This is a genomic window from Aneurinibacillus sp. Ricciae_BoGa-3 (assembly GCF_028421645.1).
Lineage (GTDB): Bacteria > Bacillota > Bacilli > Aneurinibacillales > Aneurinibacillaceae > Aneurinibacillus_B.
In genome coordinates this window covers 675,344-733,014 of the sequence record NZ_CP116887.1, presented here as the reverse complement: position 1 = coordinate 733,014, position 57,671 = coordinate 675,344, and the positions used below count along the sequence as shown (strand labels likewise).

Sequence of the window (57,671 nt, the reverse complement as noted above, 5' to 3'; positions counted from 1 at the left end):
CTACCTCCATCTCGTCAAACTCCGGCAACCGATCCCAATATTGAATCTGTTGGAATATGTATTCATCTGTAGAGCGAGGGTCATTTTGCAGTTCCTTATAGAATGACTTCTCACCCATCGCTTGCTTCTTGCACATGAGATAGTAATAGTCCAAATACTCATTCCACAATATCTCAGTTCCTTCAAGCATCTCTTCTTTATGGACATAAAAAAACGACAGGGCTGTGTTGATCCTGTCTGCATCCTGCAAATTATTATATAGGGCTTCCCACTCTGCCCATAAGTCATCTCGTTCGGAAAAGCAAATGACTGCCGACTTTTTAATGCTGCGAGCTCCCGGTATTTTTCCCTTTAATAAATCCGCCATCAAATCTTCTTCATTTAATATGGTGCCGCAGATTAGAATATTGGTATCCCTTGTTCCGATTGGCAACACAACATCCGTAAATGTGTTTTTAACGGCCTCACGCTTTGTTTCAGACTTTGCCGTATCATCTTTAAGCAAATCATCCAGCAATACAAGCGTTGGTCTATGCTGTTTATAGTGGATGCCACGGAGTGACCCATCGATTCCTCGAATCATAATGCAGGAATCCAACCCGCCGCTGCTCCTTATCCAGATTTCATTGTTGTTCCATCGATTCCCTTTCTGGATGCCAAAGTCCTCAATCAGCAGCTGATTGTTCTCCAGCTCATCTTTAATCATATCGAGGAACGGAAGCGCAATCTGCTCAGTAGCCGAAATGATTAAGGTGAATTGTGACTTGTCGTAGAGAGTGGCATATAGCGGAAATAAAAAAGAGTTAATCGTGCTTTTGCCATGTTCCCTTGGCAGTCCAAAAGCATTGATTAACCCTTTATTCGATAACATATATTTAAGTTCTGTAAACAATTCCTGATGAAACTTGCCAAACCTCCGGTCAAAGTATTTCGGGAAGTAGCAGAGAGCAAAAAACTCGATATCCATTTCACCGATCAGCTTACGGAGTTCAGAAAAGGTGAATGTTTCTGCGAGTTGTTTGATTTTATCATTGGAGAAGTGTTTTTGTAGATAACATTTTAATAAAACATTATTTTTCTGAAACTGTTCTTGAATTTTTACCACCTCCATGTAATCAAAAAAATAAGGCTGCTACAATTTAAAATAGCATCCTTAGTGTAGTCATTGCAAATTGTTCATGTCGATCCCTAACATTTTCATAATAGCAGCAGCAACTTCATTCTTCTTTTCGTTTGAAATTTCTCCAACTACTTCAAACATATCCTTTTTTAAAATAGGTTGAGTTAATTGAACTTGAGCCATACATTTTTCCTTGACATCATCCTTTTTTTCATCTCCATCATTTGGATATAGAATCACATCAAACTTTTGCTCAAACTCAACGGTAGTTGTTAATGGTGCAACTCTTACAATAAGGTAGTCTTCATCATTATTTTCAATACAATTCTGTACTACGACGACTGTACGGGATGCGTAATAAGTTCGATCATCTTCAATCCTATCACTAGGTAACAACCTTATTAATTTATCCCGCAATTTCCAAATTTGGCCGAATTTAAATTCCCTGTTATCTAATAAATCTCGTCTAGCATTATATTTTTGAGCCATCCATTGCCCTCCATGTTGTTTCTTTAGTACTCCCGTACGAATCCACAACAAAATCGCAAAATTTTTCAATATTGCTATCGGTGGGCCTAAAGACTTTCTTATCCTCAATTTTTTTGCTTGCAATTTTTAAGTCATGTAGTGAAAACTTAAACACATTATTGTCCACAGTTTTCCACCCCATTTCAATGGCATGTATCCCATAATATTTTTCCATCCATTCATCTTCTATAACTTTATCTGATCCTTCATTCTCCGCAATATCTTGTCTCGCTTTTAACCACGGTAATTCATTATGGTTAACTTCTCTTAATTCTTCAGCACTGTATCCAAAGTATTTATCAATAATGTTATCAAAAAATTCACAGATATTTTCCCCAAACTTACGCTCTAATTTATTTATATGCTGGTTAAGGGGAAAATTCCCTAGTTGAATATTATTATAACCAAATACTGAATATTTATTGTATATGCGTCTTACCACCGCACCATGTCGCCACGCTTCTATTTCTTCATCAAAAAGCCTCTCATGATACAAAGCTAAATACCATGCTTGGCAATAGTACATTAATTTCTGTAATTTTAAATTTGAGATAGGTATATTGTCAATGTTCGATTTTGCAATTAAATATTCTGCAACATCGTTAGTATTAAGTTGAATCACGATCCTTCACCCCTCTTTTTCCATTATATCGTAAACTATCATATAATAATATAATTTGCGGCCGCTTTTTACACCGCTTAGTAAAATTTGGGGGTTAGCCTAAGCCAAAATTAACGTGTAAATCATTAATTGAACTTTTACGCACAATTTTATCAAAAATTTTTCTGGAACCTTTGCTGGCGGCCTAATTCTATTAAATAGAAGTACCCCTCCCCTTAGAACAAAAAAAGAGCGGTATCTCTACCACTCCACGTTCTCCAAGGCTTCAGCCATATCCTTTTGGGTTGTTAAGGTGTATATATTCGTTGTGGATACATTATCATGTCCAAGTATCTGCTGGATGGTTGTCAGCGGTACACCTTGCTTGACCAAGTTATATCCAAGCGAGTGCCTTAATTGATGTGGATGTACCTTTACTTTCACTCGGTCGCCATATTGTTTTAATATCAAGTTAATCGCATTCCGTTGCAAGGCTCCTCGTTGTCCAATTAGCAGATAATCCGAATCACTCTCCGGCCTTACTTCTAAGTAGTTAGTGATGGCTTTCCGAGTATCTTTATTTAATGGAAGGGTTCGTTTGGAGTTTCCTTTACCTTTTACGATTAGAAGCCCTTTTCGTGAAGTCATTTGAATATCAGTTAGCTGAATATGTGTGAGTTCACTTACCCGGATGCCAGTACCAAGCAATAATTCAATGATACAGATATGCATTCTGTTGCCTGAGCGGTGGATATCACTTCGTATCTTCCATAATTCCTTGTTCTCTAGCCCTTTATACTGCTTTACATCCTTATCCTTTACCGTTTTAATGGCCATTTCATCAGCAATATAATTCTGTTCCTTCATCCATTTCAGGAATGAGTTCACACTGGCTATCTTACGGTTTATCGTGACAAAGGATTTATACTCGCTTTGTAGATGCTTCTTGTATTGTACCGCATCAAACTCAATAACTTTCTCAAGCCCATGCTCCGTTTTGCTGCTATACCATTCAATAAACGCCTTTGTATCCCGTATATAGCAGGAGACCGTATTCTCACTCTTGTCCTTACTCTGCAAATAGGCCGTGAACTCGTTGATATACCGCATATTCAGCACCATCCTTTCAATCACATGGTACGATTAGTGGTAAAATAAGTCAACGAGAACTCGATACATAACGGTCATTATGTTATGAGTTTAGGCAGTTTTTAGGCAGAATTAGCAATGAATCTAGCGTTTATCTACCGAATAACTCAATACATAATCTTTATGCTTCTATTGGTTGGATACGGATGGATAGGATAGCGTTCAGGCAGTATAGGGCTTTGTTATGGATTAGCTGAGTATGGTTGCTATATAGTTAGCTACAATAGCAGCCATCTATGCAGAACAAAGCGACATACACTACAGAGCTGAGCAATATTACTCCTGTTCCGGTTCCTCGAAGCCATCTTCCGTTTCACATTCTTCAATAATACTGTATTCGCCTTCGATTACTTCATCCTGCGCTTCTTCTTCAATCATTTGTAGGAATAGCTTCTTTCGTTCCAGTTCATTTTGCTTCGTATCAAGTACAATCTCTTTTCGTTCGCTATACTGTTCCGGCATACGGTTACGTAAGAAGAAGCTAATTGCCTGGGCAGAAGGAGGAACATGCCTTTTTACCTTTTCAATACGAGTCCGTTTTTTCCCATTTTTATCTTCTTCGACAACAGTTTTAATTTCTTCATATTCATAACCAGTGCAAAGTTTTAAAAGTGAGTTTTCTACACGGGCGTTGGTAACGGATCTTCCCACAGCAATTATCTCATTTAGTATAGGATACTTTTTTAAGTATTCATAAAATGTACCTTCCGATACATCTAATCGTATCCGTATCTCATCATTCGTTACGCCTTCTTCACACCATTGTTTAATCTGCATTAATCTCGGTTGCACATGGGTTTCCCACAAACTTGGTCTCTCTAATACCTCTGCAAACTCTGGATACTTTTTCTTATAATCCCTCAACGTCCAAACATGAATATCTAATTTGGCAGCAATCTGCTCATCCGTAAATCCTTCACGTACCCATTTGTATATATCCGCAAATCTTGGCTTTACATGCGTATCGTACTTGGTTATTTGCGGCTTTGCCAATTCACCTCACCTCCAAAAATTTAGATGCATTCAATGAGTCATATTTAACTGTTAAATACCTAGATACAAAAAGACCCCACAAGTTAATGTGAGGTCTGAATCAGTTATCTAGTCGGAAATTATGCGAAAATGATTAAAGGTGCTGTCAATTAGCTTTGATCAGCACCCATACAGTTGCCCTTACGGCTCTAAAAAATTATTTGTTTCAATTAATCTGCCTTAAGCTCAATATAATAGTAACACTTAATTATTCTTGTTGTCAATATTTACTATCCAGATTTTTGAATATTTTTTTTATTTAATCTGTCTATTCTATCTAGTTCTATTAAAGCGTTACTTACTTCATCTAGACTTTCCTCACTCTTTTTCTTTAGAACATTATAATCTTCTTTAAGTTTATTATGTTCCTCCTGTAATTTTTCATATTTCCTAAATTCCCTTGGCATAAAAAACTGAAAAATAGAATTCTTAATTTCTTTAAAGATAGACTTATCATCATTGATATTTTTCATACAGCTCTGTTTTTTCAACAATCTTCCTGCATTTATTGTAGATGCATTACTTAAAAGAATAGCACAAGTCTCATCAAATCCATCCTCATCTTTTTCTACTTTCCTAAAATATTTAATTCCAGTTTTATTTGACTCAGGATGATAAGCTGAATTTACGATATCGTTCGAAGTAGTAGTTGGGACTACAAGCAATAAATTACCTACTTTCTCCAAAACCACTACTGGATGTGGGTAGGAACTTTCTAATTTATAAGTCATACCTAAATCCGCAAAAAATATATCACCTATATCAACGGGAACTAAACACGTTGTAAAATTTCTTCTTATCATCCAATTTTGCAAACTTTTTGTCAAGTTCGCCAATTCGTCTTCTCTTAATTCTCCTGCGTAAGCAATAAAATTAGATAGGGAAAACATAAATTCACCAAGACTATCGCTCGACTCTTTTGCTTTTCTTTTTTTTGCTAAAGGATTATCTAATACTTTATCTAGATTGCTAAAATCTACATGATTAGGTCTATTAGTGGCATTACCCATTATTTATCTTCACCTCCAATCCCGTCTTTTAACATTCGACAAGATTAGAGGAATACCTTTGGAAATTTACTTTATTTTCTATTTAGATTTTTAAAATCTTAATATCTATATTCCTCTATCAAACATAAAAAGAGGCTATCTCTAGCCCCTATTTCATTTACTCTCCTACCTCGGCCTCATAAAAACACTCTATATCGTCAATCACCTTCTGGATCAATTCATTGTCCACTTCGGCTTCCTCTTCCCCCAGCGAGCAAATCTTATCCAGCTGCATCCCCTTCAGGAATCGAATCACCATATTCACTTTTGCCTGACCCATGCAACGAACCCCCTTATCAAGTTTGTCACATGTTACCTCTCACCTACTAACGAGTCAACGACTTCTGAATACGTACACTGTCGCCCACACGTTGGCAATATACCGATTCTTAATCTTATTCTTAACTTATCCCCAAACTTCCACATTAAGCCGACACAGGCGAAGAAAAAGGGGAGACTACTCCCCAGCTATTGTTTCCACCTTTTCTGGCTTGCTATATCGAAAGGCTGAATTTCCTTTTAGATTTTGCAATAGGAGCTTTCTGGCTACCTTATATTCATCCCCGATCATTCCCAACCGTATCAACCAAGTTCTGAATGTGAATTTTTCATTATCCGTATCCTTTACCTTGGCCGAAGCATATTGTAGTGTTTTCGCATACTGATTAATTAATGTTACAAGCTGAGTGTACGCTTTTATCCTCTCCGGCTCTCTATCTTCTTTTACAAATTTGAATACGATTCGGCTATGAGGAACATCAATGTCTATCCATTTGCACATTACGTCCTGAGTAGCTGTCTTGAAGTCGTCTAAAGTTGCAATCTTCCCTTCATTTACAGCCCTGATATATTCATCATTTATAATATTCTCTTCCATCTCTATGGCTTTCTTAATCAGCATCTGCTTACTATATATCATGTTTATGAGGTTTCGTAAGGTACTCCCTGTATGTCCCTCCAATGAAACGGATATTTCAAATCCTGTTATTTCTTCTGCTTCCGGCTTATTTTCTTCAATCGTTCCATTCAATAGTTGCTCAAACTCTACTTGTTTACCTTCAAATGTGGTAATATTTCCAGCTCTATCAATGATGTATGTTTCCTCTGCTGTCTCAATTTGATAATTACAGCTTGGAACTCCTAAGTATGTAGGCTTCACACCAAAATGTTCACCCAATATTTTTACCATTTCTTTTCTATTCACAAAAATCCCTCCTGTGTTCTAGTGTGTTAACATTCATCACTCAAAACACAGGTGAAAGCAAGTCACATTATTGTTCAGATATTACTTCCCTATATGTATACTTTTGTCCATCCCGGATCAAATATACCTCGCTATCACTATCTACCTGCCCAATATATCGCTTCACAATTACGTCTGCATATTTCTCGTCTAATTCCATCGTATAACAAATCCGATCCGTTTCCTGACAAGCAATCAGTGTACTCCCACTCCCACCAAAGGGGTCAAAAACTAAGTCTCCAATCTTGCTGCTATTCTTAATCGGATAGCAAATTAACGGTATCGGCTTCATGGTTGGATGATATTCATTTCTAAATGGACGATCAAATTGCCAAAGTGTCGTCTGCTTCCGATCACTATTCCAATAGTGCGCTCCAGTTGGTTTCCAGCCATATAACACTGGTTCGTGTTTCCACTGATACGGACTTCTGCCCATCACCATTGTTTGCTTTGCCCAAATACAGCATTGTGACAATTTAAATCCACACTCTACAAAGGCCTTCCTAAAATTAAGCCCTTCAGAATCAGCATGAAAAACATAAAGAGAACCACCATCCCCACAAGCATCGAACATATTAGAAAAAGCTCGATAAAGAAATTGATAGAAGCTATCATTATCCATTTTATCGTTTTCAATTTTTAAGGCCTCCTTTGTTTTACCCGTGTAATTCACATTGTAGGGCGGATCGGTCACAATCAAATTGGCTTTCCTTCCATCCATCAACGTTGCAACATTATCTTTATCTGTACTATCTCCACACATTAGCCGATGCTTACCTAACAGCCAGACATCCCCTTTTTGCGTAATAGGATTATCTGGCAGCTCAACTTCAAAGTCATCTTCTTCTACTCCTTCTGTTTCTTCCTTTAATGAATCCAAAAGCTGCTCCGCTTCAGAAAAGTCAAAGCCGGTTAATTCGAGGTTATAATCCTCCATTTTTAATTCATCCAATAAAACAGCTAAAGCATCAAAATCCCATTCTCCTGTAATTTTGTTCAGAGCGACATTCAATGCTTTCTCCTTGTTCTTATCCAGGTCAATCACTACACAATCGACTTCTTCATATCCTAATGCTTTCAGTACCTTGGCTCTCTGATGGCCGCCAACAATAGTCATATCACTGTTGACGATAATCGGCTCCACATACCCAAACTCATGGATGCTATTTTTTATCTTCTCAAACTCTTTATCTCCCGGTTTCAAATCTTTTCTCGGATTATAATCAGCATGAACCAATTGCTCGATTTTTATCTTTTTGAATTCCATAATGTATCCCCCTCACAAATAGAAAAAGAGCCTCCCGTATTAGAGAAGCTCCAACTCCACATCATTTTCTGTACTTGCCCATAACTGGATATCTTCAATTTCCCAGCCATCTGAAATTTTAAGTGTACTCTTCACTTCAGCAAAATTCGCATTATCCAGCGCAATCGTATCCTCCGTTACCTTTTCCAGAATCCCTTCCATCTCAATGGTGTCTAAGCCACAATCCTTATCATCTTTCAACACATTGAACAGGATCAAGTAAATATCCTTGCTCAAACTCAATAATTGTCTAATTGATGGAATATGCTTCTGTATCCGGCGATCTTCAGCCTTTTTAACCTGATCGATTATAGAGTAAATTTTCCGTTTCTCATCATGAACCATAAGCTGATAAGTTTTAATGTGATTATTCAATGCCTTGTTAAAGAACTGGATTTCTCGGCTCTCTTCATCAACAGATACATATAGTCCCAGCTTATTTTCATAACTGATATAATCCAGTTGACATTTAAATTGGTCATAGTCCCCAATATCAGCATGTTCAGCGAGCTTCATACTGATTAAATTAGAACCATAACTGTCATAGCTGTAATTTTGCAGGTGAATGGTAGCCATTGAGAAGTCGATATTCCCTTTTAAATGTTCCGGCAATACTCGAATAAACTCATGGATTTTCCCCTTAGCAAAGCGCTTAATTTGAGACATTTTCTGTTTACTGTTCATCAATATCCCTCCTGTTTATTAAATGTAGGCAATAAAAAAAGAACCACTGTGAATGGCTCTTCTGGTACCTTAACGGTAGGATTTAATTTTGTTCATTATCATAGAAATGAGATAGAAGGAATAGCCAATTTACTGCAGGCCTGATAGAAAAGATTTTTACCCCCTTATTTTGCATACAAGCTCTATATAGAGGTTATATACATTTTTGGGGGGTATCGATTAATAGTCGCTTAATCTCAATACTCTCCAAGCTTGTTTATATTTTTGCTTCTTTCCATTCACGATTCTACTAGTTTCAAATTGGTCAATAATAAAATTCAATCCAATTCCCTTTAACTTTCCATTAAGTGTATCAATGTTTTTTAACAGTCTATTGTTATTTCCATCCCGCACATTTACCTTTTCGATTAATTCCGTCCTATCTTTAGCCTGTAGCATTACCTTTCCAACAATTCCATCTAGGTAATTTTCCAATACTTTATTTTTTTCTACCTCTTCAATTAATGTATAGTCATATCCATTCTGCTCATCGAAGAATCCAAACTTGACAGCCAGATACTTGCAATATCCGAAATCACCATACTTTATCATGGCTTCTACTTCTGCGATATCCAGTAGACATTTGAAGTACATCAACTCATTAATTTTCAGAGTAGCTTTATCACTTTCATCGGCAACAATATCTGTATATACAATAGTCCACTTATCATATTCTCTCGGGTACTTTTCAATATAATCTTGTATGTTATTGTTCCTTAAATACTGTGCCATTTCAAGTTTCTTACTTAGTTGAGTTACCATGCCACCCAACTGCTGATTCGTTATAGTTTTGATATGCAAATAAATACCATCATCTTTGCTTCGTATTCTCTTCCTGCCTATACACTGTACGAGCGTTCCAGTATCCTTTACATCACACACGATATGTTGTAATTCTTCATCTATAATATTGACTCCAGCGTCCATACAAGTTGTTGTAATAAGAATCAGGTCATTGAACTTCTCTTCTTGGAGCATTGTATTAATTTTTTCTTGGTCAACATATTTATAATGCCTATCGCTTTTTCCACAATTATACATAGCGTAATCCTTATACTTCTTATATAATTCAAATGCTTTTCTTGCCGATTGAATAAAAAAGATCGTCTTAATATTCCTCTCAATCACTTCTTCTATGAAACTTTCTAAGGTATCATCCCTATTGAAGAAAGTTAATTGCTTAATAAAATTAAAGTAAATTTTCAATTCGTAGTTAATGGTTTCCATCTTCTTATAGTTAGCAATATATCGTGTCATATAATCACCCGTAGCACTCATGAAAATTCTTATTTTATTGCTAAGTGCAAGGATGGTTTCTAACGACATATCGGTTGTCTTATTGAATGCCGCATCACTCATGAAGTAGTGAAACTCATCGCAGACGATATATTGATAGGGACTAAAATCAAAGGTTTCATTTTTCTTGTATTTCGCTTCAATTGATTGATAAGTTTTAATTTCGATTACATCTGTTTTTTTGTCCTTCTCTACTTCTGCTTGAAACTGATCAGTGCAATTTATTCTGTGTATGAGCATGAGAATCTTTTTATGATGATGTTTGGCATGAGCGTAAAGGATATTTTTTATGAAGTGACTTTTCCCAGCCCCTGTACCTGCTTTTATCGTGATTATATCGCCATTATTCCAATTTTTAATTTGATCGATTGTAACTACTTCACTTACCCGTGAATGTTCTCCAAACACTGTCTCCATTTGTGTTCTGCGCTCCCTTTACCAATTACAATCGATTTTTGAACTCGTTGTATCTCCCCATAGCTTCTCTTAGCTGCGGTGAATCCTTAAATATATAGATTCTACGACCAGAATCCTTTAAATCAACCTTTTCATCGACTTTATGAAATCGATTAAACATTAACCAGCCTGCCATTCGTTCCTGTGTAATGACAATTGTATTATTCACAATTATGATCTCCCTTTTCATATAAATAATGGAAACGTTACATACCGCAATATTTCCACCGCAGGGGGCGGTAGCCCCCCTATACAAATAAGGATCAGACCATATTTAAAATAACTGATAAACTCTTCTGATTAATTTTCTCAACCTGTACCTTAAATGGTTGTCCCACATAACTTTTCAGGAAAATACCTTCCGTTAGGTTCGCATAATCCTCCTGCCTAATTCCACATATATATTCCCCATCCAAAAATACACCGATAAAATTTCCGTTCTGATCAAGTGTGATAATCTGGTCATCAATTTTTGCTGCTACCGCATGACCGTCTTGAATATTACCGGATAACCGGCAGGCATAGTTAGTCAGCCTTTTTAATTCAACTTTTTCCTTTGTAGAAACGGCAGCATTACTTTCTGGAAGCTCAATTTCCGTTTCTCTCTCATTATCAAAGTCAATAAAATGATAGCCTAACATCGAAAAGAGACGATACTTGCCATCCTTTAATTTCGTCTTAAACTGGACATCTTCAATCGAAGCGGCTCCATTCTCTACTCGTAAAACACCTGCATATTCTTTTTCCCGGCGATTTAACTGTGGAACTTCCTGAACATCGACTTTGATTTTATCTTCGTGGGCCTTCAAATTTGCCATAATCCCTTCTGGCGCTACAATCCACGGGAAAATATATGATTTTGTACGACTGACCCACGTACTGTTATCTGAGCGATTCTTGCTGAAAATATACTCAATGTAGGCACATACACTGGCTAAGACACTGTCATCATCGCAGACTTCCCGGCACTTATTACGGGTATCATCGTATAATTCTTTATATAGTTTACCGATCCGATCCAACTCTTCTTTATCTTCATCTCTCATTCGAAGTCGGTTAATCTTCTGCTCTTCCTTCCACAGATCACCTTTCGCTTTGGAATATGCATTATAAATCGGGGCTATCTTTCTCGCCAGCTCCATAAATGTATCTTGGTCAACTTTGTCCATATCTGTAATTAAATCCATCGTACTCGTATCCAAGTACTCAATATTAAAGAGACTCTTTGATTCGTTTCTCTTTCTCTCCAGCCACTCATCAATATTCATCGCTAAATTATTTAATGGACTGTAAATTTTCCGATACTGCGATTCACGGCCACCATAAATGAATTTCTGGAAATAGGGTTTCTTATTTGCGGCTTCTAACAATACGTCAGGAATGACAGGCCTTGTGCCTTTTTTAACGGAGTCGATAAACTCTGCCTGTAATTGTTTACAGGTCGCAATTTCTAATTCCCGACTTTGTAGATTACCCTGTTCCAATGCCAGCGACTGAAAATAGGTGTCTATATTTGTAACTAACGCCGTATCGTTAGATAAATTCTTCCGTTCAAATTCTATGACATTCTCTATGTTATATTCTTTAGCCTCAGCGGTCGTTTTATCGTCATCGTTTACAATCACAAAATCATCTATCACAGCGTCCAGGATAGTCTTGTTATCAATCAAAATCGATTTGTCACCGTCAAAATCGCAGCCAGATAGTTGCGCCATTGTTAAATCTTTTCCAGAGTTAAATTGAATCACATTATCTAAGTGCTGAACGTAAGCATTTCCGCTATCCACTAAATTGGCTTTCTTGACTTCATGCCAACTCGTTAGTGGATTACGCATCATCACATACTGACCAACTTTTCCTTTGCAATAAAACTCATTGGCATCCAAAAAGCCATGTACGTTATCTTTATCGCCATGTGTCATCCACTCTGCCAACGCTATACAGTCTCCAGTTACAAATTGGTAATTCCCTTTTACTGGAATGCGTCCAACAGCTAATTCAGTAAAAGCTTTCTCAATTTGCTTCCGAATATAAGCCTGTACCCTTGGATCAAATATCATCCGTTCATTTATATCAATCGCTTTATGAACATCGCTGACTAGGTTATCCTCATATTCTTCCCGGTCGATAATCATATGCAAAAATGCTTTAACAGCTGCAGCATCGCCTTTATTTAAAATATCTAGATAGAGATTCCCTGCAGGTTCCACTAATTTCCGAAGCTCTTTATAATCTAATGCAAGCGAGTTGATAAACTGATACGTTAGGGGCGTATAAATATCTGCTCGATCAGCCGACTTTGCATAGTTGGCGATTCCAATATATTCATGCCCGTACTTCTTCAACAAGGCAACATAATCATCTAGACTACTAAAAAGCCAGGTATTTTTCCCATCTTGTTGAGTTTGTAACTTTGCCTTAAAACAACTCTCCGTCATAATAATATCAATGTCCGTAATATCGATATCGTTATCCCACAAGTCCTTAATATGGGTGACTTCCTGTTCTTCAAACCAAGTTTTCAAATCAAATCGAATCATTAATCCTTTTACATATGGCATCCGAATTTGAAAGGCATTACTGGTATAAGAAAGCCCTAATGCATCTGACACTTTCTTTGCATACTCGAAACTCATCAACCCCTGACCGTCATGGGGAACGATCTGATTTTCATGATTTTCGATTATTTTGACTTCATATCCTACACTGAACTTATTTATGATTTCCGGGATTTCTTCCGTTTGCTCTTCGGTATAAACCGGATAACGCTTATTCTCATTTCGGAGTAACTTCCATCCTGCAGGCGATTCAATTTGCTCTAATTGTACTCTTCGATTTTCTCGTTCCCAGCCGCTTTTTGATTTCGCTCCTTCTCCAACATAATGAGGAAACTTTGCAAGATAGGCATCATCAAATACAGCCTTTACTTCTTCCCATTTCTGTTTACATTCTGCTTTTCTGGCTTCTTCAGCTTCCGCTATTCTTTTGTACTCTTCGTAGGCTGCCTTATCTTCTTCCTGTAATTCATATCTCGCTACAACCTTTACATCCTCAATCAGCGTCTTTTCTAAATCTTTGACTATACAAATTCTTGGCAGACCTTCAACAAGATTGATACTACTTAACGTCAAACCGATAGCTGTTTCATATTTGGAGATGATGGTTTTGGTCGGAACTTTCCCAAGGGTAATGGTCTCTTTTAAACGGTCATGTACATCTTCCCGGATAAACAAGGTGCGTTGATTCATCGCCATATTGCTTGATTTTCCAAAGCGAATATATTTCTGCTCACCGATAAAAACACCTTCACGCATGATGCGTTCGTAAAGAGCAAGCTGCTTTTCATCATTTTGATCTATTTGGTCAGCTTTCAAAATAAATAATTCATCGACTGCATTCTTTGCTCCATCGCTGTCATCATATGTTTTTTCCAATAGACGATACAACGTGGCATATAGAATATTTCCGCTGTTTGGATATTCAATTGCAGTTTCTAGCGAAAGTGTTAGTCTATCATATTCTTTCGAAATATTTTGAAACCGGTATTGCTTAATGGTATATTGTCTGCGTTTTTGTGCCATTTATATTTCCCCCAAATTAGCTACCGATAGTAAAAAAGAACCGAAAGCATAAAAGCTCACAGTTCCATTATCACATTATATTACCATTTATTCAAAATATTTCTTTTATATATCTGACCTGTTAAGAAGTTCTTTTAATGCCGCCAACTCTTCTCTACTCAGCGTAACGCCCTTACCCATCTTTTCTCGCTCAGGGGACCATTCGCGAATATCGTACTTCGGTTCACGACCGTTCCAACTGATGAGGTTAAGTTCTTTTTTCCAGCCTTTTGTGGATTCTGAAAGGATACCGATATGTTATGTCTTTTCAAATTTAATGTCTGGCATAGTGAACTTCCCTTTTCGCAAGTTTAATTAAACCTGTATCAAACGTTATAATCTTCTCCTACCTTTGCTACTGGGAACAATTGCAAATCCTCAACCTTCTCATTTCCATACATTAATTCTGCTTGTCTCATCAAAACTTCTAAAGCATGCTTCACCTGTTTTGGTGTATAGTCAGATTTTTTAGTAGACGCTTAATAGATACCTCTTTCTGATTGAACACAAAAAATAATTGAAGGATTTTGGGAGTTTAAATAGCTTAATACGGTAGATATTTTTGCATGCTTGGAAATATAGTGCTGTCTTATTATAAAACATAAAAATGGTCATCAACAATAACTTACGCTGTTCCCAAGCGTTTGTGAAAAGAACCAAGGTTTAAATCCTCCTTAGCTCTTTTCTAACACTATTATTTACCTAAAAGACTGATAAATTTACTCAGTTCTTCTTTGGCTTCATCTGTTGTCCCTTTCAACTCATTCAATAGCCCAAACAAATTATCATATGAATTCGCAATTTCTGCTTTAACTTCTACCAACTCTTGAGCCACTTGTGAAAGTGGAATAACTTCCTCTTCTTCAAACCTGTCGACATAACGTTGAATGTTCAAATTGTAATCATTTTCTTTGATTTCATCCAAAGATGCCACATGAGCATATTTCTCAACGTCTTTACGGTTACAGTAAGTTTCGATAATTTTGTTGATGTTCTCAGCAGTGAGTTTGTTTTGGTTCTTGCCTTTTTCAAACTCTTTTGAAGCATCAATAAACAAAATATCTTTACTCTTGCGAGCCTCGCGACCTTTGAACACCAGCACACATGTTGGGATGCTTGCGCCATAGAACAAGTTAGCTGGCAATCCAATAACAGTATCTAATAGATTATTGTCTATGATATTTTTGCGGATTTTACCTTCAGACGCACCTCGGAAGAGTACCCCATGCGGCAACACAATAGCCATTGTTCCTGCTTTATCTAAATGATAAAGTCCATGAAGAACAAAGGCATAATCTGCCTTAGATGCAGGTGCTACACCATAACCCTTGAAACGTGTATCTTTTTCTCGATCAACGTCTTTTGTATCCCAATTCTGAGAATATGGGGGGTTTGATACGACCGCGTCGAACTTCAAAGGAATTTGTGTGCCATCTTTTTCTGCAAATGGCCAGTCAGCATCAAGTGTGTCTGCGCGTTTCAATTCCATATTGCGATAATTTACCCCATGCATCATCAAGTTCATGCGAGCCAAGTTATAAGTTGTAGTATTCAACTCTTGACCGAAAAACTCAACGCTTCCTTCTTCATTACCATTTGGCAATTCTTTTTGAACTGTCAAAAGAAGTGAACCTGATCCCATTGTAGGGTCATATACACGGAATTGATTGCCAGTACCAGCTGCATCAATCGTAACAATTCTTGCTAAAGTTTTACTAACTTCATGAGGTGTATAAAATTCCCCACCTTTTTTACCAGCATTGGCAGCAAATTGCCCAATCAAATACTCGTAAACGTCACCCAAAATGTCACGGCCTGAATCGTCTTTGAAACTAAACTCGTTAATCATCAAAACGATATCATTCAAAGCCTTCGCACGTTCGTTTGTACTTGAACCTAGACGTGTGTCCCCAAGGTTAACATCTGAAAATACATTAGCAAAGTCCGCTTCTGCGACTGCGTTACGTTTGGCATTTGTATTGAATGAGTCAAACATGTCTTGGAAGTCACTAGCTTTGATTTTGTGATTTTCAATTTTTGATACGATTTTGACCCAAGTGTAGGCTGGGTCAATCGCATATCCGATACCTTTACTGATTTCTTCAAGGTAATCTTCTTTTTCAGTGTCATCTGTCACTTCGTAGTACTCTTCTAGATCATTGGCTTTTAAGTATTCATCTTGGTTTTCTGATAAATAGCGATAGAACATAAATGGCAAGATATAGTTCTTGTATTCACTTGCATCCATTGTCCCACGCAGTTTGTTAGCCATTTCCCATAGCTTTGATGTAATATCTGTTGCATTACTCATTTGTGTAATCTCCTTTTCTTATATAAACATTTGTTGAAGTAGTGATTTCTTCAAATTTTTAAGCGAATTTAACTCACGCTGATGAAGAGCAATAGTGTCGTCTAGTTGTTCGAAGAATTTACCAATTTTTATTTGCTCATCTTTAGAATTTGGCAATACAACATCTAAACTCAAAAGATTTTCTGGTTTAACAGATTGACGTTTTGTAACAGTTCCTTCTTCATACTGTAAAGCTCGTTGTTTAAAGTTTTCGCTTTTTAATATTAATTCAATGAATGATGGAATTTCATCCGTTTCAAATGTAACGTAAATTGGCGATATTACTCCTTGGCCATGTTTATTTCTATCAATTGCTCCATATTTTAAGTTTGAAGGATTATAGACAATATCATTATACTTTGTAAGCAGGTATGTTTTTTTAGTAGAATCTTTTGTCAAAAAATCTCTATTATTAGTTTTTCTTTCACTACGATCAATAACTCCTTGGCCAGCTGCAAAGGCTAAGAGTGGTACTTCTTCAGATATTTTCTGCTTCACTTTTCTTTCTTTTAAGATATTATCTAACTTACGCTGTTCCCAAGCATCAGTAAATCCTGCAAATCGAATTTTAGGAACATTGGCTCCATCTTTCGGAAACATTTTTTGAAGCAGACTCTTTTTCGTCTCCTTCAGCAGTTCCAACTTACGCTGATGAAGAGTGATAAGGTTGTCGAGGTTTTTAAAGAAAGTACCTATTTCCTTCTGTTCTTCAATATTTGGTAAAGAAACATTAAATTGTTCTAACTGTCTCATACTTAAATTCGGTTGAGTTCCATGAGAACATTTATCAAAAACTTGAGTTTGTAGTGATCTTGTCTGCAACATGTTATATAAAAAATATGATTCAGATTTATCCCCGCATCTCATAGCTGCAAGTGGTGACCAAATATTGAATCTTTCATATGTCTCAACTATGGCTGTTTTTCCAACAGTAGAACCTGATTTTACAAGATAAACATCATGAAATTGCGGGCTATATTTTTTACAACATTGGTCATTATATTTTTCTGTAATAAATCCTCTTCTTCTTGCAAAGTCAATTCGATTATCAACAATAGCATCAACTGATATAAACGGTATTCCGTCTTCCACAAGTTCTGGAGTTTCGTGTGGACCATCAGTAATAGGTTGGACCAACATTTCTATTAACTTACGCTGTTCCCAAGCATCTGTAAATTCTGCGAATCTGATTTGAGGTGATTTTATTGTTTTATCGCTCATTTCTGATTTCCTTTTGTAGTCTGCATAATTTTATCACTTGACTATTCTCCCTTCTTAATTTCGTCGGCCATTTCGTAAAATGCTTTACGGAATTCAATGCGATATCGTACCCAAGTTAATTCTGCGATCTTTTTAACTGCAATTTCTTTATAATCAGCTTTTGCGTCATTCATGATTGCGGTTAACTCACCTTGTTTATCCATATCCTCTTGACCTAACCGGTGTTTTTTTATCAACTTTTCAAGTTCCTTAGGTTTAGTGCTGTTGTCAAGCCCCCAAGTGCGGATGAAATTCGTTACTAGTTGGATATTCGTTTCCTTTTGTGCTTTATCCATGGCTTGATTCATTTTTTCAACACTTCGAGGTGCTGGATAACTATCAAATTCAAACTCTTTTGAGAAAATTTTAGATACAAAGTTGCGCATCTTAGATTTTTCTCTTTCATTGTCTGACTTGGCAATTTCAAGATGGATTTCATCAAGTGTATTTTCAGCTTTCGACATTTCGTTCACGTGAACTTCATCAGCCATTCGAGCAATCAAATCAATCAAATAATCATAGTTGATGGTAACATCGTGAATATGAACCATAGAGAGATTGACTTGCGAAATATCAATGTCTTCTCGCCTTGCACGTCGCTCCTTCAACTCACCGGCGATTACAGTTGTTAAAATTACTTCCTGCTCTTCAGTAATACCTAATCGTTCATAGAACTCTTCAGGATTATCATAGGCAGAAATAGGATTTTTGTCATCATCTTCGGTATATTGTTTCAACTGACTAAGCAAGCGATTATACTCTTTCAAATTCTCAAAGACTTCATCTTGTGCTTTTTCACTTGGTGGTAATTGCACAAAATCATCTGTGAGCGTTGAAAGCTTCTTGATGACTTCTTGCATCTCAGCTTGGACCTTGCTGAACGGTTTAGAAATGATACCAGACTCTTCGTTACCTTCTTTCAAATCTTCAAGAGAAAGCTGTTCGTCAGCAGATGCACGATTTGAATAAATAGCAAAAGCCTTATTCATTTCATACTCATTTTGCTCCGGCCAACGATAATTCACGACATTTCCCCAAGGCTTATCGACAAAATTATGCATTCTGTTTGTACGTGAGTACGCCTGAATTAAGTTCCCACCCTTAAGCGTTCGATCAATATAGAGCGTATTCATCTCAGGAGCATCAAAACCGGTCAAAAGTTGATCAACAACGATTACCAAATCTAAATAGTTACCATCATCAGCTGTCTTGTTCAAACGTCGTGCTAAGTCTTCTGTGTAGGCTTTAACTGTCGTCATTTCAAAAGCTGTGCCAAACATTTCGTTATAGGCTTTGATGGCTCTGTGCAAGTTTTCGTTCGTTTTCAGTTGATGAATACTATTGGATGTATCTGCCGAGAAACTCACCGCAACTTTTAGTCTTTTATCTGCTAGACGATTCGCATTCTCTTCCGCAAACTTATCGAAGTATTCCATCGCTCTTGGTGTACTTGCTTTATTACCACCAACATGGACTGTAAACAAGGCATTATACTTACGGTCATTTGAACGTTTCTTCCAGTTATCGAATATGTCCTTTACTACTAAGTTCACATGTTCTGGGCTATAGTCGTAAACACTACCACGAACATTATCATCGATATCATCTTCGGTGGGATCTTCGGGAGCCTCGATCGTTTCCTTGAATTCAACGTTAAACCCTAAGACGTTTTTATCCGCAATAGCTTCTTTAATGGTATATGCATGTAGTAGTTCACCAAAGATTTCTCGTGTTTCAGGGAATTTTGGTGTACCGGTATAACCAACCCAAGCAGAATTAGGAATAGCTTTTCGGATTGTTTCGAGCATACCTTCATTTTCAGTACCGTCACCAGTTGAACGGTGGGCTTCATCAACGATAAAAAGAATATTTTCATTAAGTGGCTTGAAGCTGTCCCTTGCTACATAACGCGACATTTTTTGAATACTTGTCACAATGATGTTCTTATCGCTTTTCTTCGTTAGTTTGCGATGAAGGTCTGAGATATTGGCTGTGTCACCCACCACACCAGTTTTCCCTTCAAAACCCGCAACAGGATCATAGGCTTTATAGGCATCAGCTGTTTGGTTGGTAAGCGCGATTCTGTCAACCAAGAAGACAACTTTATCTACATTAGATAGTCGGCTTGCAAGCCACGCTGTCTTAAAACTTGTGATTGTCTTACCTGAGCCTGTAGTGTGCCAAATGTATCCCAATTTACCATCATCATATTTGAAGTCAAATTTTCTAATTTTATCAAGCACACGCTTTGTTGCATAGACTTGATAAGGACGCATGACTTTGATACTTTCTTTGTTTTTCGTACCATCAAGTACCATGTAACGTGTTGCCAAGTCATGAGCCATTGGAATTGACAACACTTTATCGGCAAACGTCTTCCATGAACGAATAGGGCGAGCATCGTCTTCATTTTGCCAGTTGAACGCAAAAGCTCGGTTAAAGCTTTTGAGTGGCGTATTTGCCATATAACGAATATCAAACTGTGTCATCGCAATTAGAATCTGCAAGGTTGAAAAGATGCCACTGTATTGTTTTTCAGCAATGTACTGTTCCATCTGGTTCAAGGATTCTGTAGTGCTGTGAAGAGCCTTCTTTAATTCGATTTGAATAATCGGTAAACCATTAATAAGCAACGTCACGTCAAATCGACGGTTAGGCTTACCATCAATAACTTTTGGCCGCTTTATTTGGTTTACCACTTGATAAACAGTGTTTCCACCGCCAACTTGAGCTTGGTCGAATACTGTCAAAAACACATGCTTACCATTGTCAAGGTCAACTTCGATTTCAGAAACACCGTTAACACCATACAAAAACTGTCCGGCATGGTAAGGTGATTCGATACTAGTGATGATTTTCTTCACCTGGTTAAATTCAGTGACAGACAATGGTTCATCTAAACGAGCACGATTGTTTTGTTCAAGGATTATTTTAAAGTTATCCCAGAGTTGTTCGGTTGTTTTGATGTCTTTTTTGTACTCCCATTGTTTTACTCCACCGATTTTGGTCAAATAATCGATGACTTCATTTTCAAATGCTAATTCCGATTGACTTTTCATTTGATTATTTCCCCTCTAAGTTTCCTTCTATTATTGAGCTCGCAAACTGCTCAATCAATTCTCCGTACTTGTTTAACTTGCTTTGTAACTTCAGTGTTTCTGCGTAAATAGTGCCTATTTTCCTCTGTTCCTCAAGCGGAACAACAGGAACGATAATTTCCCCAAGAGCACGAAGCGGAATTCTTAGAACGGGTCCATTCCCCTGTAACTCCCTTTCTTTTTGTCGCCTCACATCTTTGTAAGCATTAAACAAGAAAAGAAAATATTTCTTATCAAGTTGTTCGCTATCAAACTCTATTTTTGTGAAGTTGAGAGACAACACCTTACCAACATTATTTTTACCGACCATTGTTGCAAGCTGTAATGAGTTACTGATAACAACATCACCTTCATTTAACGATGGGTTATTTTGAGATAAAGATTTTGCCTCATCTTCAACAAATACGTCCTCATGATTATAATCAGCTTCAAAAGACGCCTGATCATAATAATTTATTACTTGAGTTCCAAACTGTTTTTGCGCCCTTGTTGGATTTATACCTGGAACGAATGTTACGAACTCTTTTAATCCTCTTTTCTCCAAATTAATCACCACCAAACTATAAAAGGTATTTTTTGAAATATTTCTATATTACATATTAAATCACCTCGAATTTGTTTTGTCAAACGATAATATGAAATATTTTTATATTTCTTATTATCGTTCGTCAAAAGCCACCTGAAACTATTCTGCAAGCCATGTTTTTATTTCACTATTATGTAAAAAGTTTCCTCTTCCGCCAAATTGCTAAACCATCTCCGTAAAATTCCACGACTCTTTTCTGCGTAAAAGTAAGACCCCGGGGGTCAAAAAATCCCCCGAACCATTCGTCCGAGGGAACATAAAACACACTTCTATATTTAGTTAAAAACCATTTAACCTATTGCCACCAACCTATTTCAAATATAGCTTTACCACGCACTCCACATGTGTCGTATGCGGAAACATATCCACAGGCTGCACCTCAACCGTTCTATAACCGCCATCCTCTAGGATGCGTAGATCACGCGCGAGGGTTGATGGATTACACGACACATACACAACCTTCTCTGGCTTCATATCAATGATCGTCTGCAGGAGCGCCTCATCACAGCCCTTCCTTGGTGGGTCGACGACCATCACATCAGCACGGTTGCCCAGCGTATACCATGCAGGGATCACCTTTTCCGCTTCCCCTACCTGGAACTCCACATTGTCCATGCCATTCAGCGCAGCATTTCGCTTCGCATCTTCGATCGCATCCGGCACAATTTCCACGCCGAACACCTTCTTCGCTTTCTGGGCAAGGAACAGCGAGATCGTCCCGATGCCGCAGTACGCGTCCACTACATTCTCCTGACCGGTCAGACCCGCATATTCCAGGGCTTTCGAGTACAGCTTCTCCGTCTGCACCGGATTCACCTGGTAGAACGAACGCGCGGAGATGGCGAACTTCACATCGCCGATCGTGTCATAGATGTATTCCTCGCCCCACAGCACCCGGGTGTTGTCGCCGAAGATCACATTCGTGCGCTTCGTGTTGATGTTCTGCACAACGCTTTTGAGGTCGGGGATCTCGCGGGCCAGCTCTTCCACCAACGCCTGCTGGTGCGGCAGCTTATCGGAGTTCGTAATCAGCACAATCATCAGCTCGCCGGTCGCAAAGCCAACCTTGGTTACCACATGGCGCAAGACGCCCCTGTGGCTCCCCTCGTCATACGCCGGAATCCCGTATTTACTCGCGATTTTCTTCACCTGATTCACCAGAAAGTCGCTCTTCTCGTGCTGGATCAGGCAGCTTTCCATGTCGATGATCTCATGCGAGCGCTGGGCGTAGAAGCCCCCGATCAGGCCGCCTTCCTCTTCCCCGATCGGCACCTGCGCTTTATTGCGGTAGCGCCATGGATTGTCCATGCCGATCGTCGGGTGAACAGTTACGCCTTCAATTTTGCCGATGCGGCGCAGGTTGTCCTCCACCAGCTTGCGCTTGAAACTTAGCTGCGCTTGGTAGTCAAAGTGCTGCAGCGTACAGCCGCCGCACCGTTTATAGATGGGGCATGGTGGCTCGCGCCGGTCCTCACTGGCTGAGACGATGTCTAACAGGCGCGCGTAACCGTACTGCTTCTTAAGCTTGGTTATCGCAACCGATACCCGCTCTCCGGGGAGGGCGCCCGGCACAAACACCGTATAGCCCTCAACGCGTCCGACACCGTTTCCTTCATGCGACAGGTCTTCGATGGTCAGCTCGATCTGCTGATTTTTTTCGACCGGCAGATCAAGAACCGCTGCCTCATTGTTGTGTTGCTTTCGTTTATTTGCCAAGGATGTTCACCTGTATTCGTTGGATTTTCATCGATGCCGTTAACGGATGAGCTGGATGTGGCGCGGCAGCGCGGTAAACGTGCACGGCAGCATGCCGCCCAGTTCCCCGTCCAGGTTAAGCTCCACCTCGTTCGGTGAAGTCGCCGTTAACTTTTTCGTCTGGAAGTACATCACTTTCGGATCTTTGACGTGCTCGCCCTTCATTAAGAGCGTAGCGATTCGTATGTAGTCCGGGATCGACGCTTTCTTTAAGATGAGGCAGTCAAACAGCCCGTCATCGAGCTTCGCGTTCGGCGCCATCCGCTCCATGCCGCCTACCGAGTTGCTGTTGGCGATGAGAAAAAGCATGATCTCTTCATCTATTATTTGCTGATCGGTTTCGATTCGAATCGGAATCGGCGAAAGAAAAGGAAGTTTCTCGATTCCCTTCATATAATAGGCAGCCTGGCCAAGCACCGTTTTGAGCTTGCTGGGCACCTCGTACGTCAGCGTGGTCAGCATGCCCCCGCCCGCAATGTTGATAAAGTACCGGTCGTTCATCCGTCCGATATCGATGGGAAAAGGCTTCCCCTTCGCAATCACCTGTACAGCCCGCATAATGGAGCGGGGCAGCCCGATCGCCCGCGCAAAGTCATTCGTTGTGCCGGCCGGAATGATGCCCAGCGCTGGCCTGTATTTCTGTTCGGCGATGCCGTTGACTACTTCGTAAATTGTCCCGTCCCCGCCGGCCGCAATCACCAGGTCAAACCTGTTTTCTACCGCGCGGCGGGCAGCCGCAGTGGCATCGCCTTCACGGGTTGTGGCGTGGCAGGACGTTTCATACCCGCCGGCCTCAAGCGTCATCAGGATTTCCGGTATCCTTTTGCGCACTTCTTCCCGTCCGGCCGTTGGGTTGTATATTAAACGCGCTCGTTTCATCTCTTTATCCACCCTATTTCGCTTCAAAATTTCACTATGACTATCATACCTGCTTTTTTTCCATTTTAAAAGCTGTGAACAGGGTGGCGGCGTATCTAGGCACGGGAGGCGAGCGGCATACCGGGGATCATGAGGGAGACTATGGTGCCGTACTTCTCACAGCTGCGCACGTCCATCTCCCCTTCATGGAGTCGGATGATCTTGTGAGCGACGGATAAGCCCAGGCCAAAGGAGGATTGCTTGGTGGTGAAAAGGGGATCAAAAATTCTGCCGAGTGTGGTTTTGTTCATACCTTTTCCGTTATCCCGAAACACAATATAGGCCTTTCCATGGATGAGACTGGTCTGAACCGTCAGCAGCAGTTCTGCCTTGTCCCGGGCTTCCAGTGAATTGTTAAACAGTGCCCACATCACCTGCATGATCTGGAGCGGATCAACGACGATCGACAACTCATCGAGTTCGGCGGCGAAGTGGCAGGTGATGCGAATTTCTTCTTCGATAAACTGCCGGGCAGCCATGCGGACAAATTTAGTAAGAAGGCGGTTAAGCAGCACGCTTTCTTTGTTGAGCGACAGAGGCTTTGAGAGAAGGAGGAAGTTGCTGATGATCTGGTTGGCCCGATCAAGCTCGGGAATTAATAGATTGGAGAATAATTCTTCATACCCCTTCCCTTCCTCACACGCTAACAGCTGCAGATAACCGCGTACTGTCGTTAACGGATTTCGCACTTCATGGGCGATGCGCGACGCGATCTCACCCATTAATGCCATGCTTTGCTCCCCCATATCTTCCGCGTCTTTCACCTGATTCATTGACCTCTCCCCCTTGGATTTATATGCTGTACAGCGCTGCAAGAAATAATGGGAATCGAGGACCCCCATTAAACCCTCACAATGTATCGATTTGATACTTTTTTCCTTAATTTTACTTTATTTGGCGGCTTTGATCAATTGATTTGCAACACCTTGTCACACGTGATTTTTTAGATTCGCCGCTAAAGTATAATAAATCGCAAGAATAAATAAGGATGGGATGGCCGTGTTTGGTGACAGGCTGCGGTTGCTCCGCCAGCAGAAAAATTTAACGCAGGATGAAGTGGCAAAAGCGCTGAGCATTTCACGGGGCGCGTATACGCATTATGAGATTAATAAGCGCCAGCCTGATTTTGCCCTGCTTCAGAAGATCGCGGATTTCTTCGATGTGTCCACTGACTTTCTGCTTGGGCGCGTAGAGGAGAAGAACCCGATGCCCGAGGTACTTCGCGACCCTTCGCTGAATATCTCCTACTATAAGGGCTACGAGAGTCTGTCCCCGCAGGAGCAGGAAATCGTGAAAGAGCAGATTCGCCACACTATTGATGCGCTGCAGAAGCTAAAGAAAAGCAAATAAGCAATAACCTCTCCGTCTCCTGACAAATGAGCGAAGGGTTATTGCTTATTTTAATTTCCTATACTATAAAGCCCGGTCCAGCAGGTCCATAATGTGGACGGCTTCCATCTCATCCTGGACGCCTGCGCGGATGATGCCCTGCTTCATCTGCAGGAGGCACCCCGGGTTTGCGGTAACGATAACGTGGGCCTTCGTCTGCTTAACGTTGACCATTTTATCGTCGAGAATCTGCATCGACATATCAAAGTTCGTAATGTTATAAATACCGGCTGAGCCGCAGCAGCTGTCGGCGCCCGATAGCTCGACATACTCAACGCCCGGAATGCTCCGGATGAGGTCACGCGGCTGGTTGCGGATGCCCTGGCCGTGTGCCAGGTGGCAGGAATCCTGGTAGGTCACGCGCAGCGGCAGTTCCTTTGTGAACGCAAGCTGCGGCAGCTCGGCCAGCAGTTCGTTGGCATCCCGTGATTTGGCCACAAAGGCCATCGCCCGTTCTTTCCACTCGGGATCGTCATGGAACCAGTGGTGGTATTCCTTCAGAGCCGCTCCGCAGCCGCCTGCGTTGTTTACGATAAAATCTACGCCGGCTTTCTCAAACGCTTCAATGTTGCGTTTGGCGAGCTCGACTGCCCCGTCTTTTTCCCCGGCATGCGCGTGAAGCGCACCGCAGCACACCTGGTCCTCCACGAATACCACCTCGCACCCTGCCTTGACGAGCACACGGGCGGTTGCCTGATTGGTCTCATAGAACATGACGTCCATGATGCAGCCTTTGAACATCCCGATTTTGAGCGCTTTCGGTTTATCTTCCGGCATCATAACCTTCTGGCGCTTCTTGCGTTCCGCAGGTGAAGCGATCTTATCGACCGCCGCCTGCATCTCGGCCATCGGGCGCGGCAGAACATTGATGAGGCCCGTCTTCTGCGCCATCGTCTGCAGGCCCATGGACTGTGCCGCCCACAGCGCCGTGCCCAGCTTATCAATGCGGTCAGGATGCGGGAATACTTTATTGAAGATAATGTCGCGAATAAACGGCGCTTTCTTCTCTTCCTTCTTATTCGTCTCCACCACTTCACGCGCAGTTTCCACCAGGCTTCCGTATGGCACGCCTGCCGGACAGGCTGTTTCACAGGCGCGGCAGCCGAGGCACAGGTACATGTTGTGCTCGAATTCATTGTCCACTTCGAGCTGTTCCTGGGCCACCCCTTTCATCAGGGCAATCCTGCCGCGCGGGCTCGCCATCTCTTTGCCTGTCTGGCGATAGGTTGGGCAGGCAGGGAGGCAGAAGCCGCACTGCATGCAGTTCATAATTTCATCCATATCAAATTTTTTCAACAGGCTTGTATTCGTTGACTCACAGGCTGGTTTTGTTTCCGATTCAATTGTGGCTGTGTTCGTGTCCGCACGCATGACTGCTCACCACTACCCTTCTTCTGCTGCTTTTCGCAAAAATTTTGCCCGGATTCATAATGCCGTTCGGGTCAAATGCTTCTTTAATGCGCTTCATGATTTCGATGCCGTTCTGTCCCACTTTAAGCTCGAGGTAGCCGGCCTTCGCCATGCCTACTCCGTGTTCACCGGTTATCGTGCCGCCGAGCTTGATGGCCGCGTGGAAAATCTCTTCGAAAGCCTGCTCGACGCGGTGGATTTCTTCCTGATCCCGCTCGTCCGTCATGCAGGTTGGGTGCAGGTTTCCATCGCCTGCGTGCCCGAACGTGCAGATGTGGACGCTGTGTTTTTTCGCAATGACGTTGACCTGCTCCACCATTTCTGCCAGCCTTGCGCGCGGCACGGTAGCATCTTCCAATATGGTAGTCGGTTTCATGCGGGCCAGCGCTGACAGAGCCGCACGGCGGGCCGCCATCAGGGTGGCCCCTTCTTCCGCTGTCTGGGCGGTGCGCACTTCGACGGCCCCCTCCGCCCGGCAGATTTGCGCGATGCGCTCGACATCGCTTTCGACCTGCAGCGGAGTTCCATCCTGTTCAATAATGAGCATCCCCTGCATATCTAACGGCAGGCCGATTTTTGCAAAGTCTTCGACTACAACCATGGTGGCCTGGTCGAGGAACTCCATCGTAGCCGGGATGATTTTCTGGGCAATGACGCGCTGCACGGTGCGGGCCGCGTCCGTTAAATCGTTGTAGTAGGCCACAAGCGTCTGCTTGGCTGACGGCAGCGGCAGCAGCTTCGCCGTGATTTCGGTGACAACCGCAAGCGTGCCCTCGGAGCCGACGAGCAGCTTGGTAATATCGTAGCCCGCTACGTCTTTCGCGTTTTTGCCGCCTACGCGCAGCACTTCACCATTCGGCAGCGCCGCCTGCAGGCCCATAATGTAATCTTTGGTTACGCCGTATTTGAGGCCGCGCATACCGCCTGCGCATTCGGCCACATTGCCGCCCATGGTGGAGATGCGCATACTGCCCGGATCCGGCGGGTAGAACAGCCCCTGCGCTTCCACTGCTTTATGCAGGTCAGCCGTAATGAGGCCAGGCCCAAACGTTGCGGTCAGGTTCTCCTGGTCAATTTCTTTGAGCTGGTTTAAGCGGGTGGTGACGAGCACGATGCCGCCGTCCACCGGAACCGTGCCTCCGCATAAGTTCGATCCGGATCCGCGAGAAGTGATCGGGATTTTATATTCGTTGGCGACTTTTAGAACCGCTGCAACTTCTTCTACGGATGAAGGCAGCACGACCGCATCTGGCATCGCCTGATACAGTGGCGTCGCATCGTATGAATACGTATACAATTCATTTTTTGAATCAAGAAACCAGTTTTCTCCGACAATTCCGCGGAGCTGGCTTTTCACCTCTTTATCCATTTCTACATCCTCCTCGCCTATTCGGCAGGTCATCTGATGAATTTAATAATTACTCTACCACAAAAGCTGAAAATTTTGTAGTATAAGATAAATCATATTCTTTTTTGTCCAAAGTATATTTCACTTTAGCGTGTTGAAGTGCCTTGAGCGATTTTTTAAATGGGACCCCCGGTCCTCAAACACCCAAGGAAAACATCGGGAGGCGCATGTCCGCACCTTTCTTTCCCCCTGTGGAGCGTGTGGAACAGAGGGCGAAAAAAACCGGCAACTGTCTCCATCATTGGGATACCCAGATGTTGCACCTAAACGGTATAAAGGAATCTAAGGCCATCGCCTGCGCTTACGCTTGCCGCTAGCCAAGATTCCCTAATGCCGGTTCGCCCGTCGTTTCACAAAGCGGCCGTAAAAACTTCTATGAGGGGAAAGGAGAGAGCGGCATGGCCCGCGATGTTTTTCTCAACTTTCTTTAAGTAAGTGTATGCACTGTGGACTAGCTGATAAAAAGCGTATAGTAAAGGTAGTGAATGTGCCTGTGCACCTTTAACATAACGGAAGGAAATGGACATGCGATGAGTTTAATCAAGAAGAGTTATGAGGTTGTGGCGGAAGACCTGGAGAAGATGATCGAGGAAGGGATTATGAACCCTGGCGAGAGGATCAAAACGATCGACAGGCTGGCCGAGCAATACGGGGTGGGCAAATCGACGATCCGGGAAGCGTTGAGCCAGCTCAAGGCCCGCGGGCTGATCGAGTCACGGCAGGGTGAAGGCACCTATGTGAAGAGGAGTGCCAAAGTGGCGCTTACCACGCTTCCTCCTCTTATTGCGGGAAGCGCGAAGGAACTGACGTATCTTCTGCAGGTTCGCAAAATGATTGAGACAGGCTGTGCCGAACTCGCCGCACAGGCGCGGGAAGCTGAGCATCTGGCCCAGTTTGAGGAGATACTCGAGAGTATGGCTGTGTCGATTGAAAATGAAGAGATGAGCCGCATCTATGATATCCAGTTTCATAGAATGATCGCCACGTCTACAGGCAACCCTTATCTGATTAAAATGATGGAGAGCCTCTCAGACGCGATGAATCATACGATTCGCGACACCCGCAACCTGTGGCTGTACAGCCGGCATGATTCCGGTGTGCGGCTGTTTCAGGAACATTGCGAGATTTATGCCGCGATTAAGGAGCAGGACGGGGCAAAAGCGAGGGATCTGGTAACCCACCATCTGCGCCGGGTCGAAGAAGCGCTGGACGGAAGCCGGGAACCTTAGGATGCGGAATGCCTGGCTTGGTGGACTGTTACTGTGTGGGCTGCTGTGAAATCCACGCTTCGTTACTTCTGTATATAGGGTGCGGCAGTCTCCTCAATCCAGCGGGCGATCCGTTCATCCGGCAGATACGCCTCTCCGCTGTACAGATGCGGAATGCCTGCCAGCTTAGCCGGAATCGCCTTCTTTGTATAATAGCCTTCACTTAAAAACAGCGGGATGACGAGAAGCCTGCCCTTATCGGCGGCAGCCAGAGCCTGCGCGCGAATGGTGTCCGGGTGGATCGTGGCATACACAGCCCCCTTAAAGCCGAACTCACGGTGGAGATGGGAAGTTATCCTGCCGAGCACATGCTGCCACTTCTCCTGAAACCCAGGCACATCGCTGCCATGTGCGGCAACCATGAGGACTTCTTGTCCAGCGGATAACGATAGACGCTTTATCCTCTCACGCAGGATATCAAGGATAAGCGGATGATCATCCATTGGCCGCGTCCAGTGCACAGGGACCGACAGAGGCAACGGCTTAAGATCGGTGTCTACGGATGGTTTAGCAAGGATGCGCAGCGCATACTGTATTTCGTCCAGATGCGTGCTGCCTGTCGATACAAAAAGCGGCACTGCAATAATCCGGTCAACCCCCTGCCCTTCCAGGCTGCGAATGCCGTCATAAATACCCTCCCCATCCGCCATCTCCAGAAAGGCGAACGCCACGGGCGTATCGATATGCAGTTCGGATTTCAGTTGCTCAATATATTGAACCCAGCCAGCATTCCGCGAGCCGTGGCAGATCACAAGCACACCTGCTCCCATAAACCATCCACTCCTATCCTCTTAAAGGCCAAACCATCTTTTCCAGAATGGCGCCTTCACCTGCCGCTCCAGCTGTTCGATGCGGGCCACAAGTTCCTTCTCCCGCCTCTCAAAATGTTCCCTGTACCGGTTCATTTCTTCCATTACATGGAGCATCTCCTGCATCACATCCTGCACCTGCTTAAAAACAGTGGAAGCGGACGCAAGGAGAGCCTTCTGCTGCTGCAGCGGATTCATCTGGTTGATCTTGGACCTGCCGCTGAGCGCGGCCTCTATTTGAATCACATTTAAGTCTTTCTCAAAAGCATGCTGAATAAAGCGAAAAATATCCAGCGAGTTTTCATAAAAACGCCGTTTGGGCCCCGACCCGACAGTGGGTATGAACCGTTCGAATTTATTGCGGTAGAACAGAATCGTCGTTTCTTCAAGGCCCAGCACTCTGGATACATCCGAAACAGATAGGAGTTTTTCCTGGCTCACTTGCGCTCCCTCCTTATTTCTTAAGAATAGCACATTTTGTGCGCCCCTTATATGCGTAAAAAAACCACCCTTTTCACAAAAGGTGGCTTATCTGGATTTGCAGAAACCATCGTTCCTTGTTAGTTCAACAGGCTTATCTTCTGATAGAGTCTGCTGGATTGCTGCCCGGTTCATCCAGCGCTTGCTGTACGGTGCCAAATGTTTGGATTAAAGATAAATCCATTCCGAGTCGAACCACCATTTGAGCAATCTCAGGGCTTACTCCCGTTACAACAGAACGAACCCCAAGCAAACCAAGAATAGCGCTAATTTTAAATAGATAGTCGATGGTCGTGGTATCCAGTGTATAGATACCGGAAAAATCACTGATCAAACACTCGATATTCTTCTCTTTTATTTTTAAGGGCACTTGTTCTAAAAGATATTTTGCTCGCTTTAAATTAATGGAACCCACCAGAGGAAGTACGGCAATCCCTTCGTGAATAGGCACTAATGGAGCCGATAACTGGTTGATTTCTTCTAGTGCTTTTTTGAGTGTTGTTTCGGTATCTTTTCGCTTTGTGATATCTCTGAAAACAGATTGAATCGCTCTTGTATCCCCAAACATAAATGGGTGGCAATTCAATTCTACGTGAACAGGTGTGCCATCTAATCTCACTATTGTTTGTTCAATAAGCTCACCCGGTTGATTTTCTACCATATTTTTTCGTATTCTTTCTTTAATCATTGCCTTAGAGTCTTCTTGAAAAATATCCAATACACAAGCCCCAATAATATCTTCCCTGGCAGCCCTTAAAAAATTCGCTCCTGATTGATTGATATACAATACTTTATGATCCGCATGTATGACAATGGTTTCTTCGGAAGATTCAACAATTTCACGATACATTTTTTCACTTTTAACTAATTGTTGACAGGCTTCATCTTCGGTATTTTCCATAAAAATTTAATACCTCCTATAGCGGGCTCTATCTCCATAACAGGCTGAACCGTCACCATACTGTTCAGCCTGTTGTCTCTTGCTGTGAGGTTTGCTGCACCAATCGTCACTAAACAACCTGTAAATTCATCTTAAACAGGTGCTGAATAGCGAAGGCTACCCCATGTTCGTCATTGCTTTTGGTGACTTCGTGTGCGTGCTCTTTGATAAAGTCTTTTGCATTTCCCATGGCAATAGAAAAAGTAGCCGCTTTAAAATGCTCGATGTCATTCTCTCCGTCTCCGATGGCGTATATTTCGTCAAAATGTATACCGCTCAATTTTTCGTACATGCGAATAGCCAGACCCTTCGACGCCTTGTTACTTGTAAGCTCGATCCGTTTCTTGTGGGCTTCTATCGTAGCCGTAAAAATCTGAGAATCAATATGTTTTTTTACATCGTATAGTCTCTCTTTTTCCCCATCGGTTGAAAAAATAACTTTATAAATTTTAGGCTCGGATAAAGGTTGATAAGATGCCTCTCCCTGTAATTCTTCCGCCAGCACCTGTCCATTTTCAGTGTGAATTTTAACATCGAAACCTAAGTGTTGTGTTTGTTCCAGCGCTTCTTTCACATCTGCTAACGAAAGATAAGTTTCGTGCAGCAATGTCTGTGACTGGTCATAAATTTGTGACCCGTTATAACAGATCATTGGGCAATTTAGCGTCATAAGCTGTGGATATTTTAAAATTTGCGGTAGAGAGCGTCCGGAATTGAGGATCACATGAACCCCGTTTTGTTGAGCCAACTGAACCGCTCTTAAATTTTCCGAGGTAGGCTCGGCATCGGAATTAAATAACGTTCCATCTAGATCAAGCGACAAAAGTTTCATTCGATTCATTTCCTTTCCTGTTGTTATTATAACGTAAGCAATCGGGAAAGTTTAATCTATTTGTGCTGATTCGGGTTGGCAAATATTCTTTGTAAACCATTAATCGGAAAATCGAATCAAAAAAAAGAAGGAGCTGATCCTTATGATCATAACCACAAGAGACAGATCCCTGCTTCTACTTAAGGTATATTCTTGTTCTTATGTATGGCATTTACGAATTTAAAGGAAGAACCAGATAATCATTTAATGCTTGCTGTAAAGTCCCTTTCAAACGTGCCGTCCCCGTAAAGGAGATGCCTTCCCGTATCATTTCCCTTACAACTTCAGGGCGTAATCCTGTAATGACGGCTTCGGCTCCCATCATTGAAATCCCATCTATTATTCGCAATAATTGATTCGCTATAGCAGGCGCCATCTCAGAAATCCCGGAGAGGTCCATCATCAATATATGAATTTGTGATTTTGCTATTTCCATTAATACTTTTTCCTCTATCATAGCGATACGATAGCAATCAATGTCTCCAATTAAAGGCAAAACACATATTCGTGAAGAAACCGGTATGATGGGAACCGATAGATTTTCAACCAGCCTTTTTTGAGCGTCAAGCAATTCATCCTTAAATTTTGAATAACTGATAAAAAAGTTATTCAGAAACTGGTCTATTTGCTCATTAATTTTTTTCTCCAAGGAATAGAAATCATCATGAGAAACCGATTTATGGCTTAATTGATCATAGCGATAGAGAAAATTCCACAGGGTTCTTCGAATCGCGTGAACCCATTCCAGCTTGAGTGCTAACGTTAACGAATGCTTCGCCCATGATATACCTTCTTGCTTAGCAAAAGCTACCAGGTTCTCTTCTTGATACCCGACAACGTACAAGACTACCTTATGCGCGTTACTTAAAAGGTCAATATTACCCGTTAATTGAATTTCCTCAATTTTATCCCGAACATTTTCCGCTTCTGATAACAGCTTATCCTCAAATGATTCTCTATTTTCTAAAAGGAACTCCTTTACATCCTGTCCTTCTTTAAAAACTAAATTCAATATAACCACTCCCCTAGATTTACGCACTAGTCCATATTTCTTATCCCCATCTTCTTAAGATACATCCTTTTACCACCTGGATACAATATTGAAACAGATGTTTTTCTTGAGTTTTTCGGGACCATATCCCTTTAAAACATCAGTTCTGATCGTAAAACAGGAAAGATCGTAAACGCCAGAATAATGGTGATGATGGCTGCCACAATCATCGCTATACTTGCAAATGTGCCTTCCAACTCCCCCATCTCAAATGCCTTTGAGGTTCCTGCCCCGTGTGCGCTCATTCCAAGCATGAGTCCTTTCGCTGTTGATTTCTCAATACGGAGCAACCGAATCAGCGAAGGGCCGACAACCGCACCTGTGATACCGGTAATAATGACAAAGACCGCCGTAAGGGTGGGAATCCCTCCAATGTTCTTTGAAATGTCCATGGCAACAGGTGTTGTGATGGAACGAGGTACCAAACTAGTGGTGAGTGCTGTACTCAGATCCATCCACAACGCATAGAGGAATGAGGATACGATGGCAGATGCAGAGCCAGCTGTCACGCTGAAGATAATTTCAGACAGGTGTCTTTTCACCAGATTTATGTGTTTGTACATTGGTACCGCAAACGCGACAGTTGCAGGTCCCAACAAATAGGTCAAACATTTAGCGCCATTAATGTATGTATGATAGGGAGTGTGTGAAAGCAGCAATAACACAATGAGAACAATGGGGCTGATTAAAATAGGCGATAGCAGAACGTTTTTCCAGCGTACGTAACATGCCTTGCTAAGCCAATATACGAAGCAGGTGATAGCGATATTAACGATGTTTAGCACGAGACTCATTCAACTCACCTCTCCCACGTTTCGCTATAAATTGAGCAGTAAGACCGGTGAACGCCATAACGGTCAAAGTACTCAAGAAAATGACTGCAATTAACTTAACCCCTTGTGAGCTTATCACCTGCTGGTAATTGACTACGCCAACTGCCGAGGGTATAAAAAAAAGGAGTAACTCTGCAAGAAGCCAGGTAGCCCCTCTTTCTATCCATTCAATTTTAACAACCTTAAATTGAAGCAACAAAAACAGGAGAACCAATCCTACAATGCTCCCCGGCAATGGGATGTGCAGGTATTTCGTTATCAGGTTCCCCAACAGATAAAGGACGGTTAACAAACCAATTTGTGCGAGGGCTACAAAGATATTCACGGGCACTATTCCACCATTCTAAGCAACAGATTACCTTTAGAATTTACGATAAAGGAGCCGCTTATTCTACAGCGGCTCCTTACATTGCTCGTTCAACGACGACGTTATTTACTTGTGGATTGCGTGTGCTCCCGAATTACTACTTCCGTATTATAGGGTCTTTGCATGAAGTTTTCGGGATTCTCAATAATTTCAAATCCAAACTGTGCATACAAACCCTGTGCATCCTTCGTAACCAACATAAAACGAGCACCTTTTAAATAAGGTTGTTCTGTAATTATGTTCATTAACCATTTGCTTAGACCCAGTCCCCGGTAATCGGGAAGAATAAAAACATCTGCCAACCATGCAAATCGAACAAGGTCAGAAACAACACGGGCAAACCCCACTTGTTTTAGGCTGTCTGAAGCTGGGATACGCTCATATACGCCAAAGCATACGGTAGAATTTTCAATCATTTTCTTTACTAACTCGACTGGGATATCTTGACTCCAATAAGATTCCTTACTTAGAAAGTGAAAGATCATATCAACATCTAAGTAACGGTTATCATTTGAAATCGTAAATGCATCGCCTCTTGTCCATTGTTGAGCATTTATAGCTGGCATCTAAATCCCTCTCCTTTTATAACCTTTCCTTTTTTGGGGAATCGTTTGTTATAAATTCTGTATTTTGTTGGCGAATCCTTTATTTGAACTTACTGTGAAACATTGCTGCGCGGCCCGCTACGTTCCATCTTCGCTTTGATCAACATGAGTGCGTAAATCTGTCCCCGGTCGGGCAAAATATGTTCCGGGACGGCGCGAGCGAAACAGCAGCGCTTCCCTAACACAAAACGAGGGAGTGAGATGGATGGCTGAGAATAACAATCGCAATCGCAATGCTGGTGCTCGTGGACGCAATGAAAACAACATGGCTGGTACCGATGCTGGTGAGGCTGTAGGAACCGTTGGCGGTGGCGTTGCAGGTGCTGCTGTGGGTTCTGTTTTTGGGCCGCTTGGCACCGTTGCAGGTGGCGTCGCTGGTGCTGCATTAGGCAACCAAGTTGGCGAGGGTGTCGGATCGAACAACAATGCGAAAAACGCGCGTGGTGCTCGCGGTTCCAACCAGACCGAGCAGAATCAATAGCGCTAGCCCCATCTACTTTCAAGGAAAGGCAGGGTGCAGGAGCGATCCTGCACCCTCGCTTATTGCATAAGGATCGTATAAAGTGGGATACTGCTCTCCCTTAGCTACGCAAACTCCCCTCCAGTCTTGACGGTTCCCGATAAGGACCGACGGGAATTTGGATCAGACTTGTTTTTCCTTGCGAATCCATTTTATATATCTGATCACACGTACTCACATCAAAACCAAGGAGCGGGTGTCCCCCCATTCCAACGGCAGAAGCCGCTAACAGTAGTCGTTGCACGAGCATGCCCGCTTCCATCTGTTGGATTCTATAACCCCTATACCCCAGTGCCCTTATAAGATGATCCTGATCACCTGCTACATGGAAGCAGAGCGGTACCTGAAACAGATTTACATTGTCCGCAGACATTCCGTATTGCAGCTGGAGCCGATGATCGCCGAGACGCAGTTGCCGTAATGTATGAGTTTCACTGTCATAGTGGTACGCACCATCCGAAATGCCTTCGACGCTATACAAACAGCCATACAATGAGACCCGGGACTTAAGGATATCACTTGTTTTATCCAAATCATTGTGATACAGGAAGGAAGCCATCGTCTCCTGTAAGAGAGTAGACAGCTGATTTAGGGTAACCTTGCCTGAAACGAAATCCATGCTTGGTGAATATCGTCTGCGGCAAACCGATGCCAGATCATACGACAACCGCTTCACCTCGGGCAACACAATCGTCTGTCCCTCAAAGTTCATGCTCTTTTGGCCCTCGATTTGCTGAGGCGGCCCTAATGAATGAATCACGGAAGCTTCATTCATCTTGATGAGCATTGGAAACTCTATCACCTTCCGTGAGCGGAGGAAGTGATCAGGACGGATTGCTGCCAACTCTCGAGTCAATTCTGTATCAGAGACAACCCCGTTTTCTTCATTCCCATTGGCAAACCACATGCTCGCAGGTTTCAATGACAGCGGAATAACCGCATACACACTCTCCTCCTGTTCGCATAACCCGAGCAAATGATTCATAGCCTGATCGAGGAATTGAAAATAGACTCCGGATTCGAAATCAAAACGTTTCGCCACTTCCAACAGCTGTCCGATTAACACGCCGGCATCCAGACCTTGCAGACGGTAGGCAAAGTTGCTGTATTTATAGAAATTCTTCCAAAACATGGTTGATACAAAAACGGTACCAAAACAAGCAGACATTTGGCAGCGATTGCCAAGGGCCCGGGCAAGGTAAGAGTCAAAATTGCCTTCTCTAAGCATCACCAGTCGGTGGTGGGCCACATCATAGTGGTAGACCCCGGAAGGCAAATCATCGATCTTCAAATAAATGTACAATTCGTTTGGATACAGTGCCCCACCGGACGGAACAAACCTCCGATAAGACTGCATGAAGCTTACATCTTCCATGGAATCCATGGGAAAGGCTGTTTGGCAGACTTGAGTAAGCCCGAATACGTACCAGAGAAAATGGCCAAGCTCCTGTAATTCGGGCTTTGCGGGAAGTTCCCGTCTCTGGAGAGTGAGCGGTACTTCCTGAGATAATGGAAATCCAGGCAAGCCACGGTACAGCTTATACGGAAGAGGTGCGTCTTCCCAATCTACTTCCCAATCAGGCGGCCTTGCCTTATCCGTGTCAAAATGTAAATCATGCAAAAATGCCTCAAGGCTCATCCTTTTTCCTCCTAGTCAAGACTTATGGAAACGGATGCGGGTGTGGATTTAGCTGTTCAAACGTGAGGGGTTTCTTCGCATACCCAAGTTGCTCGGGTACCCTTAACACCCTTTTCAGCCCGGTTAGACGGGTAAGGTGATAGCCAAATGTCATCGGCAGCATCCCTGGAATCAGCACTTTCACACAATACAATCCATTCCGTTTGATTTCCGGTGAGGTTTGATCCACCACAATTACATCAAGGTTCAATCGTCGGAATACCTGAAGGATGTCCTTTAGATCATCGGTCAAGTCTTCATGTCTCTCCTTCGACTTGAATTCCTCATCAAACGTTCGAAACGGACGGTTTTCATCTAACAAAAATTGCAGGCGTTGCTGTGCTTGAGGCAAGCTGTACAGCATAGAGTGATCCTCCATCTGCTGTACCAGGGACGGATCGTGGTACATTCGCACACACTTCTCCTGATTCGCTTCAAACTTCTCGTCAAACGTCAGCATCATGCCGGCCAACTCATGGATTGCGCTTTTCGCCGCCCGTAGCGGGTCCAAATGAGCACCGGCAGCACAGATTAGATTTACTCCTTTTGGTTTCCTATTCTTAGCCAGCGCCCAAACACTTGGAATGCCGTTCTCCATCGTCGAATTGTACAAATACACATCACACCCTGCCACCGCACGTAAACGTTCAATCATCAGCATCAACTCTTTGTCGTTTGCGGAACAAGGGTCGAGGCGCGGGATGGGCAGCTGTGCATACCAGGTCAAAAGGAATGAATCACGCTCCACCACTTCCATAATGCCGTAGAAAATAGCTTCCTCCAAGCTTCCGCCTAACGCACATCCATTGGATGTCTCATAAACAAAGCCATTTCCACAGCCTAGGCTGTAATAAGCGAGCAACTCGGGAACTAGGATCGGACGCTCCTGCATAAACGAATAACCCCAGACCCAATCGATCGGTTCATCAGGGTTAAAAGGTTTGAACGGAAAACCAGGTTTCGAATACTGTTCTTGCGCGTGCACCCCAACCTCAACGGGGTTAAGCGCCTGGCCTGCCAGATTCCGGAAACTATCATGGATTACGGTTCGTTTTCCACGGGGGGCCAAACCGCAATGCCGCTCCAAGCCTTCCAAAATAGCAGTGAGCTCGCTTATCGCATAAGAATGAGTTCGGCCAGCTGTGCCCTCGTCCCCCATTAACAATGGCAGATTTACACTTCCATCGGCAAACGGTGACACCAGGTCGTACATTTTGCCATTCAAAATGCCCGTACGATGATCCAGGTAATCGTTGGCCAAAACTTTATTCAGGTCATCCAGTGAACGGCAGCGGTAGCTGTCACTGCTGATCTTGGGGCTCGGTTGCAGTGAAATTCGTGCTTGGATCGATGAGTCGTCAGGCAATCTGCCACATACCGGACACAATGCATCGGGTAAAAAGAAGTGGCATGAGCTTGCCAGTGTTTTCATATTGATTAAAAACAACTGGCCTTCCGACTGGGCTCGGCTGCCCCGCAGCACCCTCTGCACCTCTGCTTCCACCAGGTGGGCGACATGGAGAAGTCCCGTTCGAGATGCCCACTCATCACGAGGCACCCCTCCGTCCACTGCCAGCTTCTGCCGCAATTCCAACATCTCTCTACGATCGCGGCCTGCTATAAGCTGGCGCATGTCTGCACACTGCGAACACCCCGGCGTACCCGGGCGAACCAGCGGGCCTATCACAGCCTCGCCAAATGAAACGAATGCTCTCAGCCAGGGGATGCCGATAGAGCGCAACACCTCTTCCGCCTGTTGATGAATAGAGGGGTGCCAGGCGTCGTGCAGCACTAAAACCAAATCCGCCGCAGGTACCCCTTCCTCGAAATCGAGCTGACGAACAACCTGATATAAGGCGGCCAGCTTACCAGACACAAGATCCGCTAACAGCCCATCTCCAATCACCACCACAACGCTCACTGGGATTCCTCCCCTCGCAACAACACCCCAAACGCCCCTGCCAGTTCCTCTTTTATAAACGGTTCCAACGTTAGATTCACGACCATCATCCGCTGCTGCTGCCGTTTCAGGACCTCCAAGGCCGACTGCAAGGCCTGCGATTGTTCTGTCTCTTCATAAGCGGGGACCACAAGGCTTAGCGGTTCATTTTCTTCCAGAACCACCGATGACACGACCAGCGATTGATCTGGAAGGCAAGCTGGGTTTTGTGCCTTTAAAATCGCATGTTGCAAGGATTTCCGCAGTGCGATGGTAAGATTCAAACCTGCACTGCCGTACCAGCGCCCGTTCGTGCCAACCCACACCACAGGAAAGCCGTACACTTCCTCACCTAATGCGATCAATGGTGTTCCCTGCATGGTTGTCAGTGCTTGCAAGTAAAACCGGCATTGTTCATCTTCTATTGCGTCTAACTTCACTTGAAAGACGAAAGGGTTCCGATCCGCGTATCGCTTTCCCAACTCCTCAGCCAAATACCGTTGCAACCCGCGGCTAACGCCTTCCGCAACCGTTTCCCCCACTCCGACCCCGACAAATTCATGCGGTTCTACCCTTCCTCCAGCTGCTTCCTCGTATGAAGGAAGAGTCGAAACGATCCGACGGGCCATTCGCGACACATACGCTTCAAGCCCAGCTAACCCAGCTTCCCGCCGTGCACCCTCATGCGTAAAATCTGTACAGATAATCTCTGGCAATAACCCAGCTGGCCCATCGGACAATGGGTCCACCGCTTGAACGCGGCACTGAGCCAACGGAAGCTGCTGCAGGTCTCCCTCCTCCCAACTATGTAAAATCCCTGATTCCATCGATGTCAATTGGCTGAAGTAGGAAAGCAGACGACTTTGCTCTGGTTTATTCGAGCTCTGCTGGAGCAGAAGATCGGGATCGGAAACCCATTGGGCGGCCGCCAGCCCGGTCACCAGCGGATGGGGCAAAAATGAATGCCAGTTTCCTTCCAATGTCTCCATATTAAGCAGGAAGAATTGATTTTTCTGTTGTGATTCGGCCACTCCCGCAGTCTTTTTAAACAATTCAAACACGATCACATTAGCCAACATCGCTCCCGCGGTGGTAGAGAATTTGTGGAATTGCTGATCTTTATAAAGTGTGGATTGATGCATGCGCCGCCAGGCCGATTCCCAACATCCCTCGGAATCCGGATGCACCAGCGGACCTGCGATACCGACCTGCTGCAGGCATATGGCAGGTAGGAACAATTTCTTCTCTTCCCTACAAATTGCATGCAGAAGCTGCAGTTGCTCTACATGCCCCTCCTGCGACACATACAAAATGGAATCAAACGGCTGCACAGCTTGCCGCCACGAACCCATTCCCTTCTGCTGCAGCGTGGCCTCCTCTATCTCCACCTCAGGGTCCGTTTTACGGGCGTGTGCTTCCAACTCCATTAGCCTCTGGCGGTTCGTCGGCAGAGAGTCGGTTCCCATCACATGAAATTTGGGCAATCCGGATTCGAGTAAAGCTGAAACCAGCGAGGCAAAAAGGGGACCTGAGCCGACCGCCAACACTTTGGCCTGACGATAGGTTTGAAAACGGTATGCACCCGAGTCGCCAAAACTATCTAAAAATTCAATCTGAGAAGCGTACCTTTTGACAATATCGCCTGTCAAGTGATGTGTACGATCTTGGCTGACATCCCTTACAAAGCCGTTTTGATACAGAATTTGTGCGATTTCATACACTCGATCTCTATGGGGGGCCGGTAATCCGTCTGTCAGATCCTTCAACGTGTATTGTCCGTTAAACATCGGTATCAGTTTTTCGATCCACTGATGGATTGCGCTGCCTTCTATACGAAATGAGCCTACGTTATTCCGAAAATATACAGCATTATTGGGATCAGGGAGAAAAAACGTATCTCTTTTTACTTTGAGACGGGTAGAGGGGGCTAAATTTACCATTTCACTCCTCCTTATGATGAGCGATTATAAATCTTCACTATTGCTTGCACTGTAATCTTATGTACGGCTAATTGTCCGTTATGTCTAGAAGAGCCCCTGCGTAACTGCAGAGGCTCTTCAGTATTAACGATCATAGGGTTTTTCAAAAAATTAGAAACAACGGAAGCAACTAAAACAACGGAAACAGTTGAAGCAATTAGAACAACGGAAACAGCTGGAGCAATGAAAGCAGCGGCCGCATTGCCGAGCTTGATCACTGTTTGTTGCACTGACAGGATCAAAAGGCATCATCTGACTTGCCTCGAAATTACCAACATTTAATCCTTGAAGATCATTTTTAAAATCGTCCACCCTTATTACCTCCATTTAATACTTATTCGCACCGGTACTATAGCCAGCGACTGATTGTATAACCCAAACAATATCAGAAAAGAACTGCTCCACCGGTGAATCCACCAACTACTTCGAATGCTTTCCCCAACAAATTATGTAGCACACCGGGCTAATGTTACTGATTAAATTGCCTACCCCGTTTTCGAATCATAAATAACTAAGAGAACTCATTAAATAACAACCTCGCCGAAACGTCTTTTAATACGTTGATGATTGTTTTAGGACTGTTCTCAACTAAATCATAAAAAAAAAATGGGCCTGTAAATAGCACACATCTAGGCTAATTCCCATATTGTAGACTGTGTAATGACAGTAACCTATTCTTTAACTTTCGTATTGAAAAATTAGTAAATAGGAGGATGAACATGTATCATCACGACCACCACGAAAAATATATGCATCATTTAACAAAATGTAAGTATTACTATGAAAAATACTTGTACCACATGGAAAAATGTTTGCATTATGAATTTGGTGATATGTACCCGACACAGCCAATGTATGCACCATCGGCTGTATCACCAGCGTATGCTCCAGAAGCAAATGTGCCGTTCGCACCCTATGCGCCATCAGCCGTATCTCCTGCTTATGCGCCAGAAGCAAATATGCCGTTTACACCCTATGCACCATCAGCCGTATCTCCCGCCTATGCTCCACAGGCAAATATGCCGTTCGCACCCTATGCGCCATCTGCTGTATCTCCCGCCTATGCTCCACAGGCAAATATGCCGTTCGCACCCTATGCGCCATCTGCTGTATCTCCCGCCTATGCACCGAAAGGAAAAGATGAAAGCAGTTCATAATCCAATAAAAATCCGATCTAAGATACTCTTAGATCGGATTTTTCAGAGTATTGAGGAACTATTCAAAATGAATTATTATAAGGTTTTATGAATTTGTATGCGTGTTTTTTTAGTATGGATAATATCTGCCGTGTCTCTCCTTGCACCTCGTTGGTTGCCGGGAGAGGTCGACAAAAGCTTTTTTATATTCGCCATAAAACGACAGACAATTCTTGTAATTATCTGATATACTCCATTTACTACTATCCGGGAGACGATCATAATGGCATGTTATGGAAGTAAAATATGTACGTGTAAACGAAGGATTCAATGGTTTGGGGTCGAAAAAGATTGTAAAAAAATTCATGAAATAAGATGCCCGAAGTGCGGAACTGCTCATAACATCATATCTACGTATGACATTAAAGAATTTGATATGCAAAAGACAGATATCTACCAACATTTTTATTAGCGAAAGATAAAACACGTCCAAATTTGGATTTTCACAAGCGGGTGAACAGGAGCTTGACGACATCACAACTTTATAAAGTGGTCACAATAATTTAATAAAGCTCAGCTATATTAAAAGTACCCTTGAAAGCAACCTTCTTTCTACTTGGCGCAGACAAAAGTTTGTGTCTTTTTTTTGAAGTTAGATGCTTTCTACATAGTTCTATCGAAGAAAAAGACTGGGATTTACATTATTTGTTGAATAAAGCCGAAAATATCGGGTTGATTATTAATATTAAAAATTATACATTAATTGAGTTGGTATTATATATAAAAGGAATGAAAGAATAATGGATTGTTCGGTTAATGCACAAATTATAGAACTGAAGAGGTTAATGACAAACGTAGCTCAGAAATATAATTTCAACTTCCTGCATCCAGAAGTCATTGAAATTAGTCAAAAGCTTGATGTTTTAATTGTTCAGGCATTAAAAGAAAAGCATCCTGTCCAACTTGGGAAGGATGCGACTTATAATTTTATGAACATTACAAACGGACTGTCTGTATTTCTTCTTTTATCAACATAACAGTTTAACCGACTGATATTTGGTGGTAAAACACTTTCAATTACGGGAGAATGGGGTATGAAATAATGACAAATGCGCACATCATTGCATTGCATAAATTAGGGTACTCTCAATTGTTGTAATCTCCCCTGGTAGTCGCAGAACTAAGCTATATACAACGTGTTTCTTCACCAGCAATGGAAACTCCTGATACAATGGAGGGTAAAGCATTTTGCCATGTGCTTCTGCAACCTCCTTCATTTTACATCCCCTCCAATCAAGATAAGAACATATATTCTTTTATTGATAACAATAAGTTTCCAACTATTACTGAGTTTGCGAGAAGAGCAGAAATCGCACCTGTAACACTCTATCATTTGTACTCGGATTTAGCTGTCTTGTGATATTTTTGTGCTTTTTTAAATTTGGCTTCGGAGCAATTTCCGATGGCATTTCTTTAAACTGATAAGTTTCTTCCTCATGTTAATTTTATTTGTCTACAGTCTAGGACCTCGGAGAGGTCTATGTTTATGCCATTTTTGGACTCACCCATGTCTAATTAGCTATCTTCTTTAAATTCATTGCAGCATAAGTAAGCATCGCCTGCATGGACTACTTTCAGTAATGTACTGAAATCCATACAGTAAAAACTCCTTATAAAAGAAATAAACGAAAAATTAAAACTTATTTAATCGAACTAATGTAAATAGTTTTATCTTTTAAATAACACCACAATATAAATGCAAAAACACCATCTACAATTACGTTGAGTAATATAAACAGTTTGAAATTCCATATGTCCATTTTAATATCCACATGGAACCTACCAAAAACGGACCGATATTAAAAGGAAATTCCCCAAATTCCCCGCCCTTAATTTGATACTAATAGAACATTTCTAATCATATTCTTATAAAAGAAAACAATAAGAAGGAGTGTAAAATTAGTTGATAAAAGTTAAGGTTAGTTTACAACCCATTATTAGTAAGATAAATTTACCCACTGTTTTGAAAACAACTATACTTCCGGGTGACTCAATTGAAAGATTATTTATTGCAACCCAGGTAGGAGAGATCTTTTACATAGGAAACGGAGTTATAAGGACTTTTTTAGATATTCGCCCGCGAATCATAAAACTAGGTGTTTTTGGTGGTGGATATGATGAACGGGGATTGCTAGGGCTAGCGTTTCATCCCGAATTTTATTATAACGGTCTGTTTTATCTTCATTATTCAGTGGCTGGAACACAAGGTCCAGGTGCTCTTCCTGAACCTTTTAAGCCTAACCCGTGTGATCCCAGAACCTTAAACCTGAAGTGGATAAATAGAGAAACTCAATATGATCATATTGATACAGTTGAAGAATGGATTTTACAATCGAATGGTCAACCTCAAAAACGACGGACATTACTTAACTTAAGAAGACCATTTTTAAATCATAATGGTGTCAATAGCTTAAACTTTTCACCTGAAACAGGAAAACTTGTTTTAACAACCGGGGATGGTGGATCAGGCTATGATCCATTTAATTTAAGTCAGGATGATATGGAAATCGCTGGTAAAATAATTGAAATTGATGTAGTTAAGAATACATTTGTCTATAATCCGCCCGTAGTCACACGTTTTAATGAACTTCCGGCACCTATTCAGGAAACACTTACGGTAATTGCCAAAGGGGTTCGCAATATACCAGGTATTTCATTTCAAAGGTTTTATAATCAGTATATCAAATATGTGGGAAATGTCGGACAGGATTTGGTAGAGTCGATTTTTTCATTCGTTCATTATAAACCAATCCCGGTTACTCAGCTTATTCAAGCTTCTTTAATGACATCTGAACCTGACCAAGAAGGATTTATTAACTTTGGCTGGCGAGGGTGGGAAGGTGCTTTTCCTGCTTCGATTATAAGTGGCTGCTCTGTAAATCCGACTTTGAATGAGAAAACAATTGCATATTACAATGAAGCAGTAAAAACTTCAGTGAAGCGTCTTCAGCCTCTAACTAGTTATTTTCATAAAGATCCCCGACCCGATAAGTTTGGAGGAACTGCACTTACAGGAGTCCAGCCATATATGGGGAATGGAATACCCGATTTAACGGGAAGCGTTGTGTTTACCGATCTTGCCCAGGATGAAGAATCTCAACCTCCGGTTAGAGGGGTTTTAGCTTATACCAGAGTAAGAACAGATTGTAAACTAAATGATTTTAGTGTTATTGAAACCGATTATAATTTTGGGTCTCAATCAGCTTATTATGTTAGTTTGGGAACGAATCTGGATCAAACCAGACTATATTTAGGGGTTCATGGCTCTATGAAAGTGACTGATTTTAACCAAGGTACTGTTTTTGAAATTGTTCCATGATTCATAACTATAAAATTCGACTTAATACCAGATCTGCTTCGTTAGTCGAATAAGAAAAAAGATCGCCCCAACGATCAGCCTTGTGTTCAAGCCCCCTATAGTTTAAGTACATTATTTCACAAACTTACTTTAGGAACCGTTAAGTTCACAACTCGTTATGCCAACAACGAGTAAACGATTTTGCAGCGATTTGTAGAACTGACCCTCTATTCGGTTGGAAAGTACATCTTTTACGTTTTAGCAGAGTTTTTTTGTACAATTATTCAATATATAGACTGAACTAAGGGGGATCCAAATAATGAAAAAAAGTAAAATCTTTCTTGGAACAGTGATTCTTGCCGTTGGGTTGGTACAAGTTGGATGCAGTACCGGTTTCCAGGCTTCCCAGAATCAAAATCAACCAAGCCAAAGTTCAAATAACAACATGAACATGGACCATTCGAAGATGAACATGCCCAATGCGGACAAGAGTGGTAATCAAGCAAAGTCAAATGATACCTTACAAAAAGTTTTTACCGCTGAGTTAAACGGATTTACGAAAATTGAACAAGACGCTAAAGCTGGAAACGTTAATAAAGACCAAGCCTTAGCAGATCAACTGCATGAAGTGTTTCATGCTGCCATACTTGCTCCATTAAAGGACAAAAAGGGCAATACCTATGCTGAGAATATTTACGCCAAATATGATGAACTGCAAGATGCTGTGAAAAATCAAGATAAAGAGAAAATCTTAAGTCTTGTAAAAATCAACCGTGATAACTTATATGCAACTGCGAAAACTTTAGGCGTCTCAATAAAATAGTTATTTATCGTATGCAGAAGTGGAGATCACGTATATGAACATGGGAAACGTGGGACCCAATTGGATTTATTTTATTGGCTTTACAGTTGCTATGCTTGCCTTTATAGGTTCCTTTCGTCTTTAAAAAATGGTTAAAAGATGAATGATTGTTGTGATACCTTTTCAGCTTAATAATTATCATAAACAACGAAAACGTCCTCCATTTGAGGGCGTTTTCTCTTCCACCCCAGCTACCGTATTTATACGAACTTGATAAAAATGGTATGTATTTGTCAACTCAAAATTCCCCCACTTAATCATTTAAAATTCCCCCGCCTAAGTTTTCCGTTTAGGCGCAGGAATGTCTATTTTTCCATTAGAAAGGGAAGTATTCCAACTTGGTTAGTAATTCATTCATCAACTTTCGGTTTCCGCTACACCAGTTGCTGCTTTTCCAGCCATTCCTTGGTTTGTTTCATTCGATAGGAATTCCCGTTCATATTGACAAGATAAGCCTGGTGGGTAAGCCGGTCAATCATGGCTGCCGTCATCACGGGATCCTGGAATATTTCCTCCCATCTCTCAAATGATAGGTTTGTTGTGATGATGGTGGATTTCTGCCCCGCACGGAGAGAGAGGTGCGTGAACAATAATTCCGCCCCTTCCTTGTCGAAGGAGATATATCCCATCTCGTCAGCGATGACCAAGTCGTATTTCTCAAAGCGTTTCTGGAAAGCCCGAAGGGTCCTCTCGGACCGGCACTCCTTGATTTGGTTGATCAATAGTGGGACGGTCGTGAACCAAACCTTATAACCCTCTACACACGCCTTCATCCCTAAGCCTATTGCCATATGTGTCTTTCCGGTTCCGGGGTTTCCGGCTAGGATGAGGTTCCTGCCTTCCTTGATGAATTCAAGGGTCTTCAAACGCTTGTATTTCTTTTGGGCATCTTCCGGCAAATCATACACCGATAGATCCTCCAAATGCTTCTTATAAGGGAACTCAGCCCTCCGGATCCTGTTGTATTGCGCGGAATCCTGTCGGGAGTCCCACTCTTTTTGCAATAAGGCTGCCAGGAATTCCTCATAGCTCGCATCCTTTTGATTCGCCTCTTTGATCAGTTCCTGGAAGCACTGGCGGACGATGGGGAGCCTAAGATCCTTGCTGTAATTGAAGATTTCTTCCGCCCATTCCTTCTGTTTGCTCATGCGATGGCCTCCTTGTTCCCTACTTCTTCCGTCTTGAACAGGGCATCGTACATTTTCAAATGTGCTTTCGATTGTTCACTGATGTCCTTTGTTTCCTTTGAAAGGGCAGAGTCAAGAGGCTTTATCTCTCTGTTTTTGGCACAAAGAATCTTTATCTTATCCGTCGTCACATGGCTTGCATTGATCTTTTTGAGTTTCGTGATGCTCTGTTCAATCTCGGCTATGCTTGATTCTTCCTTCAAAAACTGCATCAACTCTATAAATTCCTTCTCCCGACTGCTATAATAAGTCGTATAAATTGATTTTATCTTTTTGTCTGCCTGTTGTAATGCTGTGCTACCAGCTAATGCACCAGGCTTTTTCTTTAGTGTTTCAAGATAATGCTCCAAGTGCACACTCCATTCATGGCATCCTGTCAGGCGAAGATGCTCAGCTATTCTTTTTTCTTCGTGGAAAAAAATAATCCGGTTTGAGTAGGCTTTCACCTTTACAATTTCGCCAACCAAATGATCGGGGACCGAATAATGGCTTTGATCAATTACTACCGTCGAATACTTGTCGACACGCACGTTTTGGATTCGTGCGGCATCGAATGGAGGGGGAAGGGGGAGGAATTCATCTTGCTCGATTTCCAGACACTCTTCGGCAGTATGGTTTTGTTGGGATGGCTGGGATTTTCGGTTTCGCCGCTCACAGACTTTCATTAAGTATTCATTTGCTTCTTCCAAAGATGCAAAGCTATCCTGAAAAGCAAACGCCTTTCTTCGAACGACCTCAACGCTCCGCTCAACGTGTCCTTTTTCATTTCCTTTCCTTACATTACAAAAGCGATGTCTGAATCCATAATACAGGGATAGCTTCATTAGCCCATCGGTAGGTTCCTTTTCAGTTCCGACAAACCGTTTGACGGCGACTCTCATATTGTCGTAGACCATGGTTTGGTAAACACCGCCGGTGTTCTGGAAGAAGAGGGCATGTGCTTCCTGGAAACACTCCATCTTCTGGGTCATGAACAGGTAGGCCATGCGATAATTTCCAAAAGCCGAAGTGAAAACAGCCATCTGCAGCTTACGCCATTTTCCCGCTATTTTGACCTTCACTTCGCCCCAGTCGAATTCACATATATCACCGGGTAGATAAGTGCCTTTTATAAATGCTTCCTTTGTTTTTTTCTCCAGCTGCCTGATGGTCCGAAGGACGGTACTGTAAATGACTCCGATATCTTCTGCCTCTAGCGCTTCAAAAATATCAATAGGTTTTTTTAGTTGTTTTCGCAGCCCTTTCTTCCGCTTTTGTTCATTTTCTTCAAGGTATCGTATTATCTTTTGTTCTATTTCCTTCGTCATCACTCGCTTTTGACGAATGCCCACCTTATACTTTGGGGCCTCCACAAGTTCCTGGATCAATTCTCCTGTATGTACAGAATCACCACATTGTTCCACTTCAATCTTTTTATTCTCATATTCTTTTATATATTTGCTTACCGTCTTGCGGTCAATCCCTGTCTCTCTTGCAATCTCCCTTTGCGACTTTGCCTCCCTTAAGTACATCAGTAAGACTTCCTGTTTCTTTCTCAACGTAATCAACACTCCAGGCTCCCCACATTATGAAATAATATCTGTAGGGTTTAATTATATAATGGGGGAATTTTCGGTGACTACGGTGGCCCACTTTTAGATTACTAGATACAATGGTAACCATCAAAAAACCGGCTGACCTTTCGGCAGCCGGTTTTCTTTGTTGAACTAAACCAGCTAATAGGATGTCAACATTTTTCTATTAAAACTGAAATATTAACTGGTATACTAAAAATACACATGCTGAATAACCCTCCAACAATGAATGGAAGGTTTATCTTCAATTAACATTATTAAGTTATTTAGCAGAGATCGATGAATGATTCCTTACGTTTCAAAAGGGCATAAATCCAGTGAAGCAGCTTGTTGGCACAAGCAATAATGGTAACTTTAAATGGTTTTCCTTCTTGTCGTTTGCTGTCATAGAACTCTTTGAGTTTTTTATTACGTGAGCCTTTGATTCCACACAGAACCGCCATATACAAGTTGTGTCGTAGTCTACTTGACCCTCTTTTTGTGATGCGGTTGATTGTCGCAGTAAACTTTCCGGACGAGTGAACGCGTGGATCAATACCAGAGAAGGCAACCAATTTTTTAGGGTGGTTAAACCGATCTATCTCACCAATTTCAGAAAAAATCGTGGCCGCGATTTTTTCTCCAATGCCTGGGATAGATAGGATAATCTCATATTCTTCAATTTCTTTGGCAAGGGCATCTATCTGTTTATCTAGCTTCGATAGATGCTCTTTGTATTGAAGAAGCATGTTGGCATACATATCTAAACAGATTAAATGACTTTCATATCGTGCTTGCCAAATGGGTTACAAGTAGCCGCGGATATTAGATGTTGCGTTTTTTCTTTTGCCCAGTCCTCGGATCTTCCCTTACATAAAACAGAGATCCGTTCTTTTAATTTCGTTTTGTTCGTGCTTAAAACAGTATTTGCAGTAGGGAATTCCAACAGGATATACAAAGAAACCTTGGAATACAGATCTCCGAATACGCCTCTATATTCAGGAAAAACTTGATCTAAGATGGCTTGAAACTGCAATTTCGCCTGAATAAATAGGCCTGTTAACGATTCGTGTTGCCTAGTCAGAATACGGAGATTTAAAAACTTTTCACCCCGTTTCTTATAGGGTTCAAACTCCTCTTTGTAGTAGAGCTCACATAAATGATATGCATCCGCTGCATCGGTTTTGACTTTCCGTAAACTCGATGATTTCTTTACTTGATAAGCAAGGATAGGATTTACAAGAATATACACGTAATTATGGTCCTCTAAGAACTCAATAATTGGAATATGATAGTGACCTGTAGACTCCAAAACAACCGAAGGTTGTTGGGCAGGATAGCTCAATAACTATCTTAATTTTTAATCAAAGGAGTGCTAAATCCGATTGCTTTGTTCTCCTTTACTATTGTTTCGATTTGTTTTACTTGTGCTTTTTCGCATTCTACAATTAGAATAATCAAAGGAAGTATTTTTCTTTCAGGTCTATTTCCGTTTTTAGTAAATTTAATGATAAGCATGTCCCAAAAAAAACCCAATAAAAAACCAAATAAGGCGGTAATTATCCCCCAAACAATAGGTCCCCATTGCAATTTAAATCCCACACTTGTTCCCACAACACCAAAGGCAGTTGCTAATGCCATTGCCTTGTCAAAGAAAGAAAAACCATCAGAATCATGGATGGAATCGAAGACCTTTACACTTTCATCCGATTCATCAATGGGAACAACAAAAATTTTTTCCTTATCCACACCATCTTGTTCTAATTTAGAGATGACTAACTCAATGGAGGGTGAATGTTCAAATAAAGAAAAGACTTGCATATATCATGACCACCGATTCATTTTGACTTTGAATTGAGGATGTTGGTAAACCCTTTTAAGATAAATTCGTTGTTCTCTTATATAAAGTTTATTATTTTCAACGGTATTCACGTAAGAATCATACGCCGCAAAGCCGTAAATCGAAGGCAAAAATAAAAGCCACTCCTTATCGAAGACCTGTGTCGCTTTTTGAAGCTCACCCATAAAAATGTAGTTCATACCTTCTACAAAATGTGAAAAATAACTGATAATAATCATCCAAATAAGGACAAAAAAAGCAGCTATAATTCGGTGGATATACAGTTGTCCCATCCCAGGCATAATAAATGACCACAAAAGTGCCATAATTGGTTTTCGCTTGTCTAAGTAATTGATTTCTAAAGCTCCAACAATAAATGAGTTGAAACGGTGGTTCTCTCTCTGTGCTAAAAGTGTAATTTTATTCATATCCACAGTGGTTCGATAACTATCCCAGATGCCAAAGAAATATGTGGGAAGATATAACATGAGCCATCGAGTATCTAAAACTTCTTTTGCTTTATCAAATTCACCTATGAAAGAATAAGCAATGGATAAATTGATGTGAGCATTCAAATTGATCACCATTTCCCAAAGAAATAGTGCCATACCTCTTAAATATTTCGACAATAAAAGATGTCCGAAACCTGGGTATGCCATTGACCACCACGCAATAATGTAAGGGTTTCGTAAATGCACTTGTGTTGTACCCAATTGACTTATGTGTGCAATATATCTTCTGGCAGTATTATCATTAGAGTAATTTTTCATTAAGACCTCGGTTTTTAAATGTTACTATCTGTAATATTTCCATTGTCTATTCCTAAAATGGCAAAATGATTAAAATAAAATTGCTTATCAGTTGCTGATAAGATGAATTGAAGTATTTGCCAACTAATTTAACTAATGGGATACCGATTGCTTAATAAGGATGCTTCGGCAGCTTTTTTTGCTTTCGGTAAAGGAAACTGAACTACCTAGTCTTTTATGAATCCTGTCTATTTGTTGTTAAATCTTTAAAGTAATTCACCAAGAAAGTGGAAAATATTAGATGTAAAGTCGCAACGCCTAAATACACAGGGAAGGAGTAAAGCGTTGTCCAACCCTTATATGTGAAAACATGAAAATAAACTGCTAGCCGTTCGAATAAAACTCCAGCAACAGCCATAAGAAATATGTACAAAGTAATTTGTAACCCTTTTGGTTTAAATTTATCAAATAAATAGACCGCAAGATAAGCGTATGGCGTGTACATTAAATAACCAACATCAGCAAAAAATTCATACTTTGGCTGATCGTTAATATCATATAAATCCAAGGGAGGTACTGCAATCGCATGATCGATGATTTTGGCAATGCTCATTCCGAATAATATTATCAATATTGTAATGGCTTTCGGGAATCTTTTAGGAAGGAAAATTACCCATAAAAAGCCCAAAAGGTTTATGAGTATAAACCATTCGTTTCTTGTCGAAGTGTAGAGGGAAAGGTAATATCTTATCAATATACTTAAGAAGGGGCACGATCAACATTCAACTCCTTTCTCAGAATTTTTCTAAACCAAATCCAGTTTATATAAACAAAAAGCAAAATAACGGTCCATTCCATAACAGACCACCATACTTTCCAATGAACATGGTGATATATATTAAATAAATCACCAAGATATTCTATGCCAACAAATAAGCATAAGCTTACTGATAATAATAGTAATTTTTGTAGTAATGTCACCGACAAAGAAATATTGGACTTGAGTCAATATTTTGGACACAAAAAAGTTAAGTTTTATGCTGATCGTTTGATTTGATCTTCAATGGCTTGTGGGGTTTTGTACCCCAAGCTGCTGTGTATTCTTTTTCGGTTATACCAGCTTTCAATGAATTGAAACATGGCAAGTTTAGCAGAAGAATAGTCTATGTATTGGATATGATTTACTTCTTCCTTCTTCAAAATAGCATGGAAAGATTCGATACAGGCATTATCATAAGGGCATCCCTTTTGACTAAAGGATTGCACGATCCCAAGGGAATGAACGAAGTTCATGAACTGATCACTTGTATATTGGGAGCATAAATCAGAGTGAAGAACTAAGCCCTTAGCGGGCTTCTGGGCATCATAAGCGTTTGTAAATGCTTGTAAGACCAATTGAGTCGTCATAGAACGGGAAAAAGAATATCCTACAATTTTCTTTGAATGTAAGTCTAAAACGGATGCTAAATAACACCACCCATCCCTGAGAGTATGGATGTACGTTATATCGGCTACCCATTTCTCATTGATTGTTGTAGTAGAAAAATCTCTTTTAAGAAGATTATCTAACTGTACTACCTTTTGTTTTGAAGGATAAGGCCGGTATTTCTTTTTGGTAATGGAGCGAATGTTAGCCTGTTTCATTAATCGTTGAACACGCTTGAGGCTCAGTTTAAAACCATTCTGCATTAATACATGATGAATTTTGGGAGCACCATACCGTTCCTTACTGTCCAAGTGGATTTGTCGGATTTTCTTTGTTAGCTGTTTATTTTCCCTCTCACGAGAGGATTCTGTTTTGTGTAGCGATTGATAATAAGTGCTTCTGGGAATCTGCAGCACTACACACATCGCTTGGATCGGATACTGTTCTTTGTATTCATCAATAAAATTGGTAAGCTCTGAATCCTCTACTTTTTCGCGAATATGGCCATAGCCTTTTTTTAAAATTTCAAGTTCCTGTTTTAACCGAAGGTTTTCCTTTTGGATGGCCGCCACCTCCTTTGGAGTGAGGGATTCTTCCCCTGTTCCGATTGGAGTCAATTCTTTGACCCATTTATAAATCGTCACTTCAGATACGCCATATTCGCTGCTTAATTCCTTTGCCGAGTTACCAGCATGATAGAGATCTACGATGGTCTTCTTAAAATCATCATTATACTTTTTGGCTGGATTCTTTTGTTTCATGTCGGACACATCCTCTCAATTATTATTCTAAGGACTTAACTAAGAGGTGTCCATGAAACTATACTAACTCCAGTTGAATAACCAATACTTACTTTCATTTCGCGAAATTAACCTCTGCTCAAACAGGCGTTATAAAATTAAGCTTTTTTCGCAAGAATTTTTGTTATTGCTGCAAAGTTTTACTAGTGAAGACTTGGGCATGTGTTGTGCACACCAATACACGGCTTTTATCATAGTGTAAAATTGCTTAGTTAAGAGTTTAAACCCAATATAAAGGAGTGTTTATTTTGCACGACCATTTACTTCAGGCTGCGGGTCATCAATATGTCATGGCGAATCGTTGTGAACGATTGAAAAATGCTTGTGCTAGTAATCCGTTGCTATGGCACCAATATGCCGAATGTGAATTTTATCATAAATTTCTTGCACACCATTATCAAGCAATGCACCATGGGGCATCTCCGTATTAATTTCTCATTTAATGCTGCTTCGGCAGCTTTTTTAATTTACTAAGCTAAAGGGGATCGATAGTGCAATTACCGTTTTTATCAAAAGACCGGTTTTTCTTTTGGTCAAAAATCAACAATAAACGATAACATAGCCATTTCAAAGGCTCTGTTAAAGTCACTTGTTGATTTTGGTATTCAGCTAAGGAGGATAGCTTAATAATGATGATACCACTTACTTCCTCTATTCATTGCTGATATATAAGCTCCTCATTCTGAATAATCATGCATACGAATATAAGTATCCCGGTTCATGTTGTAGATTTAGGCTGAGTAAGCAAAGCAAAAGATTGCACCTAACAGAACGACCTGTCCAGTAGGAGGGAGCTTTTCGCAAATAGCTTCTGTCAGATTTACTTGGTAAGTAAAAGGCCGCTCAAACTGAGCGGCTTTTTCTTCAGGAGGGAGAGGGGGAGCGAAGGTTTTAGAGATAGCATCTGTGAGATTTACGCATTCTCAGTTATACCCATTAGTTTTCGCAACCTTCAGTAATAATCACGAGCAGAACGAAAATAACAAGAACGAAGCGAATGCTTGTAAAGAACATACTATCACCTCCCATGTTCAATGGAGTGAACTACACTTCATGCGATGGAGGAATTGAAAGTGTTGGAGTATCAAAAAAAGGAGCGAATGGTTTCTGCTATTCAAAATGTAGTTTCCATATATACTATGATTTCCTTTTATCTTTGTTATGGACAAGTGTTGAAAAGACTGTGTTTTGGGGTATATACTCGATACCCCATGGAAAAATCAGCATTTATTAAATGAAGAAAAAGAATGGAAATAACCACCTACGAAATCGCCTGAAACGACGGAACCGCCTGAAAGGACCTCTAAAGAACTCTTCCCCTTGAACATCTTTTGCTTTAACATTTACATTCTTATCAACCATTTGAGCAGAAGGATCCGTCACCGTATAAAAGTTTGGTAGTAATACTGTAACACCCTTGTTACCTACGTTTTCAATCTTTCCATAGAAGGCACCGGACTTTGTATGGATTAGTGTCCATTTGCCTACATTTTTACTCAACTCTTGTCGAAGATTGGCCATCTAGCATCCTCCTTTATTGATGAATTACTACAAATTACGCAGATTAACAATTACTTGTCCTAGTTGATGGCCTGTTTTACTTTAAAAGAGCGAAAACAATTTCAAAAAAAGGATGGACAAGTGTTTAAGTATTTCCCATATCACAGCAAAGCACAATGCCAGTAGTAATTATTATTAAAGGATACCCTATGTTATCTGTGTAGGCGACAAAGAGAAGAGAGGTTCCGCCTCGGTGCGGAATAGGGTATTGCCTTAACACTTGTTTACATCCTTATGCATAGTTTGTTATTATCCGAGCAGGATAAAGAGAATCAGAATCTCCCCGAAAAAACTCATTCTTGCCTCCCAAAAAAACCTCTTTTGAGGTTTTTTGTTTTATTGGTACGTCCATTTGTAGGTTCTTCACCAATTTTTAGAAAGTAAGGGTGTTCGTCCAATCTCGGCCGCTTGAATCTACATAGTATGAATTGTAGTTCAATCAACTATATATGGGAGGTAATATTATGGGATTCTTTCGTGAAGAAGGAATGGCGTTCATTCTGGTTCTGTTTATCCTCTTGGTTATCATTGCGTGTGCATGTGAATAATTAACCGGGAATATAAAGAGAGCTCACCTAAACGGTGGGCTCTCTTTACTGTACATTCTCAATGTTATCGGACGTAATCCCTTTTACACTGCACTCGTAATATTTTGATCAGCAACATGGGACTCGTTAGTATTTGTTGAACTAACACCATTAAAGTTTTCCATAAAAATAGCTGTATTACCGGAACCTGAACCTGAATTTGTTCTTGCACTACTTTTGGGGGCAATAATAAGCGATTCATCCAATATTATGCTTGCACCGTGGTCCATGGTTAATATCTTTAGAAATCCAACAACTGACGACAAGAGATCACCCCTCTCATAACGTTATCGCGTTGCGTAATCTTCTTCTTACACTGCACTCGTAATATTTTGATCAGCAACATGGGGACGATTAGTATTTGTTGAACTAGTTCCATTAAAATTTTTCATAAAATCGGCCGTATTACCGAAACCAGAACCCGAATTTGAAGATGAAGAGGTTTTAGGAGAAAAAACAGCAGTTTTTTCCGCAACAATTGTTGCACCATTATCCATGGTCCCTATAATAATACCTCCAATGAATGAAGGCAAAGTCATCACCCTTTCTAACAGGATTTTAATTATACTATGATGAGATTTGCCCAGGAGTTAAAGGTTTAATTTTGTTCGTTTTTAATTTAAAGACGCATATCAATTTTCTGGATTGAAAAAGTAAGACAGCTCTGTAATGCATTGCACGGCTTTCTCATCGTACTTTGACAGTGTTTAATTTTCGGAAATACATTTTTTGGGCGAACGTACATGGTGTTTCCGAGCATAATCTGTAGCGAATGATGGGCTAAAAACAAAAAGGAGTGTTTTTTATGCATCAATATCCTTATTACGGGTACCCATATCCTGTTGAGTATCATAGTTATCCGTATTTAGAACAAGAAACCTTGGGAGTAACTGCACCTGTTGTTCACCATGGTTTAAAAGAAGCACAAAAAGTCTCTTATTCCCACGCACTACAAGAAGCAGTAGCTATAAGCTAC

The 57,671-nt window shown here is 41.6% G+C and carries 53 protein-coding genes and 1 pseudogene (2 of these 54 running past the window's edge); 9 read left to right on the top strand and 45 right to left on the bottom strand.

Annotation, left to right across the window (positions count from 1 at the left end; translation table 11 throughout):
- The 21 genes from terL to PP175_RS03755 form a co-directional block, all read right to left on the bottom strand.
- A protein-coding gene (gene terL / locus PP175_RS03855) for a phage terminase large subunit (RefSeq protein WP_272441523.1) crosses the window boundary here: on the bottom strand, positions 1 to 1,105 show its 5' portion. The gene continues 500 nt to the left of window position 1, outside the view; 1,105 of the gene's 1,605 nt are visible here — the first part of the coding sequence; its start codon is at positions 1,103 to 1,105; its stop codon lies beyond the left edge, outside the window.
- Between the two features lie 57 nt (positions 1,106 to 1,162).
- Positions 1,163 to 1,609, bottom strand: coding sequence for a type II toxin-antitoxin system PemK/MazF family toxin (locus tag PP175_RS03850; protein ID WP_272441522.1), 447 nt, complete (start codon positions 1,607 to 1,609; stop codon positions 1,163 to 1,165).
- The gene (locus PP175_RS03845; RefSeq protein ID WP_272441521.1) at positions 1,593 to 2,270 is read right to left on the bottom strand and encodes a Panacea domain-containing protein; all 678 of its coding nucleotides are present in this window, start codon (positions 2,268 to 2,270) and stop codon (positions 1,593 to 1,595) included. Before PP175_RS03845 ends, PP175_RS03850 begins: the two co-directional genes overlap by 17 nt.
- 240 nt (positions 2,271 to 2,510) lie before the next feature.
- On the bottom strand, positions 2,511 to 3,359 hold the full coding sequence (locus PP175_RS03840; RefSeq protein ID WP_272441520.1) for a tyrosine-type recombinase/integrase: 849 nt from the start codon (positions 3,357 to 3,359) through the stop codon (positions 2,511 to 2,513).
- Between the two features lie 315 nt (positions 3,360 to 3,674).
- A complete protein-coding gene (locus PP175_RS03835) occupies positions 3,675 to 4,391 on the bottom strand; it encodes a transposase (RefSeq protein WP_272441519.1) in 717 nt (238 codons plus the stop codon).
- Between the two features lie 269 nt (positions 4,392 to 4,660).
- Positions 4,661 to 5,440: a putative type II toxin-antitoxin system PemK/MazF family toxin gene (locus tag PP175_RS03830; RefSeq protein ID WP_272441518.1), complete on the bottom strand. Its 780-nt coding sequence runs from the start codon at positions 5,438 to 5,440 to the stop codon at positions 4,661 to 4,663.
- 157 nt (positions 5,441 to 5,597) lie between these two features.
- A complete protein-coding gene (locus PP175_RS03825) occupies positions 5,598 to 5,759 on the bottom strand; it encodes a hypothetical protein (protein ID WP_272441517.1) in 162 nt (53 codons plus the stop codon).
- Positions 5,760 to 5,936: 177 nt separating this feature from the next.
- Positions 5,937 to 6,683 carry an amidoligase family protein gene (locus PP175_RS03820; protein ID WP_272441516.1) on the bottom strand — a complete coding sequence of 249 codons (747 nt, stop codon included), beginning with the start codon at positions 6,681 to 6,683 and terminating at the stop codon, positions 5,937 to 5,939.
- A gap of 67 nt (positions 6,684 to 6,750) precedes the next feature.
- Positions 6,751 to 7,989, bottom strand: coding sequence for a site-specific DNA-methyltransferase (locus PP175_RS03815; protein WP_272441515.1), 1,239 nt, complete (start codon positions 7,987 to 7,989; stop codon positions 6,751 to 6,753).
- A 39-nt stretch (positions 7,990 to 8,028) separates the two neighbouring features.
- Positions 8,029 to 8,712, bottom strand: coding sequence for a hypothetical protein (locus tag PP175_RS03810; protein WP_272441514.1), 684 nt, complete (start codon positions 8,710 to 8,712; stop codon positions 8,029 to 8,031).
- A 219-nt stretch (positions 8,713 to 8,931) separates the two neighbouring features.
- Positions 8,932 to 10,464, bottom strand: coding sequence for a DEAD/DEAH box helicase family protein (locus PP175_RS03805; protein WP_272441513.1), 1,533 nt, complete (start codon positions 10,462 to 10,464; stop codon positions 8,932 to 8,934).
- Between the two features lie 25 nt (positions 10,465 to 10,489).
- Complete coding sequence (locus PP175_RS03800; protein ID WP_272441512.1) at positions 10,490 to 10,672, bottom strand: hypothetical protein; 183 nt, start codon at positions 10,670 to 10,672, stop codon at positions 10,490 to 10,492.
- A 94-nt stretch (positions 10,673 to 10,766) separates the two neighbouring features.
- Positions 10,767 to 14,084, bottom strand: a complete 3,318-nt coding sequence (locus PP175_RS03795; protein ID WP_272441511.1) for an RNA dependent RNA polymerase — start codon at positions 14,082 to 14,084, stop codon at positions 10,767 to 10,769.
- A gap of 105 nt (positions 14,085 to 14,189) precedes the next feature.
- Positions 14,190 to 14,378 carry a YdbC family protein gene (locus PP175_RS03790; RefSeq protein ID WP_272443175.1) on the bottom strand — a complete coding sequence of 63 codons (189 nt, stop codon included), beginning with the start codon at positions 14,376 to 14,378 and terminating at the stop codon, positions 14,190 to 14,192.
- 439 nt (positions 14,379 to 14,817) lie between these two features.
- Positions 14,818 to 16,434 (bottom strand): type I restriction-modification system subunit M, encoded by a 1,617-nt coding sequence (locus tag PP175_RS03785; protein WP_272441510.1) that lies wholly within the window; start codon positions 16,432 to 16,434, stop codon positions 14,818 to 14,820.
- An 18-nt stretch (positions 16,435 to 16,452) separates the two neighbouring features.
- A complete protein-coding gene (locus PP175_RS03780) occupies positions 16,453 to 17,694 on the bottom strand; it encodes a restriction endonuclease subunit S (RefSeq protein WP_272441509.1) in 1,242 nt (413 codons plus the stop codon).
- A gap of 41 nt (positions 17,695 to 17,735) precedes the next feature.
- Positions 17,736 to 20,792 carry a type I restriction endonuclease subunit R gene (locus PP175_RS03775; RefSeq protein WP_272441508.1) on the bottom strand — a complete coding sequence of 1,019 codons (3,057 nt, stop codon included), beginning with the start codon at positions 20,790 to 20,792 and terminating at the stop codon, positions 17,736 to 17,738.
- A gap of 4 nt (positions 20,793 to 20,796) precedes the next feature.
- Positions 20,797 to 21,384: a restriction endonuclease subunit S gene (locus PP175_RS03770; RefSeq protein ID WP_272443174.1), complete on the bottom strand. Its 588-nt coding sequence runs from the start codon at positions 21,382 to 21,384 to the stop codon at positions 20,797 to 20,799.
- Positions 21,385 to 21,726: 342 nt separating this feature from the next.
- A complete protein-coding gene (gene rlmD / locus PP175_RS03765) occupies positions 21,727 to 23,133 on the bottom strand; it encodes a 23S rRNA (uracil(1939)-C(5))-methyltransferase RlmD (protein WP_272441507.1) in 1,407 nt (468 codons plus the stop codon).
- A gap of 39 nt (positions 23,134 to 23,172) precedes the next feature.
- The gene (locus PP175_RS03760; RefSeq protein ID WP_272441506.1) at positions 23,173 to 24,051 is read right to left on the bottom strand and encodes a diacylglycerol kinase; all 879 of its coding nucleotides are present in this window, start codon (positions 24,049 to 24,051) and stop codon (positions 23,173 to 23,175) included.
- 95 nt (positions 24,052 to 24,146) lie between these two features.
- Complete coding sequence (locus tag PP175_RS03755) at positions 24,147 to 24,863, bottom strand: ATP-binding protein (RefSeq protein ID WP_272441505.1); 717 nt, start codon at positions 24,861 to 24,863, stop codon at positions 24,147 to 24,149.
- Positions 24,864 to 25,089: 226 nt separating this feature from the next.
- On the opposite strand from PP175_RS03755, the gene PP175_RS03750 reads away from it, so the two are divergent.
- Positions 25,090 to 25,440 (top strand): helix-turn-helix domain-containing protein, encoded by a 351-nt coding sequence (locus tag PP175_RS03750; RefSeq protein ID WP_272441504.1) that lies wholly within the window; start codon positions 25,090 to 25,092, stop codon positions 25,438 to 25,440.
- 63 nt (positions 25,441 to 25,503) lie between these two features.
- On the opposite strand, the gene PP175_RS03745 is transcribed toward PP175_RS03750, so the two are convergent.
- Both PP175_RS03745 and PP175_RS03740 read right to left on the bottom strand, forming a co-directional pair.
- Positions 25,504 to 26,760, bottom strand: a complete 1,257-nt coding sequence (locus PP175_RS03745) for a (Fe-S)-binding protein (protein WP_272443173.1) — start codon at positions 26,758 to 26,760, stop codon at positions 25,504 to 25,506.
- Positions 26,761 to 26,818: 58 nt separating this feature from the next.
- Entirely contained in the window at positions 26,819 to 28,258 is a 1,440-nt protein-coding gene (locus PP175_RS03740; RefSeq protein WP_272441503.1) for an FAD-binding oxidoreductase, read from the bottom strand.
- A gap of 569 nt (positions 28,259 to 28,827) precedes the next feature.
- On the opposite strand from PP175_RS03740, the gene PP175_RS03735 reads away from it, so the two are divergent.
- A complete protein-coding gene (locus PP175_RS03735) occupies positions 28,828 to 29,526 on the top strand; it encodes a FadR/GntR family transcriptional regulator (RefSeq protein WP_272441502.1) in 699 nt (232 codons plus the stop codon).
- Positions 29,527 to 29,588: 62 nt separating this feature from the next.
- Here the strand turns inward: PP175_RS03735 and PP175_RS03730 are convergent, their stop codons facing one another.
- From PP175_RS03730 to PP175_RS03695, 8 genes are all read right to left on the bottom strand, one after another.
- Positions 29,589 to 30,335, bottom strand: a complete 747-nt coding sequence (locus PP175_RS03730; protein WP_272441501.1) for a sirohydrochlorin chelatase — start codon at positions 30,333 to 30,335, stop codon at positions 29,589 to 29,591.
- A gap of 21 nt (positions 30,336 to 30,356) precedes the next feature.
- Complete coding sequence (locus PP175_RS03725; protein WP_272441500.1) at positions 30,357 to 30,815, bottom strand: MerR family transcriptional regulator; 459 nt, start codon at positions 30,813 to 30,815, stop codon at positions 30,357 to 30,359.
- A gap of 133 nt (positions 30,816 to 30,948) precedes the next feature.
- Positions 30,949 to 31,755: a PAS domain S-box protein gene (locus PP175_RS03720; protein WP_272441499.1), complete on the bottom strand. Its 807-nt coding sequence runs from the start codon at positions 31,753 to 31,755 to the stop codon at positions 30,949 to 30,951.
- A gap of 109 nt (positions 31,756 to 31,864) precedes the next feature.
- Entirely contained in the window at positions 31,865 to 32,635 is a 771-nt protein-coding gene (locus PP175_RS03715) for a Cof-type HAD-IIB family hydrolase (RefSeq protein WP_272441498.1), read from the bottom strand.
- A 202-nt stretch (positions 32,636 to 32,837) separates the two neighbouring features.
- A complete protein-coding gene (locus PP175_RS03710; protein ID WP_272441497.1) occupies positions 32,838 to 33,677 on the bottom strand; it encodes an STAS domain-containing protein in 840 nt (279 codons plus the stop codon).
- A 131-nt stretch (positions 33,678 to 33,808) separates the two neighbouring features.
- Positions 33,809 to 34,510 (bottom strand): LrgB family protein, encoded by a 702-nt coding sequence (locus PP175_RS03705; RefSeq protein ID WP_272441496.1) that lies wholly within the window; start codon positions 34,508 to 34,510, stop codon positions 33,809 to 33,811.
- Entirely contained in the window at positions 34,485 to 34,874 is a 390-nt protein-coding gene (locus PP175_RS03700; RefSeq protein WP_272441495.1) for a CidA/LrgA family protein, read from the bottom strand. Before PP175_RS03700 ends, PP175_RS03705 begins: the two co-directional genes overlap by 26 nt.
- Before the next feature lie 104 nt (positions 34,875 to 34,978).
- A complete protein-coding gene (locus PP175_RS03695) occupies positions 34,979 to 35,482 on the bottom strand; it encodes a GNAT family N-acetyltransferase (RefSeq protein WP_272441494.1) in 504 nt (167 codons plus the stop codon).
- A 244-nt stretch (positions 35,483 to 35,726) separates the two neighbouring features.
- Here PP175_RS03695 and PP175_RS03690 point away from each other — a divergent pair, with 244 nt between their 5' ends.
- Complete coding sequence (locus PP175_RS03690) at positions 35,727 to 36,002, top strand: hypothetical protein (protein ID WP_272441493.1); 276 nt, start codon at positions 35,727 to 35,729, stop codon at positions 36,000 to 36,002.
- Positions 36,003 to 36,102: 100 nt separating this feature from the next.
- Here the strand turns inward: PP175_RS03690 and PP175_RS03685 are convergent, their stop codons facing one another.
- From PP175_RS03685 to PP175_RS29820, 4 genes are all read right to left on the bottom strand, one after another.
- Positions 36,103 to 37,680 carry a SagB family peptide dehydrogenase gene (locus PP175_RS03685; RefSeq protein ID WP_272441492.1) on the bottom strand — a complete coding sequence of 526 codons (1,578 nt, stop codon included), beginning with the start codon at positions 37,678 to 37,680 and terminating at the stop codon, positions 36,103 to 36,105.
- Positions 37,681 to 37,702: 22 nt separating this feature from the next.
- A complete protein-coding gene (locus PP175_RS03680; protein ID WP_272441491.1) occupies positions 37,703 to 39,640 on the bottom strand; it encodes a TOMM precursor leader peptide-binding protein in 1,938 nt (645 codons plus the stop codon).
- Positions 39,637 to 41,598, bottom strand: a complete 1,962-nt coding sequence (locus tag PP175_RS03675) for a putative thiazole-containing bacteriocin maturation protein (RefSeq protein WP_272441490.1) — start codon at positions 41,596 to 41,598, stop codon at positions 39,637 to 39,639. The genes PP175_RS03680 and PP175_RS03675 overlap by 4 nt, the downstream gene beginning before the upstream one ends.
- Before the next feature lie 150 nt (positions 41,599 to 41,748).
- Positions 41,749 to 41,964 (bottom strand): heterocycloanthracin/sonorensin family bacteriocin, encoded by a 216-nt coding sequence (locus tag PP175_RS29820; protein WP_442870417.1) that lies wholly within the window; start codon positions 41,962 to 41,964, stop codon positions 41,749 to 41,751.
- A 392-nt stretch (positions 41,965 to 42,356) separates the two neighbouring features.
- On the opposite strand from PP175_RS29820, the gene PP175_RS03670 reads away from it, so the two are divergent.
- From PP175_RS03670 to PP175_RS03655, 4 genes are all read left to right on the top strand, one after another.
- A complete protein-coding gene (locus PP175_RS03670) occupies positions 42,357 to 42,794 on the top strand; it encodes a hypothetical protein (RefSeq protein ID WP_272441489.1) in 438 nt (145 codons plus the stop codon).
- Positions 42,795 to 43,573: 779 nt separating this feature from the next.
- Positions 43,574 to 43,810, top strand: a complete 237-nt coding sequence (locus PP175_RS03665; protein WP_272441488.1) for an aspartyl-phosphate phosphatase Spo0E family protein — start codon at positions 43,574 to 43,576, stop codon at positions 43,808 to 43,810.
- Positions 43,811 to 44,736: 926 nt separating this feature from the next.
- Positions 44,737 to 46,152, top strand: coding sequence for a PQQ-dependent sugar dehydrogenase (locus tag PP175_RS03660; RefSeq protein ID WP_272441487.1), 1,416 nt, complete (start codon positions 44,737 to 44,739; stop codon positions 46,150 to 46,152).
- A 298-nt stretch (positions 46,153 to 46,450) separates the two neighbouring features.
- Entirely contained in the window at positions 46,451 to 46,954 is a 504-nt protein-coding gene (locus PP175_RS03655; protein ID WP_272441486.1) for a hypothetical protein, read from the top strand.
- A 413-nt stretch (positions 46,955 to 47,367) separates the two neighbouring features.
- On the opposite strand, the gene istB is transcribed toward PP175_RS03655, so the two are convergent.
- From istB to PP175_RS03615, 8 genes and pseudogenes are all read right to left on the bottom strand, one after another.
- Positions 47,368 to 48,141, bottom strand: coding sequence for an IS21-like element helper ATPase IstB (istB, locus tag PP175_RS03650; protein WP_272439675.1), 774 nt, complete (start codon positions 48,139 to 48,141; stop codon positions 47,368 to 47,370).
- Complete coding sequence (istA, locus tag PP175_RS03645; protein WP_272439674.1) at positions 48,138 to 49,727, bottom strand: IS21 family transposase; 1,590 nt, start codon at positions 49,725 to 49,727, stop codon at positions 48,138 to 48,140. The genes istB and istA overlap by 4 nt, the downstream gene beginning before the upstream one ends.
- Positions 49,728 to 50,020: 293 nt before the next feature.
- Positions 50,021 to 51,060 (bottom strand): annotated as a pseudogene (locus tag PP175_RS03640) (IS110 family transposase); the annotation flags it as partial.
- Positions 51,061 to 51,086: 26 nt separating this feature from the next.
- On the bottom strand, positions 51,087 to 51,554 hold the full coding sequence (locus PP175_RS03635; RefSeq protein ID WP_272441485.1) for a hypothetical protein: 468 nt from the start codon (positions 51,552 to 51,554) through the stop codon (positions 51,087 to 51,089).
- Between the two features lie 3 nt (positions 51,555 to 51,557).
- Positions 51,558 to 52,343 carry a hypothetical protein gene (locus tag PP175_RS03630; protein ID WP_272441484.1) on the bottom strand — a complete coding sequence of 262 codons (786 nt, stop codon included), beginning with the start codon at positions 52,341 to 52,343 and terminating at the stop codon, positions 51,558 to 51,560.
- 214 nt (positions 52,344 to 52,557) lie between these two features.
- Entirely contained in the window at positions 52,558 to 52,935 is a 378-nt protein-coding gene (locus PP175_RS03625) for a hypothetical protein (RefSeq protein ID WP_272441483.1), read from the bottom strand.
- Between the two features lie 422 nt (positions 52,936 to 53,357).
- Positions 53,358 to 54,509, bottom strand: a complete 1,152-nt coding sequence (locus PP175_RS03620) for an IS3 family transposase (RefSeq protein ID WP_272441482.1) — start codon at positions 54,507 to 54,509, stop codon at positions 53,358 to 53,360.
- Positions 54,510 to 55,778: 1,269 nt separating this feature from the next.
- The gene (locus PP175_RS03615) at positions 55,779 to 56,069 is read right to left on the bottom strand and encodes a hypothetical protein (protein ID WP_272441481.1); all 291 of its coding nucleotides are present in this window, start codon (positions 56,067 to 56,069) and stop codon (positions 55,779 to 55,781) included.
- A gap of 488 nt (positions 56,070 to 56,557) precedes the next feature.
- Here PP175_RS03615 and PP175_RS03610 point away from each other — a divergent pair, with 488 nt between their 5' ends.
- Positions 56,558 to 56,656: a YjcZ family sporulation protein gene (locus PP175_RS03610; protein ID WP_334314183.1), complete on the top strand. Its 99-nt coding sequence runs from the start codon at positions 56,558 to 56,560 to the stop codon at positions 56,654 to 56,656.
- A gap of 83 nt (positions 56,657 to 56,739) precedes the next feature.
- Here the strand turns inward: PP175_RS03610 and PP175_RS03605 are convergent, their stop codons facing one another.
- Positions 56,740 to 56,961 carry a spore germination protein gene (locus PP175_RS03605; protein ID WP_272441480.1) on the bottom strand — a complete coding sequence of 74 codons (222 nt, stop codon included), beginning with the start codon at positions 56,959 to 56,961 and terminating at the stop codon, positions 56,740 to 56,742.
- Positions 56,962 to 57,006: 45 nt separating this feature from the next.
- Positions 57,007 to 57,228, bottom strand: coding sequence for a spore germination protein (locus tag PP175_RS03600; RefSeq protein WP_272441479.1), 222 nt, complete (start codon positions 57,226 to 57,228; stop codon positions 57,007 to 57,009).
- Between the two features lie 272 nt (positions 57,229 to 57,500).
- Here PP175_RS03600 and PP175_RS03595 point away from each other — a divergent pair, with 272 nt between their 5' ends.
- On the top strand, positions 57,501 to 57,671 hold the 5' portion of the coding sequence (locus PP175_RS03595) for a hypothetical protein (RefSeq protein WP_272441478.1). 93 nt of this gene lie beyond the right edge of the window; 171 of the gene's 264 nt are visible here — the first part of the coding sequence; it begins with the start codon at positions 57,501 to 57,503; the stop codon falls past the right edge of the window.

What these genes read in the sequence shown, in the direction of transcription:
- PP175_RS03665 (WP_272441488.1), top strand. Translation starts at nt 43,574, where the DNA reads ATGGATTGTTCGGTTAATGCACAAATTATAGAACTGAAGAGGTTAATG.
- PP175_RS03850 (WP_272441522.1), bottom strand. Translation starts at nt 1,609, where the DNA reads ATGGCTCAAAAATATAATGCTAGACGAGATTTATTAGATAACAGGGAA.
- PP175_RS03840 (WP_272441520.1), bottom strand. Translation starts at nt 3,359, where the DNA reads ATGCGGTATATCAACGAGTTCACGGCCTATTTGCAGAGTAAGGACAAG.
- PP175_RS03720 (WP_272441499.1), bottom strand. Translation starts at nt 31,755, where the DNA reads ATGGAAAATACCGAAGATGAAGCCTGTCAACAATTAGTTAAAAGTGAA.
- PP175_RS03775 (WP_272441508.1), bottom strand. Translation starts at nt 20,792, where the DNA reads ATGAAAAGTCAATCGGAATTAGCATTTGAAAATGAAGTCATCGATTAT.
- PP175_RS03715 (WP_272441498.1), bottom strand. Translation starts at nt 32,635, where the DNA reads ATGAATCGAATGAAACTTTTGTCGCTTGATCTAGATGGAACGTTATTT.
- PP175_RS03690 (WP_272441493.1), top strand. Translation starts at nt 35,727, where the DNA reads ATGGCTGAGAATAACAATCGCAATCGCAATGCTGGTGCTCGTGGACGC.
- PP175_RS03610 (WP_334314183.1), top strand. Translation starts at nt 56,558, where the DNA reads ATGGGAGGTAATATTATGGGATTCTTTCGTGAAGAAGGAATGGCGTTC.
- PP175_RS03655 (WP_272441486.1), top strand. Translation starts at nt 46,451, where the DNA reads ATGAAAAAAAGTAAAATCTTTCTTGGAACAGTGATTCTTGCCGTTGGG.
- PP175_RS03825 (WP_272441517.1), bottom strand. Translation starts at nt 5,759, where the DNA reads ATGGGTCAGGCAAAAGTGAATATGGTGATTCGATTCCTGAAGGGGATG.
- PP175_RS03695 (WP_272441494.1), bottom strand. Translation starts at nt 35,482, where the DNA reads ATGCCAGCTATAAATGCTCAACAATGGACAAGAGGCGATGCATTTACG.
- PP175_RS03830 (WP_272441518.1), bottom strand. Translation starts at nt 5,440, where the DNA reads ATGGGTAATGCCACTAATAGACCTAATCATGTAGATTTTAGCAATCTA.
- PP175_RS03805 (WP_272441513.1), bottom strand. Translation starts at nt 10,464, where the DNA reads ATGGAGACAGTGTTTGGAGAACATTCACGGGTAAGTGAAGTAGTTACA.
- PP175_RS03785 (WP_272441510.1), bottom strand. Translation starts at nt 16,434, where the DNA reads ATGAGTAATGCAACAGATATTACATCAAAGCTATGGGAAATGGCTAAC.
- PP175_RS03730 (WP_272441501.1), bottom strand. Translation starts at nt 30,335, where the DNA reads ATGGGAGCAGGTGTGCTTGTGATCTGCCACGGCTCGCGGAATGCTGGC.
- PP175_RS03795 (WP_272441511.1), bottom strand. Translation starts at nt 14,084, where the DNA reads ATGGCACAAAAACGCAGACAATATACCATTAAGCAATACCGGTTTCAA.
- PP175_RS03685 (WP_272441492.1), bottom strand. Translation starts at nt 37,680, where the DNA reads ATGAGCCTTGAGGCATTTTTGCATGATTTACATTTTGACACGGATAAG.
- PP175_RS03675 (WP_272441490.1), bottom strand. Translation starts at nt 41,598, where the DNA reads ATGGTAAATTTAGCCCCCTCTACCCGTCTCAAAGTAAAAAGAGATACG.
- PP175_RS03780 (WP_272441509.1), bottom strand. Translation starts at nt 17,694, where the DNA reads ATGAGCGATAAAACAATAAAATCACCTCAAATCAGATTCGCAGAATTT.
- PP175_RS03615 (WP_272441481.1), bottom strand. Translation starts at nt 56,069, where the DNA reads ATGGCCAATCTTCGACAAGAGTTGAGTAAAAATGTAGGCAAATGGACA.
- PP175_RS03755 (WP_272441505.1), bottom strand. Translation starts at nt 24,863, where the DNA reads ATGAATCAGGTGAAAGACGCGGAAGATATGGGGGAGCAAAGCATGGCA.
- PP175_RS03635 (WP_272441485.1), bottom strand. Translation starts at nt 51,554, where the DNA reads ATGCAAGTCTTTTCTTTATTTGAACATTCACCCTCCATTGAGTTAGTC.
- PP175_RS29820 (WP_442870417.1), bottom strand. Translation starts at nt 41,964, where the DNA reads ATGGAGGTAATAAGGGTGGACGATTTTAAAAATGATCTTCAAGGATTA.
- PP175_RS03810 (WP_272441514.1), bottom strand. Translation starts at nt 8,712, where the DNA reads ATGAACAGTAAACAGAAAATGTCTCAAATTAAGCGCTTTGCTAAGGGG.
- PP175_RS03620 (WP_272441482.1), bottom strand. Translation starts at nt 54,509, where the DNA reads ATGAAACAAAAGAATCCAGCCAAAAAGTATAATGATGATTTTAAGAAG.
- PP175_RS03760 (WP_272441506.1), bottom strand. Translation starts at nt 24,051, where the DNA reads ATGAAACGAGCGCGTTTAATATACAACCCAACGGCCGGACGGGAAGAA.
- istB (WP_272439675.1), bottom strand. Translation starts at nt 48,141, where the DNA reads ATGAGCAAACAGAAGGAATGGGCGGAAGAAATCTTCAATTACAGCAAG.
- PP175_RS03815 (WP_272441515.1), bottom strand. Translation starts at nt 7,989, where the DNA reads ATGGAATTCAAAAAGATAAAAATCGAGCAATTGGTTCATGCTGATTAT.
- PP175_RS03625 (WP_272441483.1), bottom strand. Translation starts at nt 52,935, where the DNA reads ATGAGCATTGCCAAAATCATCGATCATGCGATTGCAGTACCTCCCTTG.
- PP175_RS03735 (WP_272441502.1), top strand. Translation starts at nt 28,828, where the DNA reads ATGAGTTTAATCAAGAAGAGTTATGAGGTTGTGGCGGAAGACCTGGAG.
- PP175_RS03745 (WP_272443173.1), bottom strand. Translation starts at nt 26,760, where the DNA reads ATGGATGAAATTATGAACTGCATGCAGTGCGGCTTCTGCCTCCCTGCC.
- PP175_RS03630 (WP_272441484.1), bottom strand. Translation starts at nt 52,343, where the DNA reads ATGAAAAATTACTCTAATGATAATACTGCCAGAAGATATATTGCACAC.
- PP175_RS03740 (WP_272441503.1), bottom strand. Translation starts at nt 28,258, where the DNA reads ATGGATAAAGAGGTGAAAAGCCAGCTCCGCGGAATTGTCGGAGAAAAC.
- PP175_RS03670 (WP_272441489.1), top strand. Translation starts at nt 42,357, where the DNA reads ATGTATCATCACGACCACCACGAAAAATATATGCATCATTTAACAAAA.
- PP175_RS03705 (WP_272441496.1), bottom strand. Translation starts at nt 34,510, where the DNA reads ATGAGTCTCGTGCTAAACATCGTTAATATCGCTATCACCTGCTTCGTA.